Below are 54399 nucleotides of genomic sequence, written 5' to 3' on the forward strand. Positions count from 1 at the left end.
GCAACAGTGGGTAAACCGTCGGCGCCGGTGAAGACCGCCTGGCAGTCGGCGCTGCTTGGTGTTGCCAGTGGCAACAGCCGGTCACCGTCGCCCCCGGGTGAAGACCGTGTGTTGGTTGGGCTGTGCATAGTGTTGCCAGTGGCAACAGTGGGTAAACCGTCGGCGCCGGTGAAGACCGCCTGGCAGTCGGCGCTGCTTGGTGTTGCCAGTGGCAACAGTGGAGAAGGTGTTCGGGCCGATGAAGTGGCGGGCCGTTTTCCCGCGGGAGCACCGCTCAGATGGGCGACATCGGTGGATGGTGTTGCCAGTGGCAACACGCCCTACCATTGATGTGGCAGCAGCATGCCTGCCCAGCCAGCCATCGCCAGGAACGGACCCAAAGGAATTTTTGAGGTGCTGGACAGAGCTTTTTGCAGCTTGAGGTATCCACATGCCAGGGCTGCAAGTACTAAGGTACAACCTACTGTCCAGGGAAGTGCTTGCCAGCCAGTCCACGCCCCAATTAGGGCCAGCATCTTGAAGTCGCCAGCGCCCAGGCTTTCTATGCCGGTAATGTATTTGACCAGGTGGAAAACTGACCAAAGGCTCAGATAGCCCATGGCACAGCCCCAAAGTGCCTCGTGCAGTGTCGTGAAAACTCCAAAGGAGTTGAGCGCGAGACCGATCCAGAGGATGGGTATTACCAGCGCATCCGGCAGCATATGGTGCTCACTGTCGATCAAGCTTAAAGCCAGAAGACACCAAGTGAACACCAGGGCAAAGAATGCCTGCATGGTTGGCCCATAATGCACCGTCACCACGAACGACAAGACAGCGCAGCCGATTTGCGCGGCCCAAGTTCCACGCACCGGAGATCCGGTCGTTTGAAGCTCGCAAGGCTTATCGAGATCCAGCCCGAGTAGTTCACGAGCATCCCGCTGCCATTGTTGCTCGAGGAAAGCAGGCAGCCAGCAGGCAACCCAAGTACTGAGGCGACCGGCCAGCATGCCCAAAACGATGGAGCCAAGCCCAAGGGTGATCTCAAGCCCCATCCACTCACTCATCGGTGGACTCCTCGCGGCGACGTGGGTCAAGCAGGGCTTGGAGCGAAGTCAGGGCGGAGTTCGCTGTCTGCATCGCGGTCGCTGTCGGTGCCGGCTTCTGAGCGGGGGACTGGGCAGGGCGTGCAACCGTCCGGGCCGGTGGAGGTGTTGGCGTCGGAGTTGCGGCGGGCGCTGAAGGGTTCCACTCGGCGTTGAAGTCGCCCCGGATGGCCTTGCCAGCAAGGGTCGTCAGGTATGCAAGTGGCTTGGCCACGCTCCCAGTTGTGCATCGATGTTTCCACTGGTTGATCACCGCCTCTCGGACATGCTCCGGTACAGGCCCCATGATCTCTCTTGCCTTCACACGGTCCTCTGGCTTGAGAAGATCCAGGGCAAGCAACCAATTCACACCTGCACTCTCGCGCGGTTGTACAAAGCTTTTAGATACAGACTTGTCTGTATTTGTATACGTACTGTCAGAGTTCGGATTCCGAACTGAGGGTGTACTCAGTGGTTTTAGGCTGAGTTCGGATTCCGAACTGAGGGGAAGATCCCCCTGTTTCGCTGAGTTCGCACTGAGTTCGGATTCCGAACTCAGTCCTTCCGTGGCTACATCTTGCTGAGTTCGGATTCCGAACTCAGGTGCGGGCAGCGCGTTTTGCTTGGTCTCTACAGCCCAGGTCTGGGCATTCAGCCGATCGCTAATCGTGTCAATGCGCGAGGGGAGGCGTCGGCCGACATCGGGATCGCTGGTGAATTCGCGCCATGTGATCGCTGCGATGTCCTTGATCGCTTTGTTCTGATGCTCCATGGATTGCATCAGCAAAGTCATGTAGTCCTTGTCGAACTCCAGGGCCTCTGCCGGTGTTATTGGCTCGTCGTGGAGCAGATAGACATTCCCCTGAACCTGTCCGTTGATCTCATTGCGGACGGTCCTACCCAAGCTCAACCAACGAGTTAGACGGAGCACGGTCAGGGCCTTTGCCACGGTTTCTCGAGAGGCATGTTTCCCTGGGTTCATGCCCAGGTATGGCCGTAGCTGGTCATAGGTGGGGAAGGCAGTGATGCCATCTTCATTGACAAGTAATCGGAATACTTGCCAGCAATTGCGTTCCAAGGGGGTGAGCCGATTGTCGAGCAGGAGCTTACGCGGGACAGTTTCATGCGGATTACCGCTGAATATGATCCCGGAGTAGGGGGTAGCAGGTGCAGCAGTAGGGGCGGTGTCCTCAGCTCTCTTCTTCTGTACATGGGCCTCGAGTTGCCCCGAGGCCGAATCTAGGAGCGTGGAAATCGGGAACCGTGCGAGCTTCATTTTCTATGTTCGCCTTCTCCAAAGTGGGCAGAGGCGGGGCAGCACTCTTCGACACGGCGTATGCCACCCTCGTCCAGCAGAGTGAGTTGTCGACGCTCAGTTACTCGGGACTTTTCCTTGCTGCTGGGATACAGACCTTGTTCGATCCACTGAGTGATACGAGACCAGATCTGCGCAAGCGTTAAGCCATCTGTGCTCAGTTCTTCTGCAACCAGCATGGCAACGTCGAGCATGGCCAGGCTGTCCTCGAGCTCGACTCGGTTTTCATCCATCAACTTGGTCCAGCGGTGCCAAATATGATGATCTTGATCCTCGGAAAGCTCGGGCCAGCGTCCGCGCGGGGCTCGAACCCCAATGACGGTACGCTGAAGGGCGATCTCTTGAGGAGTGAGCCCGAAGAACTTGTTGAGCAAGCTGGTAGTGGCACCCAAGCGAATTGCCCGCTCAATAAGGCGGGTTTCCTCTTCTGAGCGAGCAGCCCCGGTCAGAAGCTTGAGGATCATCGAGCTGTTGACAGACACGTTGACCCAACTGACCGGTGTGTTGCGGAGCAAGCTGAGAACTGTGGGATGCTGGATCTGGCCCAGCACCTCGGGTTCAACTCCCATCTCCACACAGCGCTGGAGTTGGCCATTGCGCATCAGGTCAAGAAGCTGCGACAGAACTGCTTCGTTAAGTGTTGACTTGGACATTGAGACTCCCTCCCATTCATCTCATCGAGTGTTCAGTTGCCCTGGGCTTCCGAGGACCGTTTGAACTCTTCGATTTCCAAGTCGATCAACCGGCGAGCCAGTCGAATGATGCGGAACAGTTTGACCAGCGCGCCGTCGCTCAAACGGCCGTCGTCTCCTGGAGACTGTTCAGCACTCAAGGGCTGGCCCAGCAGCAGTTGGCCTAAGCCGGCTGCAAATTCAAACTCAGCTAATGCGCTGGCAGGATCTGGTTGCTCGTTCAGCATCTTCAGAGCGATAGCCATGGCCCCGCTCAATGACTGAAGCAGCGTCACGGTATGTTGAGCTGTTGCAGTGATTTCGACATCGGTGTCGGGCTGTTTGTATTTGAAACCGATCCCGCCATCGATTGCCTGGATATCGCCTGGGCCGTTGACGGACTCGAGAATCTCAACTGCCAGCTGGGCTACCTGGTTGCGCAATTCTGCAGCCTGGTCAATCTGCCGCTCGATGTACCAAAGGTCTGTGATGGGGTGCAGTCCGCCGGCCTGTACGGGAATGGCGACCAGACAGTTCGCGTTGAAATCGGGTAGGGTTTCCCCACTGAGGGCGGCAAGCTTCGCTTTAGTCTCGATCACCCGCTGGCTGAGGTTCGCTGGGGACGCAATGTGCCCTGCAACTCGCTCCTGCTGCTCCTCTGGTGTGAGCGAAGCTCCCGGCGCTGGAGCTGCTGGCTGTGGTGGTGTCTGCAGAGGTCGCTGCGAACGACCAGTACCCTCAGATGGTTGTTGCGATGGCGGAAGGGTAGAGCCTGCCCCAGTGCCTGGCGCAGGTGGAGTAGAAGTCGAACTGGTGATCGGCAATTCAACCACCGGCGTCGAGCGACGAAGCTTGTCCTGCTGTTGAGTGATTTCCAGCAGAATGTCCTCATAGCCCAACAGCAGCGATTTTTTCATCGTGCCGATGAGCTCGTCTTGAAAACGCTGGAACAGGAACTCTTCTGCCTCGCCTTCGAACTGAGCAAGAACGTCTTGGAACAACATTTCGAAGTCGACGCCTTCATTGCTGTAGTGCTTTTCCCAGCAGGCCAGCGCCGACTTCCTTAGCGACAGTATTTTCTCGATCTGTGGCTTGCCGAGACCGTTGTAGAGGAGAGCAGGTACGGCAGGGAGCAGGTGCTGAACCGTGTCTAGCATCCTGCTGATATGAGAAGGGGAGATTGGGTATCCGTCCTTCGTCAGACGGCGAGAGAGCTCTCGAATCCCAATCACCTCCCCACTCTCGGATTCATACAGCGCTTTTGCGTTCCCCACACCCACGGCGCGCTCGATGAACTTGAGTTCACCCTTGAGATCCTCAGCCAAGTGTCCGGTGAGCATGATGATTTCGCCGCGGGCTTGGTCCCAAGGGCGGAACAGCACGTGGAGGCGCTGGTACAGCGGGTCGTTGGTCTCTTGGAACAGCTCCTTCAAGATCGAGATGCGAGTATTGCCACCGTTGCGGATACGGTACTTCTCTTCCCCTGGCCGACGAGTTACAGGCGGGGGAGTGTCGAGGCCGCGGTTGCGTATCGACTCCTTGAGTTCATCGTACCGAGGGTTACGGGTGGTACGAGGGTTGTCCTCCCAAGGGAGGACCTCGTCGATGCTCAGCACGAGTGGGGTATCAGCGATAGGGTCACTCATGGCGGCGGCGGAGCCTGTAGGGCTGAAGCCTGGAGCCAGGAGCTTGGATTTGAGGTCTGTAGCGGCCATATCAAGCTCCTACCGCAGCAACGTGGGACAGAGCCAGTGGAGTTTGCTTGCGGACCAGGTGCAACACCTCCTGGATGTCGTCCTGTGTAGGAACGGCGTTTTGCAGCAGGCGATCGATGATCTTGTAAGCGCGAGCCAGCTCTGACTTGAGATTGTCGTCTGGTGAGCCGGCCTGGACCTGAGCAGTATTGTCTTGGTCATTGAGCAGCGATTGCTCGAGGCGCTCAATGATCTCGCTGTTCATGGAGCGATGATTGTCGCGGGCGACTTGAGCGACACGTTCACGCATGCCATCAGGCAGGCGAACCACAAATTTGTCAGCGGTGCGGGAATTGGTTGCGTTCATGGTGTTCTCCTTACTGGCGGCGCTTGAGTTGGTCGGTGAGCTGAGTGGGCAGGTTCTTGATCGTCAGCGAGCCGGTGTCGGCGTCGTAGGTGACGTTGGAACCGAGCAGGTGCGCCTCAAAGCTGATCGACAGACCTTCGGCGCGGCCGGTGAAACGGCGGAACTGGTTGAGCGTGCGCTTATCGGCCGGGATTTCCGGGGATAGGCCGTAATCGCTATTGCGGATGTGGTCGTAAAACGCCTGAGGGCGGTCTTCATCGAGAGTCTGAGACAGCTCTTGAAGAGAGAGGGGCTGCCCCAGCTTCGTTTGGGTGGTGGCATAGTCGAGTAGCGCGTGGGTTTTCTCCCGGGCGCTTTCTTCTGGGAGATCTTCTTTCTCGACGTATTCGGTGAATGCCTTGAGAAGCGTGCGGGTTTCACCTGGCCCGTCGACGCCTTCCTGGCACCCGATGAAGTCGCGGAAGTAGTCCGAACTCTTCCTGCCGTTCTTGCCTTTAACGAAGGAAATGTACTGCTTCGAGTTTGGGTTGTTGCGCCACTCGCTCAGGTTGATCCGGGCCGCGCAGGAGAAGTTGCTGGTGTCCAGGTAGCGAGAGACCACAACATTAAGATCACCGTCCAGGCCGACGGTTTCGACCTGCTGGAGGACGGCGATCATCAGGTATTCAGTCAGACCTTGTTGGTAGTGGCTGAAGAGCACATGGCCGCCAGTGGACAGGTTGACCTCTTCGATCAGTTTCTGCAGGTGCTCGACAGACACACGGCTGAAGCTGGTGAAGTCTTGCTGCTCCTCCAGGTACTGTTTCAGCCAACCGCTGAATGGGTACGCACCCGACTCCCCATGGAAGAAGCCCCACGCTTTGCCTTGCTTGGCGTTATAGCTGTCGTTCAGGTCGGCTTGGAGGTTCTCGACGGCATCCGTGGCCGGGAGCTCTGTGTCACGTGCGTGAAGGACGGCCGGGTTGCCGTCGGGCTGCTTATCGAGCTGGTGAACGATTGCGTGTCGGATCGGCATTATTGAATCCCCCGGGAGGTGATGTTTTGGGCCTCGGCACGGCGGAGCAGCGCCCGAGTGTTACGCTCGGAACGGCGGTCGCTGGGCGTGCAGGACGTGAAAATCGGTGTAAAGCCCGACTTGCTGAATTTCAGGTGCCCGCTGTTGGAGCGGGAGAGAGTCCAGCCTTCGGAGAGGGCGAATTCCGCAAGCCGGCGAACACTGTCGTGCGCGCCGCGAAGGAGGTTACGCATTGGAGCTGGCCTCCTTCTGGCAAAGTGCATCACCGGCTTGGATGGCCACGATTTCCGGGGTGCAGCCGGGGTATTGGGTGGCAAGGTCGGTGAGGAACTCACGTGCAGTTTCGCGCGATCCAAGAATGCGGAAGACCACGGTGCAATGATGAGCCTCGTCCTCGGAGCTGGTCAGATAGGGGGTTACTGCCACCTTCAGACCGCAGCTCAGGAGATGTCTTGGTACCCATACGGACCAGAAATAGTTGGTCAGCAGGGCTGGTTGGCCAAGAAGGGTCGCTGTCAGCGTTCCAGCATCATCGCTTTCCAGCTCGATGTACTGCAGCCGGGCAAGCTCTTGCATAGCCTCATTCAGCTCAACAGGCACCGTGGTTTCACCGAACTGGGTGAGCCGTGAGATAACCTGGCCGAGAGCATCCAGCCAAACCGCGTTTACGCCAGAGTGGTGCGCAAAGGCCAAGGCCGATTGGTCGGTGTTTGCGATCGCAGGGATCGAAGGGTAGATCTGCTCAACTTGCATTGGGCACCTCCGAAAGAGGATCGAGGTCGTAGCTGCCGCAGACCGGGCATACCAGGACCTCTGCCTCACCTTCAGGGGTGTGCTCGGCGGGATGCACCTGCCGTACTTGATGCAGCGCGAAGTGCCGGCCACAGCTATGGCAGGCATGCGTAATCGGATGGGGTTGCATGGACGTCATGCGGCAGCTCCTTGCCAATGATCGGCAGTGAGGTTTGCGAATCGGGTTTGGTTGGCGATGAAGGCTGCACGGACATAGCCGACGGGGCCATTGCGGTGTTTACCAATGATCAGTTCGGCAACGCCTTTGAGTTCGGTGTCCTCGTTGTACACCTCGTCCCGATAGACAAAGAGGATGAGGTCCGCGTCCTGCTCGATAGCCCCGCTGTCCCGTAGATCAGCATTCACGGGGCGCTTATTGGGACGGCGCTCGAGGTCCCGATTGAGCTGGGAGAGGGCCATGAAGGGGCAGTTGAATTCCTTGGCGATCCCCTTAAGTGATCGGGATATTTCGCTGATTTCGTTGACCCTGTTTTCTTGACCAGGACTCCGCATGAGCTGCAGGTAGTCCGCCATGATCAAGCAAGGCTTCCCGAAACGCCGGCTAGCACGTCGAACCTTGGCTCGCATAGCGGCAGGGGTCAGGTTCGCGCTATCATCGATGACCAGTCGGTTGCCATAGGCGTTCATGCGATGGACGGCGGCTGATAGTTTGGGCCAGTCCTCATCCTGCAGCTGACCCGAAAGTAGCCTGCTCAGATCGATGTGGCCCAGAATGGCCAGCATTCGATAAATCAGGGCCTCGGTAGGCATCTCCATGCTGAAAACCAGCACGATCTCGTCAGGCGAATTGGTCAGCGCAGCATCGACGGTGCTCAAGCAGAACGAGGTTTTGCCCATGGAGGGGCGCGCGCCTACGATGATCAGATCGGCTGGCTGCAAACCACGGGTCATCTCGTCAAGGTCGGTTATCCCGGTCGGCACACCGGTCACGGTCACATGGCCATTGAAATTGGCGTCGATCTTGTCGACGACAGAGAGCAATGCCTCATTCATGTCGGTGAATTCGCTAACCACACGACCTTCGCCCAGCTTAAACAGCTTCTGCTCTAGCGTGTCCTGGACCTCAGCCGCGTCAGCGGCGAGTTCAGCAGCGTCCCGAGTCCCCTGAAAACACAGGGACATGATGCGGCGGAGATGGGCGCGGTTGCGCACGATCTCAGCATACGACCGGATATTCGCTACAGACGGAGTGTTCTTGGCCAGCTCTGCCAGGTAGGAGAGGCCTCCAACCTCCTCAGGGATGGCCATCGCCTCAAAAATCGTCACTATATCGAATGGGCTGTTTTTTTCTGACAGCTCCTGGATGGCAGTGAAGATCAGCCTGTGTTGGGATAGAAAAAAGTCGTCGGCCTGCAGTAGATCACCGACCAGATCCCAGGCTTCGTTGTCCAGCATCAGCCCGCCCAGAACGCCTTGTTCAGCCTCGACGGAATGAGGAGGGGAAAGGATCAGATCGGTCATCTGGCACCTCCCTGGGCAATTCCTGGCTGTTCACTGCGGCCTACTCCCCGGTGGAGCTGAGCACGCTGACCCTGCTTAATTCCTGCGTACAGCGAGCTACGATCGTGGCCCTTGGCTTCGCTTGGCGTGATGTCGAAGCGCTTCAACTCAGGGTGATGTAAGGTCAAGTAGGCAGCGATATCAGCCTGGATATCTGGGGCTAGGTCGCCAGCGAATTCTCGAACTTTGTAGGCCACTGCCCCGATCCAGCCCTCAGCAAAGAGTTGGCCGCGACGTCGTTTGGTCTTCAGTTGGCACCGTTTCTGCTGCGAGACATGCTCGCGACGTGCTTTCTGCAGTTGCAGGACGAGGCTGCTGTAGGCATAAGCAGCCAGATCCGGGCCGATACCCTTGCCCAGGAACTTGAAGCAGTACCCTTTCAATGGGTGGTAGTAGGAGAGGTGGCTGCAGTCGAAAGCGGCTGCGCACGTTGCGGCCAGGGAGTGCAACCAATCAGCCGGGGAGCGGCGAGTGCCAGTGGGGACGCTTGTTTCTAGAACCTGGCTGGCTCGAAGTTCGTCGGACTCGATGTTGTACTTGGCCATGAGCGAGCGGGCCTGGCGCAACGCGGTTGCGGCCTCGTTCGTGTTTGCCCCTGGGCTATTGGCCAAGGACATCAGCTTGGTGACCTTGTCGAGGATCTTCTGCTTGTCCATCATGAACCCTCCCCGGCGCGGCGAGGTCGGCTGCGCATCGCGGATGCGATTAAAGCCAGGCTGTTCAGCACGCCGAAGACACAGAGCGCATAGGCTGAGTAGACCGATCCCTGCAACGCGAGCTCGACATGCGGGGCTTTGAAGATCGAGCCCAAGCCATAGGCAGTGGCCAGTGCCACAGAGCAGTTCATGAGATACAGGCAAAGCGAGCCCGCGAATTGGGATATGGGGGCAGAGCTCATGCTTGGCCCTCCTGCCTGTCCGCTGCAGGCACCAAGGCCTCTTGCCAGAGGCGCATGGTCTCGCGTTCGTCTGCTGTCAAGGCAGCCTGGCCTACAGCTTCGGCCACTTTCTCCTGCAGGAGCCGCAGGCGTTCTTCAACCGATGAACCATCGTCATAAGCAAGGTGGCTGGTCAGGTCGCTGATCATGAAGTAGCGGAGTGATCTGACATTCCCGGCTCGGTGTTGCTCCACTGAATGCCCATGGAGCCGAGCAGGTGTCTTCAGCTCGTTTCTGATGTAAACGTTGAATTCAGAAGGGTTGTAGGAGGTGTTTAACTGCCGTGCACGATTCAGAATGAGTGCGGCTTTGATCGTCTCCAGCAGTTCTTCGTGAGTCTCGGTAGGCAAGGGGAACGTACGGGCTACCAGCTGTTTCGACTGAGCATCACGCGCATCTTGCCGGCGTTTCGATTCTTTCTCGGAACGAACGCGCTTTTCCTTCGCATGGGTCACGTTGTGACCGATCGAATCAACGAGTTGTGCGGCACTACGCAGTAGCTCGCGCTGTTCAATGCTCAGAAGGTCACCGAGCGAACCGAGCAATCCGGCACCCATCTTCCAACCGTTGGCTAGCTTGTGCAGGTCTCCAGACGCGGATGTCAGCTTTTTCTGGATGCCGCGTAACTCATTGGAGCTGTAGAGTTTCCCAATCCTGAGGACTTCATCGGCCGTGATCCCGGCAGCCTCGGTAATCGCGTGCTTACTCATCGCGGCGGGCCTCCTTGGCGATCCCGGCAACACGCTCTTCGGTCATTGCCTCGAAGCGGTCTTTCCATTCTGGGAACGCCTCGATAGCCAGGCTGCGGATGACGTTCAGCGCCGACGGCGACTTACGGTTCGACGGTTGACGATATTCAAGCCGATGCGCCGGCACGCCTTGGCTCGCGGCTTTCTTGAAGATGACGGCATCTGGAATGATCGATTGCAGGACGGTGTAGTCAGGGTTCCCGTCGAAAATTTCACGGACGGTGCGGTGGATCTCGCGCGCGTCAGCAGTTTCATCCAGGCCGTTGATGATGATGTTGATGTGGGGAATGGTGAGGCCGAGGCGCGCGTAACTGCGCAGGCCATCCATCATATGGATGGTCCCACGGCTGAATTCGCGCGCGGCCAACATGTTCGGGGGGAGGGGGGAGAGGATGATGTCGGATGCAAGAACGACCATCTCCAGCATCGCAGAGCGGGCGCCCTGGGTGTCAAAGAGGATGAGGTCGTAATCGGCATCGAAAGCCGACATCAGGTTGGCTAGTCGCAGTCTGCCATCAGGCGCCTGCAGTATGAGGTTGTTGAGCTGGTTGTTGGCGTCGTTCGAGATGATGACGTCGAGATTCTTGATCGACGTGCGGGAGATGATCTTGGCCGGGTCGGTCTCGTTGTACGACAGCAGCTCGAAAATGCCGCCCGGGGCGGTGTACTCCAGGGGGAAATAGGATGATGCGGAAGGCTGGACGGGGTCCAGATCGATGAGGAGGGTGCGCAGCCCAGCGTCTGCAGTGAATGCTCCCAGATTGGTGGACCCGGTGGATTTACCGGTGCCGCCTTTGGTGGAAACCTTACCTGCTCGTCTTGCTTTCTTCGGATGTGTCATTGCCATGCCTCTAATGTGGATTTCATTAGAGGCTGCGTGCCTAGGCGCTGGAATGGTGCTTAAAACCCCTCCCTAGATGGAAATTTCGGCCTAGATCCCAATTGTCTTTTAACCAATTGGTCGTAGGTTCGAATCCTACACGACCCACCATACGCAGTACGAAGAAGCCCGCCACCTTTCGAGGTCGGCGGGCTTCTTCGTTTTCGGCTTTCCGCAAGCATCACAGGCCGGGCCAAGGGGCCCGGCCTGTCGGATCGTCAGAACTTCGCCCGCAGCGCCACGTTGAAGTTGCGCGGCTCACCATAGAAGTTCCAGTAGTTGTCGTTGCCGACGGTCTGGATGTATTTCCGGTCGAAGACGTTGTCCAGGTTGTATTGCAGTTCCAGGTGCTCGTCGAGCTCGTAGATGGCGTGCAGATTGGTGACGGCATAGCCGCCCTGGCGGATCTTGTAGCCCTCGTCGCGGTTGCTGATTTCGCTCTGCACATTCACGCTGCCGCCCACGCGCGCCTTGTTCAGCACGCCCGGCAGGCGATAGTCGGTGGCGACCTTGAGCAGGTGGCGCGGTGCATTCGAGGCAAATGCCTCACCCTTCTGGCTACCACCGATGTATTTCGACTGCGTGTAGGTGTAGCCCGCCGACAGATTCCACTCCGACGTCAGTTCGCCATTGAGCTCCAGTTCGACGCCACGGTTGCGCACCTTGTCGGAGGCCTCGTAGCAGTCGCAGGGAATCAGGTACTCCGCGCGTCCGCTCTGATCCGACTGGAACAGCGCCACGCTGGCGTTCAGGCGTTGCTCGAGAAACTCGCCCTTGAGTCCCAGCTCGTAGTTGCTGCCGGTCATGGGGTCGAGGATGGCGCCGCTGATATCGCGGTTGCTCTGGGGTTTGAAGATCTCGGTGTAGCTGGCGTAGGCGCTCAGGTTGTCGCCCAGTTCCTGCACGAGGCCGGCATAGGGGGTGATTTCCTGGTTCTTTGCATACTCGCTGTGGCGTGGCGTACCGGTGGTGTTGGTCATGTTCTCGGTCTTGAACCAACTCAGGCGGCTGCCAAGAATGAACTTCGTGCTGTCGGTCAGGCTGGAGCGCGCTGCGCTATACATGCCGGATTGCTGCTGGGTGATGTTGTATTTCCACTGGTTCGAATTGAGCGCGGTCGGCTTTGGCGGGTTGAAGCCCGACAGGTCGTTCATATCCAGTTGGTAGTTGTAGGTTGCGTCGCGGCCGCCGTGGTAGTCGAAGTCGTCCTGGCGGATGTTGGCGCCCAGCACCAGTTCGTGCCGCCGGCCGAACAGCTGGAACGGGCCGGTCGCATAGCCGTCGAGGCTGGTCTGGGTGTCATCGTAGAAAAAGTGCCGCGGGTTGAGGCTGAAGCGATCGCCGCTGACTCGCCAGGTGTAGTTGCCGAGAAATTCCGACTTCGCCCAGATCTGGTTGGCCGCGACCACCAGTTTCCAGTCGTTGTCGAAGCTGTGCTGGATATCGGCGAAGACAGTGGTATTGCGCTTGTCGAGCTTGTTCCACTTGCCGGTGAGGTTGGTGGAGCGTGACAGCGGATAGAACGAGCCGTCTTCCCGGGTGGGCAGGGCGGACCAGTCGTACCCGGAGTTGCGATCCTTCTGCCAGGAGAAACCGAGGGTGGCCAGGGTGTTCGGCGTCAGGTCCATCTCGACGATGCCGTAGAACAACTGGTTTTCCTTTTTCACGTTGTCCATATAGCTGTTGGCGTCGTTGTAGCTGACCACGGTGCGGCCGCGCAGCGTACCTTCCGGGTTGAGCGCCGAGGACAGGTCCAGCATCGCCCGGTAGTCGTCCCAGGAGCCGACGGAGGTCTCGACCAGCGCCTGTGGTTCTGCCGTCGGGCGCTTGCGCACCAGGTTGATCGCCGCCGAGGGCGTCCCGGCGCCTTCGGTGAGGCCGGTGGCGCCGCGGACCACTTCGACACGGTCATAGATATCGGTCGCCGGCTTGGAGATCGCATCCATCGAGTAAGCGTTGCTGATATTGGTCGGCACGCCGTCGATCTGCAGGCTTTCCACCAGTTGTCCGCGGGCCTGGTACATGGAGCGCTCGCCGCCATTCTTCATGACCACGATGCCGGTGGTGTTTTCCAGCACATCGTCCAGGTCCTTCATGTTCTGGTCGTCCATGCGCTGGCGGGTGACCACGGTGACCGACTGCGGGGTTTCCCGCAGGCTCATGCCGAGGCGGGTGGCGGTGCTGCTCGGGCCGGACGGGGTATAACGCCCGCTGCCTTCGCTCACGCCGCTGCCGACCTGGCTGCCATTGATCGAGGTGGCGCCCAGTTGCAGCGTGCCATCTTGCGGCGCGGGCTTTTCCAGCATGACGCTGCCCTGGCCCGTGCTGTGCCAGATCAATCCGCTATCTTGCAGCAGGCGTTGCAGTGCAGCTTCCGGTTCCTGGTTACCCTGTACCGCCGTGCTGCGCAGGCCTTGCACCAGCTCGCCGTTGTAGATCACTTGCAGGCCGCTTTGCTCGGCCAGTTGGTTGAGTGCGCCGGCCAGCGACTGGGCTGGAATGTCGAAGGCGACCGGTTGCGCCCAGGCCACGACCGGCAGCAGCCCCAGCAGCAGCGTGGCGCGGCGAAGGGCGAGGACGATCGGGCGGTGAGCGGTGGACAGTGGGTACATCGGGTTCTCCCTGGCAAATGCAAGCAATTATCTTTTTCGCGAGGGAAGACGGGTGAGGTGCACGAACCCGTAAAAATAATTGCCTTCAGCGTGCTCGCAGGATCAGCAGATAACCGGTGTAGCGCTGAATCCTCAGGGGAAATGCCTGCTCCAGCGTAGCCAGGGCGTCGTCCAGGCGGTCGAGGCGGAAGGTGCCGCTGACCTTGAGCGTGCGCAGGCTGTCATCGCCGATCAGCAGGTAACCGGGACGGTAGCGTTGCAGTTCGGCTAGCACATCCGCCAGCGGCGCCATTTCGAACACCAGGCGACCGTGCTGCCAGGCCAGGGCCTTGCCGGTGTCGATCTTGTGCTTCTCCTGGAATGCCCCTGCCCGCCAGTCGACCTGCTCCCCAGCCCCCAGGGTGAGTGTGTCGTGCTCCGCATTCACGGCGACCCGGCCCTGGGCAACCGTGACCTGCACGCCATCGTCCTGCTTGCGCACCGCATAGACGGTGCCCAGGGCGGTGGCGCTCAAGTCGCCGGCCTGGACCTGGAATGGCCGCTGTGGATCATGGGCCACTTCGAACAGCGCCTCGCCCTTGCGCAGGGTGATTGCCCGGCGATTGTCCTGGAGGCTGACATCCAGCGCCGAGTCGGAGTCCAGCAGGATGTGGGAACCGTCGGCCAGTTGGATGCGCTGCTGCTCGCCGTAGGCGGTGCGGTAGTCCGCGTCCCAGGCCTGGTGTCGGACCAGTCCGAGGCCGAGGGCGATAAGCAGCACTGCTGCGGTTGCCCATGGCCACGCCGGGCGTCGCCGGACCAGCGGAGCCTGCAGATGCCCACTCAACTGCCACAGGCGCCGGGCTTCGACGAAGGCTTGTTGGTGCGCGGGGCTTTCCGCACACCAGGCACGGGCCGCGGCGATATCGGCGGGATCGACATCTCCGGACGTGAGCAGCACGACCCAGTGCTGGGCCGTGGCGTGGAGGTCGGTGGAGTGGGGCTTGGCGTCAGGCATGGCGGTCAACGCTGAAGGCTGCGGCGTAAAAAGTCCAGTGCACTGGCGAGATGTTTCTCCACCGAACTGAGCGACATGCCCAGTTCCCGTGCCACTTCCTTGTGCGGGATGCCCTGTAGTCGGCACTTGAGAAAGATGCTCTGTTCCGGCTCGCCCATGCGCTGTAGCGCGGCATTGAGCACTTCCAGTTCCTGGCTGGCGGCGACACTGTCGATCAGTTCGGGGCTTTCACCGGTCACTTCGTAGAGGTAGGCGAGGCCTTCATCATGGCGTTCGCGGGAAATGCGGCTGCGCAGGTGATCGATGGCCAGGTTGCGGCCAATGCGGAAGATGAAGGCGCGCAGGTTGGCCACCGGCGTGCTCGGTCGCTGGCGCAGCATGCGCAGCCAGGTTTCCTGGGTCAGGTCGGCGGCGGTTTCGGTACTTTGCAGTTGTCGATAGAGGAACACTCGCAGCTCACGGGAGTGGGCCTTGAATGCCCGCTCCAGTTCTTCCGTGCTCATGCTCGACATGGCGGCCATATCCCGGGAGGGCGAGGGCGCCGACTTTAACGAGAATGATTTTCAGATGCAAGGCGATGATGGCGTCTTGTCACTGATGGACCGAAACCTGGTTGCGTCCGCCTTTCTTCGACACATACAGCGCCTGGTCGGCCCAGGCGATCAGGTCGGCGTGGCTGTCCGAGGGCTGGGCGAGATCGGCGACACCCAGGCTGATGGTGAACCGGATGCTGTGTCCGTCATGCCGCACCTCCATGGCTTCCACCGCCTTGCGCAGGCGTTCGGCAAAGACCGCCGCCCCCTGGGCATCGGTATCCGACATCACCACCCCGAACTCCTCGCCGCCATAGCGTCCGGCCACGTCGCTGTCGCGCACGTACTGGCGCAGCGTAGCCGCGACCTGCTCGATGACCTTGTCGCCGGCCTGGTGGCCGTAGGTGTCGTTGATGCGCTTGAAGTGATCGATATCGAACATAACCAGGGCGGTTTCGCTGCCATGCCGCTGATGGCGGGCGTAGGCGGTCTTCAGCGCATCTTCCCAGTGACCGCGGTTGTACAGCCCGGTCAGGCGATCGGTGCTGGAGAGCTTCTGCAACTGGGCATTGGCCGACTGCAGCATGTGCCGGTTGGTGGCGACGTCGGTCACGTCATAGATCACCAGGCAGAAGTGGCTGATGCTGCTGTCGGTGGAGCGCAGTGGGAACAGCGTGGTGTTCTGGTACATGAAGTCTTCCTGCCCGGTGATCGGCTGGTAGTTCTTGAACCGCACCAGATAGGGGCGTTGCTCCCACACCGTGAACGCTGCCGTACCCAGGGTGCCCACGCTGTCGAGCTTGCGCCGGAACCAGTCCTCGTTGACTTCGGGAAACAGGGTGAAGAACGAATGGCTGATGGCGTCCTTGGGCGGCACGCCTGAACGGTTCTCCATGAAGGTGTTCCAGACCTGCACGCAGTAGTCGCGGTCGAGCACCACCACACCGACATCGATGCTTTGCACGATCGCCAGCAGCCAGTGGAATTCGGTCAGATCAAGAGGTTTGTTCATGGCTCAGTTCATCAGGTACGCGAGTTTATGGGTCAGTCGTTCGATGGAGTCCTCGGTGAACAGCAGCAACAGATCGAAGCTGATGTCATGGCCTTCCAGTCGGTAACTGATTTCCACGGCGAGGGTCTTCTTCCAGCGGCTCTGGTTGACCCGGATGAGTTCCTCGATGTTCGCGTGTTGCCCGAGGATCTGCGGGTGGCACTGGGAAAACACGACGTCGACCTGTTCGGCGATGCTGCTCAGGCAGGCGCCGATGAGGATGCTGGACAGGTCCAGGAGCATCTCCAGATCGGAAGACTGGCTGCTCTGGTGTTTCATCAGCCGCGCCATGTCGGCGATTTCCGAGTCATGGAACATCAGCAGCGCCTCGCCGGCGATGCCGCCGCCGATAAAGCCCTGGCACACCGCAGTGAGCTGCTTGCAGCGCCCGGCATCGGCCAGGGCCATGTGCAGTTCGCCGACTTCCAGCACATTGACGTTCGGTACCGGCAATTGCACGAAGACCCCGAGCACCTTGGCAATCAGCGCCGCAGCACGGCCCATGGCGACGTTGACGGTCTCGCGGAACACCTCGTTGAAGCTGACATGGGCGCTGGTTTGCGGGCGATGGCTGTGTGCCGCCTGTCCCGCCAGTTGCAGCAGGCCCAGGCGCTCAAGGGTCTCGCGCAGTTGCTCCTGCTCGAAAGGTTTCTTGAGGAAGGCGAGGGCGCCCAGTTCCTGCACGCGGCGCAGGGCTTCCTGTTGCACGTCACCCGAGATAACGATGACGTTGGCATGCAGGCCTTCGTCGCGCAGTGCATGTAACACCTGGTAGCCGTCCATCTCCGGCATGTTCAGGTCGAGCACGACTACCTGGCCCAGGCCCTTGCGCACGGCATCCATGCATTGATGGCCGTTGGCGGCCTCGGTGATCGACACGGGCCAATCGCTTGGCAGGGCCCGTAGGACCTGCTTGCGGGCAACGGTGGAGTCGTCACAGACGGTTAAGGTGGTTACTGACACAAGTCACGGCTCGTTATCTGGAGTTGCGGGATGATTCCATTATGCCATAGGCGCACAAAAGCTACGCTTAATAACTAAGGGAATCACTGAGTGAGCAAATGGATCCAATCCGGTATTCCCTGATGGCTGCCTCAGGGCTTACCTGAATCCATGTCGATGAACAACGGCATGCACAGTTCATACTCATTTCGCGATTTTTTGATGAAATCCGCAAAATTTTCCTCGGGCTGATCAACATTTTTCTACCGGCTGCCCAGGGTCGTGCAGCCATCAGGAAATCCCTTAGCTGCCACAGGCCAGCAATGCCGGGAGATGAAACGTTTCGTCAATTTGTCGGAACGAGACTTCTGCTGCTGTCAGAGCGACATCAAGCAGTGGTATGTTGCCGGGCAGAATGAAGTCGAAATAAGTGGATTGATCATGCCTAAAGCGTCCCACCAAGAACTGCGCCGTGCGTTTCGTAAACTCCTTGCTTCCCCTCACTGTTACCACACCGCCTCGGTGTTCGATCCGATGTCCGCGCGTATCGCCGCCGACCTCGGCTTCGAGGTGGGTATCCTCGGAGGCTCGGTGGCGTCGCTACAGGTACTTGCAGCACCGGATTTTGCCCTGATCACCCTCAGCGAGTTTGCCGAGCAGGCGACCCGCATCGGTCGTGTCACCCAACTGCCGTTCATTGCCGACGCCGACCACGGCTACGGCAATGCCTTGAACGTGATGCGCACGGTGATCGAGCTGGAGCGCGCCGGCGTTTCCGCCCTGACCATCGAAGACACCCTGCTGCCCGCCCAGTTCGGCCGCAAGTCCACCGACCTGATCAGCATCGCCGAAGGTGTCGGCAAGGTTCGCGCCGCCCTGGAAGCCCGGGTCGACCCGGAACTGGTGATCATTGCCCGGACCAACGCGGCGGCGATTCCTACCGAGGAAGTCATTGCCCGTGCCGTGGCTTACCAGAATGCCGGTGCGGACGGTGTGTGCATGGTAGGTGTGCGTGATTTCGCCCACCTGGAAGAGATCGCTGCGCATCTGACCGTGCCGCTGATGCTGGTGACCTACGGCAATCCGCAACTGCATGACGACGTACGCCTCGCCGAGCTGGGCGTACGTATTGCCGTCGATGGTCACGGCGCCTATTTCGCCGCGATCAAGGCCACCTACGACTGCCTGCGCGAACAGCGTCGCATCACCAGCTCAGCCTCCGACCTGAGCGCGACGGAACTGACTCACACCTACACCCAGCCGAATGACTACATCGTCTGGGCTCGTGAGTTCATGGACGTCAACGAGTAAGTCGTTTCCTCACGCCGGAGCGCTGCATGCGCTCCGGCATCAGGCTGTTGCAGCCTGCCTCTGTCGAAATTGAGAAGTTTCCTACCTGACTTGATGAATTGTCCTTCCCGGAAGGTGCATGGCCAACGGATTCGCGGCCGCCAACGGTGGTAATCTCGCGTCCGGCGAGGCCTGTGCACGGCGCACATGTCCACCGTTCATTACCATCAGGGACATCTGGATCACTTCATGAAGAAAACACTGATCGCTATTGGCGGGCTGGTCGCGGTGGGCGCTGCAGCCTGTACCGGGGTTGCCTGGTACACCGGCAAGCAGTTGCCCGAGGTGCTCGATGCCTCATTGGCCCAGTCCAATCGCCAGCTGGCGGCGGCATTGAGCGGCAGTGGAAGTGGCAAGGTGGAACTGCTGTCCCTGGAGTCTGGCGTGTTCAGCAGCGAGGCGCGCTACCGCCTGACCCTCGACGGTGTCGAGGGTGAGCATGTCCAGCTGGACTTCTCCGATCACCTTGAGCACGGGCCGTTCCCATGGTCGCGGGTCAAGCGCCTGCAACTGGCTCCGGTGATGGCGGCCAGCAACTATGCGCTGGAGAAGACCGACGACAGCGCGCCCTGGTTTGCCGTCACCGGCGAACAGGCACCGCTGGAAGGCAGCATGAGCGTCGGTTACGGGGGCGCGATCCGTAACGAGCTGCTGGTGCGGCCTTTCGAAGTGAGCGACGAGGACGGTTTTTCCCTGTCGTTTTCCGGCCTGATCCTGCGCATGGACTCCGCCCTGCAAGGCGAGGGGCTGCGTCTGCAGGGCGAGTTGGGTCGGGTAGCGATGGCGACGGGCGGTGAGGCAGCGTCGAGTGTCACCCTTAAAGGCGTGGCCCTGGCCACCGACTTCAAGATGAGCGACTACGGCTACTTCGTCGGCTCGATGAACATCGACGTCGAGGAAAGCGCCCTGTCGTTCGGCGACAACCAGTCGCTGCGTTTCGGCAAGTTCGAGCAGCGTGACGTCTACCGCATCGAAGAGGCCGGCCTGTCGCTGAAGCAGGCGGCTACGCTGGCCGACATCAGTTTCTCTGGCAAGTCGATCGGCAGCGCGCGCCTGGCCTGGAACGTGGAGCGCCTGAATCCTGAGGCGGTGGGCGGCCTGGTGAAGTGGTACGAGCAGAACCTGGTGCAACTGCAAAGCGCAGCCCTCGGCCTGGCACCTGATACCGGCGCAGCGATGCTGGACGATCCGCAGTTGCAGGCACCGCTGCTGCAACTCTTGGCGGGCGGTCCGCGCATCGTCCTGGAGGAGCTGTCGTTCAAGACGGCCAATGGCGAAAGCCGTTTTGACCTGGACCTGGACCTTTCCGGCAAGGGCCAGGACGGTATGTCGCTGGAGCAGGCCTTCGCCCAGTCGGTGAAGTCGCTGCGCACCAACTTGAAGATCTCCAAGCCGATGGTCGGCGACCTGGCCGCGCTGCGCGCCAACCTGGAAGGCCTGGATGCCGAACAGGTGCGCCAGGCTTCGGCGTCCGGGGAAATGGTCGGGGTGATCGCGCTGCAAAGCCAGTTGGCTACCGTCAAGGGCGACGACATCCTGCTGCAGCTGGGCTATGCCGATGGCCAGGTCGATTTCAACGGGCAGAAGATGACCGTCGATCAGTTCGCCGCGCTGGTCCAGCAGCGTACCGCTGGCTTCAGCGGCGGCGCGCAGTAGATCCTTCTTTGGCGGACGACGTGTCGGGCGTCGTCCGCCGGCCTTTCCGGGCAAAAATCTCTTTGGAATTCATCCGATTGGCTGTAGCCTTCGGCGTCTCATAAACCGAGGTCGCAGCGGACTTTTGCCACCCTGGCAAGGGCTGAGCTGTTACCCGAGTTGTCCGTGCCCGATGATACACTCGACTTACGCGCATCAGCGCCTGCAGGTCTTGCGAACATGACGCAGATTTCCGAACGCCTTCTGGTCCAGGCTCACCTGGACGCCAAGCAGCCCAAGCCCCTCACGCCTGAACAAGAGGCCGAATACCGTGCCGCCATCGCCGCCGAGCTGAAGGCGCGGGATGCGGTGCTGGTCGCCCACTACTATTGCGATCCGGTGATCCAGGCGCTGGCTGAAGAGACCGGCGGCTGCGTGGCCGACTCCCTGGAGATGGCCCGCTTCGGCAAGAACCATCCGGCCAGTACCGTGTTGGTGGCGGGGGTGCGCTTCATGGGCGAGACCGCGAAGATCCTCACCCCGGAAAAACGCGTGCTGATGCCGACCCTCGAAGCCACTTGCTCCCTCGACCTGGGTTGCCCGGTGGAGGAGTTCTCGGCGTTCTGCGACAAGCACCCGGAGCGCACCGTGGTGGTCTACGCCAACACCTCGGCGGCGGTGAAGGCGCGTGCCGACTGGGTGGTGACCTCCAGTTGCGCGCTGGAAATCGTCGAGAGCCTGATGGACAACGGCGAGACCTTCATCTGGGGGCCGGACCAGCACCTGGGACGCTACATCCAGAAGCAGACCGGTGCCGACATGCTGATGTGGGACGGTGCCTGCATCGTTCACGAAGAGTTCAAGTCGCGGCAACTGGCCGATATCAAGGCGCTCTACCCGGACGCCGCGATCCTGGTGCATCCGGAGTCGCCGGAGGCGGTGATCGAACTGGCCGACGCGGTAGGTTCCACCAGCCAGCTGATCGCCGCAGCGCAGCGCATGCCGAACAAGCGCTTCGTGGTCGCTACCGATCGCGGCATCTTCTACAAGATGCAGCAGCTGTGCCCGGACAAGGAGTTCATCGAGGCCCCGACCGCCGGTAACGGCGCAACCTGCCGCAGCTGTGCGCACTGTCCGTGGATGGCGATGAACACCCTGGAACGCACCCTGCAGTGCCTGCAGGAAGGCACCAACGAGATCTTCGTCGAGCCGGCCCTGGTGCCGCAGGCGATCAAACCGTTGCAGCGCATGCTGGACTTCACGGCGGCAGCGCGTTTGAAGCTTTCCGGCAACGCCTGAAACAATCGCTGGCAAACCAGCTCCCACAGGTACGGCGGCGCTCTTGAAAGCGGCGCGGCCCCTGTGGGAATCAGGGTCAGCGCATCATGTCCTTGACCATCCGCTGCTGATCCAGCATGTCCCGCTGCCGTGCATCGATCCGCGAGGCCAGCTGGAAGTTGTTGCCGGCGCGCCGCTTGGCGTAATCCAGCTGCTGCAGTGCCTGGTCGAAATCACCGGTCAGGGCGAAGAACTCGGCGCGGGCCTGGTGCAGGCCGATGGTATTGCCGGACAGTCCGCGGGCCTCGGCCAGGTCGTACCAGACATCCGGATCGTCCCCGCGCTTCTTCACCAAGGCTTCCAGGGCCTTCTCCGCCTCGGCCGGCTTGTTTTGCTTGAGCAGCAGGTCGGCCGCCACTTGTTGCAGTGGATAGTTGCCAGGGTAAAGCTGGCGCATCTTGTCGACCCGTTGCTGGGCATCGGCCAGGCGGTTGTTGGTGATGTCCAGGTCGATCTGGGTCAGGTTGTAGGTGATGTCGTTCGGTGCCTTGGCCAGCAGCGGCTTGAGGTTTTCCCGTGCTTCGTTGAGCTGGCCGCCCTTGATCTGCGCCAGGGCGAGGCCGTAGCGGGCGGCATCGAGTTTCGGGTTTTCGTCCAGCAGGGCACGGAAGCGCTTGGCCGCAAGGCCCGGGGTGCCTTCATAGAAAAGTTGCACCCGCGCGCGCATCAACTGGTAGCGCAGGCTGTCCTCGGTACCACCCGCTGGCGCCTGTTCCGCTCGGTTGCGGGTGTCGGCGATACGCGACTCGGTGACCGGGTGGGTCAGGAGGAATTCCGGCGGCTTGGCGTCGAAGCGGTACTGGCGCATCAGCCGCTCGAACATGGTCGGCATGTTGCGCGGGTCGTAGCCGGCCTTTTCCAGGTTCTGGATACCGATGCGGTCGGCCTCCTGTTCGTTCTGCCGGGAGAAGCGCCGTTGTTCCTGGATCGCCGCGGCCTGGGTGCCGGCGATGGCAGCGATACCGGCGTCGCCGGCACCGGACGCGGCGACCACGATACCGGCGAGCAGTGCCGCCATCATCGGCAGTTGCATGCGTTGTTGAGCCTCGACGCCGCGAGCGAAGTGGCGTTGCGACAAGTGCGCCAGTTCGTGAGCGAGTACCGAGGCGTACTCGCCTTCGGTCTGTGCGTTGAGGAACAGGCCACCGTTGACCCCGACGATCCCGCCCGGGGCGGCGAAGGCGTTGAGGTCGGGGCTGTTGATCAGGATGAATTCCAGGCGGCGATCCTGCAGCTGGCTGGTTTCGGCAAGGCGGTAGACGCTGGTTTCGACATAGTCCTTGAGCTGCGGGTCGGACAGCTGGCCGACGTTGCCGCGCAGCAGGCTCAGCCAGGCCCGGCCGAGCTGGTGTTCCTGTTGGGGCGAGACAATCGCGGAGCTGGCGTCGCCGAGTGACGGCAGGTCGTCGGCATGGCTCGGAAGCGCAAGCAGGCAGGCCAGTGTCAGCAGGGTAGGGCGCAGAACATTCATGCACGGAGCTCTGGTCGGCAAAGAGCCTTACTGTAGCCGCCTCGCACGGTTGCGACCAGTGGCGGTATTCTGCGAGGCTTGCGTGCGCCGTACGCCAGGGCTTTCTGGCACACCGGTTTTTCTGGAGAGTTGCAATGACCGACACCCTGCACCACGACGCCGAACTGGACGCCAGTGGCCTTAACTGCCCGCTGCCGCTACTCAAGGCCAAGCTGGAACTCAATCGCCTGGCTTCCGGCGCGGTGCTCAAGGTGATCGCCACCGATGCCGGCTCGCAACGCGACTTCCGCACTTTCGCCCAGCTCGCCGGTCATACGCTGCTGCTCGATACCGCCGAGGGCGGCACCTATACCTACTGGCTGAAGAAGGCCTGACCCGTTTTCCAGGAATCCCCGATGTTCAAAGTGCTTCGCAGTTGGCTGCACCGCTATTTCTCCGACGAGGAAGCCGTGGTGCTGGCAGTCCTGCTGTTCCTCGGCTTCACTGCCGTCCTGACGCTCGGCGGCATGCTCGCGCCGGTGCTGGCGGGCATGGTCCTGGCCTTCCTGATGCAGGGACTGGTCAACGCCCTCGAACGGCTGCGGGTACCGAGCAAGGTCGCGGTGGGGCTGGTCTTCATGCTGTTCATGGGCGCGCTGGCGGTGTTCCTGCTGGTGCTGGTGCCGTTGCTCTGGCACCAGTTGATCACCCTGTTCAACGAACTGCCGGGCATGCTCGGCAAGTGGCAGTCGTTGCTCCTGTTGCTGCCGGAGCGCTATCCGCACCTGGTCTCGGACGACCAGGTGCTGCAGGCCATCGAGGCCATGCGCGGCGAGATCGGCAAGTTCGGCCAGTGGGCGCTGACCTTCTCCCTGTCCAGTCTGCCGCTGCTGGTCAGCGTGATGATCTACCTCGTGCTGGTGCCGATCCTGGTGTTCTTCTTCCTCAAGGACCGCGAGACCATCGCCCGCTGGGTCAGCGGCTATCTGCCGCAGGAGCGCGCGCTGATGACCCGGGTCGCCGAGGAAATGAACCGGCAGATCGCCAACTACATTCGCGGCAAGGGCATCGAGATCCTGATCTGTGGCGTGGCGACCTACATCGCGTTCGTCGCCCTCGGGCTGAACTACGCGGCCTTGCTGGCGCTGTTGGTGGGGCTGTCGGTGGTGGTGCCCTACGTGGGGGCGGTGGTGGTGACCGTGCCGGTAACCCTGATCGCCCTGTTCCAGTGGGGCTGGGGCGACCAGTTCATCTACCTGATGGCGGTCTACGCGATCATCCAGGCGCTGGATGGCAACGTGCTGGTGCCGCTGCTGTTCTCGGAGGCGGTGAGCCTGCACCCGGTGGCGATCATCTGCGCGGTGCTGCTGTTCGGCGGGCTCTGGGGCTTCTGGGGGATCTTCTTCGCCATTCCGCTGGCGACGCTGTTCAAGGCGGTGCTGGATGCCTGGCCGCGACGCGAGCCACAGGTGGCGCCGCTGCTGTAGCGCAAGACGGGACAGGTCACGACCTGTCCCGTCTTCGTTTCAAGCCTTGTTCAGTTCTTCGGCTGCGGCCAGTACCGCGGCGACATGGCCCGGCACCTTCACGCCACGCCATTCCTTGCGCAGCACGCCAGCCTTGTCGATCAGGAAGGTGCTGCGGTCGACGCCCATGTACTCCTTGCCATACAGCTTCTTCAGCTTGATGACGTCGAACAGCTGGCAGATGCTTTCGTCCTTGTCGCTGATCAGCTCGAAGGGGAAGCCCTGCTTGGCCTTGAAGTTCTCGTGGGACTTGATGCCGTCGCGGGACACGCCGAACACCTCGGTTCCTGCGGCCTGGAAGGCAGCGTACTGGTCGCGGAAATCGCCGCCTTCGGTGGTGCAGCCCGGGGTGCTGTCCTTCGGATAGAAGTACAGCACGACCTGGCGACCCTTCAGGTCGGCGAGGCTGACCTGCTGGCCACTGGTGGCCTGGGCCTGGAAGTCGGCGACGGGTTTGTCGAGTTCAACGGCCATGGGACGGGTTCCTTACATCGGGTTCTGTGGACGCCAGGGTTCGATCAGCGCGTCCAGGTTGAGCGCGTCGGCGAAGTCCAGGAACTGGTCGCGCAACCAGCTGATCTGGGTGCCGGCGGGCAGCGTGACGGTGAAGGTGGCATTGAGCATGGTGCCGCCGGTCTGCGGGGCCTGGTAGGTGTCGCAGGTCAGGTTCTCCAGTTCGACGCGGTGGTCGATGAAGAACTGGCACAGCTCGTTGATGATGTCCGGGCGGTACGCGGCGCTGACGTAGGCGACATAGGGCAGCGACAGCGGGCGAACTTCCAGTTCGCTGCTGCGCACCACATTGACGATGAAACCGTGCTTCTTCGCCAGGCTCGGCAGCGAACCTTCGAAGCGCGCCAGGGCGTCCCAGTTGCCGGTGATCTGCAGGATCAGGGCACTGCACTCGCCGTGGCGGGTCAGGCGCGAGGTCACCACCGAGCAGCGGCTGTCGTTGCTGGCGCGGCAGAGGATGTTGGTCAGCTCCATCGGGCTAGGGCCGAGGGCGCTGACGACAAGGAATTGTTCGCGGACGATGGGGGTGGACATAGCATTCCTAAAGCGATGAGCGGTCGGTACCTGACGCGGCAAAGAGACGGTTCAGCTGGCTCCAGGGGCTCTGGATCGAGGGGGCTGACGCCGCCGGGACGCATTGTTGGCAGCCCGGCGGGCCGCTGTGTACCGATCAAAGGAGGAAGGGTAGCGAAAATGGCCGCGAAGGGGAATGCTCCGGGCGCCTGCGTCGCTTGTGCAAGCCCGATGGCGCCAGTACCATTACCGCTCTCTTTTTCCGGCAGGAGCAGCTTCATGATTGCGGGCAGTATGGTGGCATTGGTCACACCCATGGATGCACAAGGGCGTCTGGACTGGGACAGCCTCAGCAAACTCGTGGACTTCCACCTGCAGAACGGTACCCATGCCATCGTCGCCGTCGGCACCACCGGCGAGTCGGCGACCCTCGATGTCGAAGAGCACATCAAGGTCATCGAGTTCGTGGTCAAGCAAGTCAATGGCCGCATCCCGGTCATCGCCGGCACCGGCGCGAACTCCACCAGCGAAGCCGTTCACCTGACCCAGAACGCCAAGGACGCCGGCGCCGATGCCTGCCTGCTGGTGGTGCCGTACTACAACAAGCCGACCCAGGAAGGCCTGTACCAGCACTTCAAGCACATTGCCGAAGCCGTCGACATCCCGCAGATCCTCTACAACGTACCCGGCCGCACCTCCTGCGACATGCAGGCCGAGACCGTGATCCGCCTGTCCACCGTGCCGAACATCATCGGCATCAAGGAAGCCACCGGCGACCTGGCTCGCGCCAAGGCGATCCTCGACGGCGTCAGCGACGACTTCATCGTCATGTCCGGCGACGATCCGACCGCGGTCGAACTGATCCTTCTGGGCGGCAAGGGCAACATCTCCGTGACTGCCAACGTCGCCCCGCGTGAAATGGCCGACCTGTGCGAGGCCGCCCTGCGTGGCGATGCCGAGACCGCGCGGGCCATCAACGAAAAACTCATGCCGCTGCACAAGCACCTGTTCTGCGAAGCCAACCCGATTCCGGTGAAATGGGCGCTCGTGGAAATGGGCCTGATGCACAAGGGAATCCGCCTGCCGCTGACCTGGCTGAGCGACTCCTGTCACGACACCGTCCGCCAGGCCCTGCGCCAGGCTGGCGTGCAGTATTAATCGAGGAAGTACACCGCATGAAGCGATTGGCTGGTCTTTCCGCCCTTGCCCTGATCATTTCCAGTACCAGCGGTTGCGGCTGGTTGTGGGGCGAAGACGGGTATTTCCGTGACCGTGGCAGCGACTACCTGCAGGCGAATCCTACTCCGCCGATGCAGTTGCCGCCCGATGCGAGCAATGTAAAGCGTCTCGATCCACTGCTGCCGATTCCACGCAACGTCGCCGACGACACCGTCAAGGGCGAGTTCGAGGTTCCGCGTCCGCTGCCCCTGGCCGCCAGCGCCGAGGCCAGCGATTTCAGCCTGCAGAAGAGCGGCGCCGCCCGTTGGGTCCTGGCCCAGCGCGCCCCGGCCGAAGTCTGGCCGGTGGCCCGGCAGTTCTTCGAGGACAACGGTTTCCGCATCGCCGAAGAGCGTCCGCAGACCGGCGAGTTCAACACCACCTGGCAGCGCTTCGACGAGCTTTCCGCCTCCATGGCCGATCGTCTCGGCGGCGCGGCCAGCAGCCGTGACGACGAGATCCGTGCCCGCGTGCGGATCGAGCCGGGCGTGCAGCGCAACACCAGTGAAGTCTACGTGGTGACCGTCGAGCGCAAGGCCGGCGACAGCGCCGAGCAGGAATTCCCGGCACGTTCCAGCAATACCGGCGTCGACGCCGTGCTGGTCGACGAGATGCTCGCCAGCATGACCCGCAGTGCCGAGAAGGGCGGTTCGGTGTCGCTGCTCGCGGCCCGTGATTTCGATGCGCCGAGTCGCGTCAGCCTGAGCGAGGACGGCAGCGGCAACCCGGTACTCAACCTGGGCGCCGATCTCGATCGTGCCTGGTCCAGCGTCGGTCGTGCCCTGGAGCACGGCGAATGGCGTGTCGAGGACATCAACCGCAGCCTGGGCCTGTACTACATCAACCTGGCCGAGAAAGCCGAGCCGAAGAACCAGGAGCCTGGCTTCTTCAGCCGCCTGTTCGGCAGCGCGCCGAGCAAGGAAGAGATCGAAGCCCGTGCCGAGCGCTACCAGGTTCGCCTGAGCAAGGTCGGTGACAGCGTCCAGGTCACCGTCGAGAAGAACATCAATACCGTGGCCCCGGCTGACGTGGCCCGTCGCGTGCTGAGCGTCATCCAGGACAACCTGGGTTAAGTGCGCTTCGCGGTTCTCGGAAGCGGTAGCCAGGGAAATGGCACGCTGGTCTCCAGTGGCGATACGCACCTCTTGGTCGATTGCGGCTTTTCCCTGCGCGAAACCGAGCGGCGCCTGGCGCGGCTCGGTCTCGCGCCAGACCGCCTGAGCGCCGTGCTGGTGACCCACGAACATGCCGACCACGTGCATGGGGTGGGGCTGCTGGCACGGCGCTACAATGTTCCGGTGTACCTGAGTCGTGGCACCTTGCGCGGTCTGCGCAAGCCGCTGGAGGCGACGGGGTTTCTCGCGGCGAACGACACCTTTGCCGTGGGTGCCCTGAGCATCAAGGCGGTGGGTGTCACCCACGATGCGCTGGAACCGCTGCAGTATGTGTTCAGCGACGGTCGCCGGCGCCTTGGCGTGCTGACCGACCTGGGCTGCTACGACGCGGTGCTGCTGGAGCATTACCGCGGCCTCGATGCCCTGATGATCGAAGCCAACCATTGTCGCGACCTGCTTGCCCGCGGGCATTACCCGGTTTTTCTCAAGCAGCGGGTCGGCGGCGACTACGGACATCTGAACAACCACCAGGCCGCGAACCTGGTGGCGGAACTGGGATGGGAAAACCTGCAGCACCTGGTGCTGGCCCATCTCAGCAGCAAGAACAACCTGCCACAGCTGGCCCGGCAATGTTTCGTCGATACCCTCGGGTGCGACCCGGACTGGCTGCAAGTGGCCAACCAGGATTGTGGGCTCGACTGGCGCGAAATCGTCTAGCCCCTCTCATTTAGCAAGCGGAGCCCATCATGGAAAAACGTGAAGAACTCTACCGCGGCAAAGCCAAGTCGGTTTACAAGACCGACGACGCTGACCGCTTGATCCTGCTGTTCCGTAACGACACCTCGGCGTTCGACGGCAAGCGTATCGAACAGCTCGATCGCAAGGGCATGGTGAATAACAAGTTCAATGCCTTCATCATGCAGAAGCTTGAAGAAGCCGGCATCCCGACCCAGTTCGACAAGCTGCTGGGCGACAACGAATGCCTGGTCAAGAAGCTCGACATGATTCCGGTCGAGTGCGTGGTGCGCAACTATGCCGCCGGCAGCCTGGTCAAGCGCCTGGGCGTCGAGGAAGGCATCAAGCTGGAACCTTCGACCTTCGAGCTGTTCCTGAAGAACGACGAGAAGGGTGATCCGTTCATCAACGAGTCCCACGTAGTCGCTTTCGGCTGGGGCACCGCTGACCAACTGGCGAAGATGAAGGCGCTGTCGCTGAAGGTCAACGAAGTGCTGACCAAGCTGTTCGACGACGCCGGCCTGCTGCTGGTCGACTTCAAGCTGGAGTTCGGCGTGTTCCACGGCGAGATCGTCCTTGGTGACGAGTTCAGCCCGGACGGCTGCCGTCTGTGGGACAAGGAAACCCGCAAGAAGATGGACAAGGACCGCTTCCGTCAGGGCCTCGGTGACGTCATCGAAGCCTACGAGGAAGTCGCAAAACGCCTGGGCGTTCCGCTGTAAGGCGGGACGTTCGCGCAAGCATCTGAAAGCACGCGATTTTTTTCATCAAAAGGCTTCGCCTTTGGGAAAAGTGCTGGTATGATGCGCGCCACTGGAGAGATGCCGGAGTGGCCGAACGGGACGGATTCGAAATCCGTTGTACTGGCAACAGTACCTAGGGTTCAAATCCCTATCTCTCCGCCATACATGTCAAAGCCCCTGAAACTGCAAAGTTTCAGGGGCTTTGTCGTTTCTGGGGTGCGGTCCAGGGCATATTCGTGACCCTTCAGGCCGTATTGCCACAAGACGCGCGATATTCATGGCGAGCGCTCGCAGTGATCTCGATGCCCTACCGATTCTCCGGGGCATTGCGAGACCCCACATCACCTCTATAAGATTGCGACTCTTTCTCATTTGCTTCAGGTCGCCGCCGCCGTGCCCGCCTCCAATTCCAACAAACTGGGTTTCTTCTTCAGCGAGCACCATCGCTGGCTGCTCCAGCATATCCAGCGCCGCCTGAGCAATCGCGCGGATGCGGAGGACACTGCAGCCGAGGCTTTCTGCCAGATCCTCAGTGCGCGCGTCGACCCGGACAGCATCGAGCAACCCCGTGCCTATCTCTCCACTATCGCCCGTCGATTGATCTTCGACCGTCATCGCCGCCGCCGCCTGGAACAGGCCTATCTGGAACGGCTGATGCTGTTGCCCGAGGAGCTGGCGCCTTCGCCGGAAGAAACCCACCTGTTGCTGGAATCGCTGCATGCCATCGATCGCTGCCTGGCCGGCCTGCCGCTGGAGGTGAAAAAGGCCTTCCTGATGAGCCAGCTCGATGGGCTGGGCTACACGGAAATCGCCCGGCGCCTGGATGTTTCGGTGCGAACCGTGGGGCGCTACATGACTGTGGCGCTGCGCCAGTGCTACCTGAGTGGAGCGCAGCCATGAGCCGCACCGAGCTGGATCCGGTCGCCGAGGAAGCCATCGCCTGGATGGTGCGCCTGTGCTCCGGCCCGGACGATGCACGCCAGCAGGCCCGGTTTCAGCAGTGGCTCGACAGCAGTCCCGCCAATGCGGCGGCCTGGTCGCAGTTGCAGCGGGGCATGGGGCGCCACTATGAGGTGGTGCGCCGCGCGCCGGGAAGCTTGCGCGACACCCTGTTGCAACCGGAAACCGCCCGCCGTGACCTGCTGCGCGGCCTGGTTGGCCTCGGCCTTCTGGGCGGCGGGCTGTGGCTCGGCGCACGTAGCGACAGCGGTCGTACCCTGATGGCCGATCTGAAGACGGGTACTGGCGAGCGCCGCCAACTGACCCTGGGCGACGGCAGCCAACTGTTCCTGAATGCCGGCAGCGCCGTCGATATCCGGTTGTCTGCGGAACGCCGCCTGCTGCGCCTGTACCGCGGAGCACTGGTGGTCCAGGTCGCTGCGGATCCTGCACGGCCGTTCATCGTCCGCACCGCCCAAGGGGAGATACGTGCCCTGGGCACTCGTTTCCTGGTCGAGCAACTCGCCGATGACAGCACGCGGGTAGTGGTACTGGAGCACGCCGTGCGCGTGTCCCTGGCCAATGGCGCGCAGCGCGACCTGTCCGAAGGCCAGGCCGCGCTGCTGCGCCTGGGGCATATCGATCCTCTGCCGGCGGGCCAGGCGTACCGCGCCGACTGGGTCGAAGGCCACCTCAGCGTGCTGGACGAACCGCTGTCGACCCTGGTCGACGCCTTGCGCCCTTACCGCTCCGGTTACATCCGGGTCAGTCCGGAAGTGCGCAACCTGCGGGTGCAGGGCGTGTTCCCGCTGGACGACAGCGAGCGCACCCTGGCCGCGCTGGCGGAAACCCAGCCGATCCGGATCCGGCGTTTCGGACCGTGGCTGACCCTGATCGAAGCGCCCTGACGGTGATGCAAGTAAAAATTTTTCTCATTCGTGTCCGGTTTCTTGCGCTCGTCACACCTTTCTCCTGACAACGCCAACACATTCAGGAGAATCCAATTGTTCAAACCCTGGCCACTTGCCCTCGCCATCGCCCTGGCCGCCGCGCCGACTGCCTTCGCCCGGGCGGAAGGCGCTGCCCAGCAGCAGTTGCAGCGCTTCGACCTGCCCGCCGCCAGCCTGGCGCAAACCCTCAACGCCATCGCCCGCCAGGGCGGTCAGGTGATGTCCCTCGACCCCGCGCTGGTCGCCGGCAAGCAGGCGCCGGCCATCCGCGGTGAGATGAGCGTGCAGCAGGCCTTGCAGCGAGCATTGGCGGGCAAGGGGTTGCAGGTCATCGTCACCGGTAGCGGCACGTTCAGCGTGGTGCCGGCGGTCGATGGCGCGCTGGAACTGGGGGCGACCAATGTCAACGGCACCGGCCTGGGCGAGACCACCGAAGGCAGCGGCTCCTACACCACCGGAGCGGTGACCATCGGCAAGACCCCGCAATCCCTGCGCCAGACGCCGCAGTCGGTGACCGTGGTAACCCGCAAGCTGATGGACGACAAGAACCTCGTCTCCCTCGACCAGGTGATGGCCCAGACCCCCGGGATCACCCGTGCCAACCGCGGCTACGGCAACAACCATTTCAGCTCTCGCGGCTTCGACCTGACCGATGACAGCTACATGGTCGACGGCGTGTCCGGCCAGGCATTCGCCTACACCGGCTGGATGATTCCGGACATGGCCGTGTTCGACCGTGTCGAAGTGCTGCGTGGCGCCGCCGGGCTGCTGGTGGGGGCGGGCGGCCCTGGTGGAGCGGTGAACCTGGTGCGCAAGCGACCGACCGTCGAGCCACGTTTCTCCGTCACTACCCGCGCCGGCTCCTGGGACAACTACCGCCTCGACCTCGACGCCAGCGGCAAGCTGAACAGCGAAGGCACCCTGCGCGGGCGCATGGTCGCCTCGTACGAGGACCGCGGTTCGTTCATCGATGTCACCACCTCCAAGCGTCCGTTGCTGTACGGCATCGTCGAGGGCGACCTGAGCGACGCCACCACCGTGGCCGTGGGCCTTCGCCGGCAGACCTCGCGGGTCGACGGCTACAGTGTGCTGGGCCTGCCGAACAATCCCGATGGCAGCAACCCGCATCTCAAGCGCTCGACCTTCCTCGGCCAGGACTGGGCCACGCTGCAGACCCGCACCGACGAGGTGTTCGCCGACCTGAGCCATCGCTTCAATGAAAACTGGAGCAGCAAGCTGGCCTTCTCCCATTCGGAAAGCGCTTTCAACCGCAGTGCCATCGAGTGGGGCGCGGAGGACACCCTGGAGTACGGCAGCCCCACCGGGCCGATGATTTCCGGGACCAGCTTCCACAAGTTCGACAGCACGGCCAACGCCATCGATGGCCACCTGGATGGCAACTTCGAAGCCTTCGGCCTCAATCACCAGGTATCGCTGGGCGCCAACTGGTCGCGGCGCGACATGAACGACAAGGACACCACCGCGAAGCTGGCCACCCCTCTGCCGTTGAACGTGTTCGATCCCGATCACCATCTTTTCCCGGAGCCGGCGCGACCTGACTGGGCGGCCAAGGAAGACACCCGGGATACTCGCTACGGCACCTACCTCAATGCCCGCCTGCACATGATCGAGGACCTGAGCCTGGTCCTCGGTGGGCGACTGAGCTGGTACAAGACCGAGGTCAACGACGGCGAACGGATCACCGTCAACGAGCAGCGCCACGAGTTCACGCCGTTCGTGGGGGCGATCTACGACCTCGACGATGCCTGGTCGCTGTACGCCAGCTACGCCGACATCTTCATGCCCCAGGCCAGCTACCGTACAGCAGCAGGCGGCATGCTCGACCCGGCCATCGGCTCCAACTACGAGACCGGGATCAAGGGCGAGCTGCTGGACAAGCGCCTCAACGTATCCTTCGCGGTGTTCTACATCGAGCAGGAAGACGTCGCCGCCCGCGACTACGAAAACACCGGCAAATGCCCGCAGGACGTTGCCGGTCGCTGCTATGTGAACAGCGACGGGATCAACCGCAGCAAGGGCTTCGAAGCCGAGGCCAGCGGCGAGCTGTTGCCGGGGCTGCAGGTGGCGGCCGGCTACACCTTCAACACTACCCGCTCCTCGGACGGTGGCCCGATTTCCGCGCAAACCCCCAAACATATGTTGCGGCTGAACACCAACTACACCCTGCCGGGGGAATGGAACCGCGTCAGCATCGGTGGCGGCGTGTCGGCGCAAAACAGCTACTACGATGCCTACAACGGCGTGAGCAACAGTGGCCGGGCGCTCTTCGACGCGCGTGCGGCGTACAAGGTCGACCAGCACTGGACGGTGGGCGTGGATATCGAGAACCTGCTGGATCGCAAGTACTTCGATTCGACGGGGTACTGGACGCGGGGGACGACCTATGGCGCACCGCGCAGCTACATGCTGACCCTGCGTGGGGATTTCTAGAGCGAAGGTGCGCACAGGCGCAGCCACGCTCCGATGAGGACCGTGGCCGCGCTTGCGGCAGTATCAGCTCAATCCCATCCGGTACTCGATCACCCCCGGCTTCTCCGCGAGCCAGTCATACAGACGTTGCGCCGTGTGATTGCTTTCCTGGGTATGCCAGTAGAGCCGGTCGCAGCCCTTCTCCCGCGCCTGTCCCTGGACGTGCTCGATCAACTGCTTGCCGATCATGCGCCCGCGCACGCTCGGGCTGACGAACAGGTCTTCGAGGTAGCAGAAATCGTTGCGGCCCCAAGTGGAGCGGTGGAAGACGTAGTGGACGAAACCGTAGATGCCCGCGTCGTCCGCGGCGACGGCGCAGTGCAGCGGTTCCGCGGGGTCGAAGAAGCGTTCCCAGGTGGTGCGGGTGATGTCCGTGCCGAGGTCGACCTTGTAGAAGCGCTGGTACTGCTCCCAGTAGATGCACCACTGTTCCAGGTCGCCCTGGGCCAGGGGGCGAATGGTGATTGGCTGTTGTTCAACGGTCATTGCAATGATCCCTTGTGTGGACGGTACAGGCCGGGCGATTCATGCTCGGGGCTGATTTATAGCCGCCGAATGGCTGGATATGACCGGCCATTTTCACAAGGGTATTCAGACCATTTTCCGCAGTATCTTTTTCAGCTTTTGCACGGCGCTGCCCAGCTCCGCCGGCGCATGGGCGGCGAATCCCATCAGGAAACCCTGGTCGTTGCGCGGCAGCGCATACAGGCTGCCCATTCCCAGAAGATCCACGCCCACCGCCCGGGCGGCATGCACCACGGCCTGCTCATCCAGGCGGCGGGTCAGCACACAGGGCATCTGCATGCCTCCTGCAGGGACATGAGGTACGAGGAAATCCGCCAGGTGCTGCTCCACCAGCTTCGCCAGGACATTGCGGCGCTCGCCATACAGCGTGCGCATGGTCCGCACATGGGCGCCGAAATGGCCGCCCTCGATGAAGCGTGCCAGGGTCAGTTGCGACAGCGAGGCGGTGTGCCCGTCCTGCAGGGTGCGCGCCGCCGTCATCGGGCCGACCAGGCGCTGCGGCAGGACCATGTAGCCGATGCGCAGGCCAGGGAACAGCGACTTGGTGAAGGTGCCGATGTAGATCGTCCGTTCATGTGGATCGAGCCCCTGCACGCAGGCGGTGGGGCGGCCGTCGTAGTGGAATTCGCTGTCGTAGTCATCCTCGACGATCCAGGTGCGCTGCTGCCTGGCCCACTCGATCACGGCCAGGCGCCGGTCGAGGGACAGGGTCGCACCGCTGGGGTACTGGTGCGACGGGGTGAGGAACACTGCCCGAGCATCCGCCGCCCGTTCTGCCAGGCCTTCCACCTGCAGGCCGTCGCGGTCGACCGGCACCGGCACGCAGCCCACGCCGGCGGCGTGGAGGGCCTTGCGCGCGCCGTGGTACATGGGGTCTTCGACGAAGACCTGCTCACCCGCGTCCATCAGCACGCTGGCGCAGAGGCTGAAGGCCTGCTGCGAACTGGTGAGGATGAGCACCCGGTCCGCCGAGGCGTGGGCGCCACGTTCGAGGTTGAGGTAATCGGCGATCGCCCCGCGCAGGCTTTCCATGCCTTGCGGCGCGCTGTGCAGCAAGGCCCGGGTGCCATGTTCCCGGAGCACCTGGCGCTCCAGCCGTTCCCAGGTCTGCAGCGGAAAACTGCGGGTCTCGGCAACCCCGGGCGCGAAGGGGCGAGGGTACTGGAAGTTGTCCACGCCGCCGCCGTGAACCATCGCGGCGCCTCGGCGGCTCAGTTCCGGCTGCTGGGTGTCGACTTGCGTTCGCTGGCGTTTTCCCTTCGGCAGAGGCCGGGTACGTTCCGAGACGAAGCTGCCGCTGCCCACCTTGCGCTCGATGAAACCCTCGGCATGCAACTGGCCGTAGGCAGCCTCCACCGTATCCCGCGATACGCCCAGGGACGCAGCCAGCGGGCGAGTGGCCGGCAACGGCTTGCCGACCGCCAATGCTCCGTCGAGGATCAACTGGCGAATGGCGCGCTGGATGCGCACATGCAGGGACTGGGCAGCGTGCGCCGAGTCGCTGATCCAGGCCTTGACCGATTCCAGCTGGGCGTTCTTGAACATGGGTTGATCGTCATCCTTGAATTGCTTTGGAAATATCCCCGCCATTCTAAGGAAACAAATCAATTCCATGCTGTTAGTGTGGTCGTCGCGACAACCACCTGGAAAAACGCCGGCTCATCGATGCGGCCGCAGGTCGCTGGCTGACGCCGGAATCATGATGTTCCGTTCGATTGCATCAACCATGATCTACAAAAGGATTTGAAACATGTACGCAAAGCTTCTCGCTGCAGCCCTCGTCTTCGCAGCGCCCATGGCCGCCATGGCTGCGACCTCCGTCACCATCGACGCCAACGCCAACTGCATTTCCAGCCCGTTCGGGCCGACGGCCCACGGCACGGCGGTGAAGATTCCGCTCGATGCCGGTCGCTATGTCTTTTCGCTGGTATCGAACACCATGAGTTGCTCGAACGGCGACCTGTCGGGCGGCTGCCTGGCGGACTCGGTGTTCTTGCAGGGCGGCTGGGGCAACGCCCGCTGGGGCACCACGGTTTCGGCCAAACCAACGGTCGTCGACATGCCGCAGACTGCCAATCTCTTCGCCTATATCGGCGATGACGGCTGTCAAAACAACACGGGGACGGCACAGATCCTGATCCAGAAAGCTGACTGATGCATCGCAGCGCACAGCCAATGACGGCTGTGCGCCGCACTCACCGGGTGAAGATCACATAGCTCTTGCGCACGGTCTCGCGGATGGTCCAGGTGCCTTGGCTATCCGGCGGGAAACACAGCGTATCGCCACTGCGAAACGCCAAAGGCTCCCCGCCATCAGGAGTGAAGCTGCCTTCGCCGCTGATGATGTAGCTGTACTCCGCTTCCTTCACTCCCCGGCGAAAGCTGCCGGGCGTGCATTCCCAGATCCCGGTTTCGGCGGCTGCGCCTTGCAGGCTGTACTCGCTCGCCGTGCGCGCCTGGGCGATGGGGTCGCCGACCGGCCGGGCCACTGGCGTGGATTGGCTGAAGTGCTGTTCTTCGACGGCTTTCAATACGACCGGGTGCATCGTGAATCTCCTCAGGAAATGGCATCGAGCAAGCGATACCAGGCGATGCCGACGCCCAGGTACAGGCGTTGCAGGCCGTGGAAGGGAATGGGCCGGATGGGCGTGACCGGGAACGGGAACTCGCGCTCCTTGCCGAGCAGGCGCTGCGCCAGGTGCCGTCCGAGGCTGCTGGCCATGGCGATGCCGCGGCCGTTGTAGCCGAGCAGGATGCTCAGGTTCGGCGCCGGTTCGTGCAGGTGGGGCATGAAGTCCTGGGTCAGGGCGACGCGGCCGCTCCACTGGTATTCGAACTCGACCCCGGCCAGTTGCGGGAACAGCCCCAGCACCGAGCGCCGCAGGTGCTGCCAGTCCGCTGCCGAACGTGGCTCGGCGAAAGGGCCGCGCCCGCCGAGCAGCAAGCGGCCGCTGGCGTCCTGCTTGAAGTACAGCAGCAGGCGGCGGGCGTCGGAACACACCTCGCCACCGGGCAACACGCTCTGGCGCAATGCCTCCGGCAGCGGTCGGGTGGCGACGATGAAGCTGTTGGCCGCCAGCACGGTCTGGCGCAGGTCGGGCCAGAGGTTATCGGTGTAGCCATTGGTGGCGAGCACCACATGCTCGGCCTGGACCCGCTGTTGCTGGTGGGTGGTCAGCAGCCAGCGGCCGTCTTCGCGGCGCAGGTCAGTGACCCGGTTGTGCCCATGCAACTGCACGCCTTCGGCGATTGCCGCATGGGCCAGGCCACGGGCATAGCTCAGGGGATGCACGCTGCCGGCGCGGGGATCGACCCAGGCACCAAGGTAGTCGTTGCTGCCGATGCGGCGGGTGACGCTGGCCTGGTCGAGCATCTCCACCGGCACGCCGTGCTGGCGCCATTGCTCGGCGCGACGCTCGATGGCGCGCATGGCGGCGGGGGAGGCCGCCGGTTGAATCCAGCCCTTGTGCGTGGCGTCGCAGTCGATGCCGTAGCGCTCGATCAGTTCGAACACCTCGTCGGCGGCATGCCCGGCAACGTGGATCAGGCGTTCGGCCTGCTCGGCGCCGAACATCTTGCGCAGGTCGTCGGGGTCGTGCTTGAGCCCGGGAATCACCTGCCCGCCATTGCGTCCCGACGCGCCCCAGCCGGGCTCGCCGGCATCCAGCACGCAGACCCGGGCCCCGCCACGGGCCAGGTGCAGGGCGGTCACCAGCCCGGTGTAGCCGGCGCCGACAATGGCCACGTCGACCCGCAGGTTTTCCCGCAGTGGTGGCGTCGGCGGTGCGGCGATGGCGGTCGCGGCCCACAGTGACGGTGGCAGGGGCAGCCGTTGCATGTTCATGCCTGGCCCCCTTCGGTATTCAGCAGGCGCCGCAGGAACTCCTGGGTCCGTGGCTGGCGCGGTGCGCCGAGCACGTCCTTGGCCGCGCCTTCTTCGACGATGCGCCCGCCATACAGGAAGCAGACCTTGTCAGCGACCTCGCGGGCGAAACCCATCTCGTGGGTCACCACCACCATGGTCATGCCCTCGGCGGCGAGGGTACGCATCACCGTCAGCACTTCGCCGACCAGCTCGGGATCGAGGGCCGAGGTGGGTTCGTCGAAGAGGATCGCCTTCGGCCGCATGGCCAGGGCGCGGGCGATGGCCACCCGTTGTTGCTGGCCGCCGGACAGCTCGTCCGGATAGGCGTCCATGCGATGGCTGAGACCGACCTTTTCCAGCAGGACGCGGGCATGCTCGCGGGCCGCGTCGGGGTGTTCCTTCTTCACGTACACCGGGCCTTCCATCACGTTCTGCAGCGCGGTGCGGTGGGGGAACAGGTTGAAGCGCTGGAACACCATGGCGACCTGGGTGCGGATCTCGTGGATGGTCCTGGCATTGCGCTCGACCCGCTCGCTGCCCACCAGGATCTCGCCACCCTCGTAGGTTTCCAGGCCGTTGATGCAGCGCAGCAGGGTGGACTTGCCCGAGCCGGACGGGCCGATCAGGCACACCACCTGGCCGCTCTCGACGTCCAGGTCGATGCCTTCCAGCACCCGGGTGCTGCCGTAGCTCTTGTGCAGGGACTTGATGCTGATCATGGCTTCTTCCTCGTGGCGATCCGCGCTTCGAGGCGGCGCAGGGCATACGACAGTGGCAGGCTCAGGGCCAGGTAGAGCAGGGCCACCAGGGTGTAGACGGTCATGTTCTCGAAGGTCGAGGAGGCGATCAGCTGGCCGGCGCGGGTCATTTCCGCGACGGTGATGGTGGACACCAGCGACGAGTCCTTGAGCATCATCACCAGGGTATTGCCATAGGGCGGCAGGGCGATGCGGAACGCCTGGGGCAGGACCACCCGGCGCATGATCATCGGCCCGCGCATGCCGATGGATTCGGCGGCCTCGATCTGGCCTTGCTGGATGGCCTGGATACCGGCGCGGAAGTTCTCCGCCTGGTAGGCCGAGTAGGCGATGCCCAGGCCGATGATGCCGGCCTGCAGCGCCGTGAGCTGCACGCCGAACTCCGGCAGGACGAAGTAGATGTAGAACAGCTGCACGATGATCGGCAGGCCGCGGATGATGTTGACCACGGTGATGCCGAACAGGGCGACGGCGCGCACCTTCGACACCATCATCAGGGCGAAGGCCAGGCCGATGACCGAGCTGAGCAGGAACGAGGCGATCGTGACCTGCACGGTGACCACCGCGCCACTCAGGAGAATGGGCAGGAAGTCCAGGGCGTTCTGGAAAAACATGGGATAGGTCCGTGAGTGCGAATCAGGAAAGCGCGCCCGCGCGGGGCGCACGAGGGGCGAGGGTCAGTCGAGGTGCCACTTGTCGATGATCGCGGCCAGGGTGCCGTCGGCCTTGATGCTGGCGATGCCCTGGTTGACCCGGCTGAGCATTTCGCTGTCGCCCTGGCGCAGGATGATGCACACCTGGCCCTTGATCTGCGGCTGGTAGCTGTCCACCAGGCGCGCTTTCTTCAGGGTGCCCCTGGACATCTGGTAGGCGAGGATCGGGTGGTCGCCGAAGCCGGCCTTGATCCGGCCCAGGGCCAGGTCGCGGGTCAGGTCGGCCAGCGAGTCGTAGCCGCGCACTTCCTTGAAGATGCCGCGCTTGTTCAGTTCGTCGATGAAGATGGTGCCGACCTGGGCGCCGACCACTTCGCCCTTGAAGTCATCCATGCTGGTGTAGGCCTTGTCGTCGCTGTCGCTGACGATCAGGCCCTCGCCGTATTCGAACACCGGGTCGGAATACTGCACGACCTTTTCCCGCTCCGGGGTGCGCAGCATGGCGGCGGAGATCAGGTCGATCTTGCGCGCGGTCAGCGAGGGGATCAGGGCGGCGAAGGTGGTCTGGGCGATCTCCACTTCGAAGCCGGCGGCCTTGGCCACGGCCTGGGCCGAGTCGACCATCATGCCCTGGATGCTGTTGCTCTTGACGTCGAGGAAGGTGAAGGGAATGCCGGTGGCGGTGGCGCCGACCTTGTAGGTCTCGGCCTGAGCGACCAGCGAGGTGGCGCAGCTGGCCGCGAGGGCGAGGGCGCAGGTAAACACACGAAGGCGAGCATGCATGGTGGTTACTCCCATTTGACGCGGTTTTTTATAGTTGTGCGTTATGGATGGCCTCATGAGCGGCAGGAGGCAGTGAAATCACCATAATGTGATTTACATAAATCGTAAAGAGATTTATAAGTATCGACTATCGATATTCAAAACCCGGTTTCAGGACGAAAGATGAGCGAAAACGATAACAACAGCCTGTTCAACCAGTCCCTGGAGAAGGGCCTGGCCGTGCTGCGCGCCTTCAATGCGCGCAATCGCACCATGAACCTTGCCGAGGTGGCCGAGGCCGCCGGGATCAACAAGAGCTCCGCGCAACGGATGATCCACACCCTCGAAGCCCTCGGCTACGTGAGCAAGCACCCGGTCACCAAGCGCTTCCAGCTGACCCCTCACGTCATGGAAATCGGCTACAACTACCTCGCCGCCGATACCCTGGTGGACGTCGCCAATCCGTTTCTCGCCGAGCTGGCGCAGACCACGGGCGAGACCACCAACCTCACCGAGCCGGTGCGCAGCGACATGCTCTACGTCGCGCGCTTCGTCGGCCCCAAGTTCATCCCCATCCACCTGCCGATCGGCAGTCGCATCCCCATGTACTGCACCGCCTCCGGGCGCGTCTACCTGAGCGCGCTGGAAGACCACGAGGTCATGGTCTTGCTGGAGCAGAGCGATATCGCCAGCCATACCCAGTTCACCCGTACGTCGCTGGACGACATCCTCGGCGAGATCGCCGAGATCCGCCGCAAGGGCTATGCGATCAACAGCGAGGAACTGTTCCTCGGCGACATGGCGGTGGCGGCCGTGGTGCGCAACAGCCAGGGGCGGCCGGTGGCGTCGGTGCACGTGGTGGCGCCCACCAGCCGCTGGACCCCCGAGGAAGCCGAACGCCGCCTGGCGCCGGCGGCGCTGGAATGTGCGCGGGCGATCAGCACGTCGATCAGGACGCTGTAAGCCTGATCCAGCGCAGCACGCCGGAAACGGGTGATGGCATTGTGCTTGACGCTGCTTGCGCCGGCCCTAGACTGGGCCGCATTCCCCATGGAGTCGGGCATATGGATGCTTCGCGTTGTCCGGATGGCAGTCTTCGCCGTCCGCCGTTTTCTCGCCTGCCGGTGGCGATCGACCTGGCGCCCCTGCTGGCGGCGCTGGCGGAGATCGACGAAAGCCAATGGCACGCGCATTTCAACCAGGGTTACTACGACGGCGACTGGAGCGGCGTCGCCCTGATTTCCCCGGCCGACGCCGTCAGCGAACTGACCCATGGCGAAGGTCCGGCGGTGGAGCGCCAGCCCTGGCTGCGCGATCCGCGCTGGCGCCAGGGGCTTGCTGCGCTGGAGGTGGAAATTCGCAATGCCCGACTGATGCGCCTCGGGCCTGACAGCCATATCCACGAGCACCGCGACTACGACCTCGGCGGCCCGGATGCCGACATGCGCCTGCATGTGCCCCTGCTCACCCCCGGGCAGGTGGACTTCCTCCTGGAAAACCGCCGGGTGCCGATGCAGGCCGGGGAGTGCTGGTTCCTCGACCTGGACCGGGCGCACAGCGTCGACAACCATGACAGCAGCCCGCGGGTCCACCTGGTCATCGATGTGCGTCCCGGTCCCTGGCTGGACGCGGCCATCCAGGCCGGGCTGGCGACCACGCCGGCGGCCGGCACCGGCCGCTTTGCCGCGGCCTTCGCCGACTTCGCCCGCTGGCTGGCGCGCAACCCCGCAGCCAGTGCGCAGTTGCAGGCGCTGAGCGACAGCGAAGCCTTCATCGAGCGCACCCTGGCGCTGGCCGCCGAGCAGGGCCTGGTCTTCACCCGCGCCCATGTGCGCGCCGCCATGCGCCAGGGGCGCAGTAGCTGGAGGGATCAATGGAAAGCCTGAATCTGCAAGGCTGGTTGCCGATCCGTATCTGGCAAGAGGCGGGTGAATGGCGGGTCGACTGGTGCTGGTTCGGCGAGCAGCGCCTGCACCAGCCGTTCTTCCGTGACTCGGTGGACGACGCCCTGCGCCTGCCTTTCAACCAGGCCTTCCGCCGCCAGACTTCGCTGGCGGAGCTGAGCCAGTGGCAGGCGGAAAGCCCCGGGGTGCCCCCACGTGCGTTCATCTATCACGCCTCGCGCTGCGGCTCGACCCTGCTCGGGCAGATGCTGGCGTGCCTGCCCGGCCAGGTGGTGTTGTCCGAACCGCCGCCCCTCGACACCCTGCTGCGCAGCGACCTGCCGGACGACCAGCGCAGGGCGGCGTTGCGCGGACTGCTCTCGGCCTACGGCCAGGCGCGCAGTGGCCAGGAGCGGGCGCTGGTGGTCAAGCTGGATGCCTGGAACATCCGCGAGCGCGCGCTGCTGCGCGAGTGTTTCCCCGAGGTGCCGTGGCTGTACCTGTATCGCGAGCCGGTGGAAATCGCCGTGTCGCACATGCGCCAGGGCGGCATGCAGATGGTTCCCGGCCTGATCGGTTCGGCCTGGCTCGAAGGCGACCGCGAGCCGGCCGAGCGCGAGGAGGAAATTGCCCGTCGCCTGGGCCTGATGCTGGGTGCCGCAGTGGAGCACTGCCGCGCGGAAGGCAACCTGCTGCTCAACTACAGCGAGCTGCCGGCGGCGATGAATGGCCATCTGGCGGATTTCTTCGGCCTGGATCGGCAGGAAGCGGAGTTGGCTCACGCCGCTGCGGGGCGCAACGCCAAGCAACCGGGGCAGGCTTTTGTCGCCGATAGCCAGGGCAAGCGCGACGAGGCATCGGCGGTGCTGCGCGAGCAGGTCGAGCAGTTTGCGCGGCAGCCTTACCTGGAACTGGAGGCCCTGCGCCTGGCGGCGCGCTGACGCGGTGGAGACGCTCCACCTGCGCCAGCGTCGCGGGTGGAGTCAGGGCTTGTGGATATGGGCGACGATGTCGTCCTTGATCTTCAGGCGCTCCTTGCGCAGGCGGTTGACTTCCTCATCCGCGCTAGCGCTGTCCTCGGCCTCGATGACTTCGCGGTCCTTGCGCAGGTAATCCTCCTCCAGGGTGCTGAGCCGTGCATCCTTCTTCTTGTGTGCCTCGAATTCTTCCGCGGTCACTCCCAGGTCGGCGTACAGATTGTGCTTGACCGGCATACATGGATCTCCTCAGTCAGGTCGGGGCATGAATCTTCAGGATAGTTGCCTTTGCCGGGTTGGAAAGCTGGCGTTAGTCTGTCGTCCCCATTCCCGCAACCGGAATTCGTCATGCCTCAGCTTCACCTGGAATACAGCGCCAACCTGCGCACCCTCGACACCGACAAGGCACTGCTGCGCCTGAACAGCGCCCTGGTTGCCAGCGGCCAGTTCAGCGATGAAGTGGACATCAAGAGCCGCGCGGTGGCCCATGAAGTGTTCCGCGTCGGCATCGCCCCGCTCGAACGCGCCTTCGTCCATGTGAAGCTGGCCCTGCTCAGTGGCCGCTCGCCGGCGATCAAGCGCCAACTGTCCGCCGACCTGATCGAGGTGCTCAAGGAGCTGGTGCCGGAGCAGGCGGGGGTAGATATCCAGTTGTGCGTGGAACTGCTGGATATCGATCGTGATTCTTATTCCAAAGTGCGTTTGCCCGGCTGAAAGCAAAAAATGGCCGTGGATTAACAAACATTCATCTGCGGCCATCGTTTGTTGGCGTTTTTTTCACGGAAAATTGATGAATGGCTGCTTAAAGTCCACCCCGCAAACAAGCTGATGTCGCAAAGACATTAGTGGTGGATTTCTCAATAAGCGAATCGTCATGCTGAAAATAAAGTCGCTGCGTCCCGAATGGGTGACGCTGCTTGCCAGCGCCTATCTGCTGATCGGCTTCAACTCGGTACTCTGGGAGCACATCGCCTCGGTATTGCAGGGCGACAGTCATGCCCTGGTGCTGCGCCTGGCCTTCGGCGTGCTGTTGCTGTGCGCGTTCAACATCGTGCTGACCCTGCTGGCGTTTCGCAGAACATTGAAACCGCTGTTGGCAACGTTGTTCATCATCAGTGCCGGCGTAGCTTATTTCATGAGCCAGTATGGCGTGCTGATTGATATCGGCATGTTGCGCAATACCGTCGAGACCAATGTCACGGAAGTGCGCGACCTGCTGTCGCTGAAGTTGTTCGTTTATATCTTTCTGCTCGGAGTAGTTCCGGCGCTTGTTCTGTTCAAGACACCGATAAAGTTTCGAAGCCTGCCGCGCGAGTTGCTGCAGAAGTTGTGGGTCGGCCTGGCCAGCGCGGCCTTGCTGGCGGCGGTGGCGATGGTCAATTACCAGGGCCTGGCGTCGCTGTTTCGCAATCACCATGAGCTGCGCCTGATGGTGGTGCCGAGCAACTACATCGGCGCTTCGGTCAACTATGTGCGCGAGAAGGTCGGCGTGGCGTCGCAGCCGTTCAGCAAGATCGGCGAGGACGCCACCCTGGCTCCTTCCTGGGCCACTCATCCGCGCAAGTCCCTGACCGTGCTGGTGGTGGGGGAGAGTGCGCGGGCGGAGAACTTCGGCCTGCTCGGCTACAAACGCGACACCAACCCGGAACTGAGCAAGGAAAAGGGCCTGGTGGCGTTCAGCAACGTCACCTCCTGTGGCACCGAAACCGCGGTGTCGGTGCCCTGCATGTTCTCCGGCATGACCCGCAAGGACTACGACGCGGCCAAGGCGAAGAACCAGGAAGGCCTGCTCGACATGCTGCAGCGCGCCGGGCTTGCGGTGTACTGGCGCGACAACCAGTCCGGCTGCAAGGGCACCTGCGACCGTGTGCACCAGGAGGACGTGAGCAACCTCAAGGAGCCGTCCCTGTGCGCCGACAGCGAATGCCATGACGAAATCCTCCTCAAGGACCTCGCCGCGCGCATCGACTACCTGAAGGACGACACCGTACTGGTCCTGCACCAGATGGGCAGCCACGGGCCTGACTACTACAAGCGCTATCCGGCGGCGTTCGAGCGCTTCACCCCGGTGTGCCACAGCAACGCCCTCAACCAGTGCGACCGGCAGAGCATCGTCAACGGCTACGACAACACCTTGCTGTATACCGACCATGTGCTGGCATCGCTGATCGACGTGCTGCGCAGCAAGCAGGACCAGGTCGACACGGCGATGATCTACCTGTCCGACCATGGCGAATCGCTGGGCGAGTACAACCTGTTCCTGCATGGCACGCCGTACATGCTGGCGCCGGAACAACAAAAGCATGTGCCGATGCTGGCCTGGTTCTCGGACAACTACCGCAGCACCTTCGGCGTCGATGTCGACTGCCTGCAACAAGGGCGCGAACGCTCGCTGAGCCAGGACAACCTGTTCCACTCCATGCTCGGCCTGCTGCAGGTGAAGACGTCGCTGTACAACCCGCAACTGGACCTGTTCAGCGGGTGCCGCGGCGCCCAGGCAGCACGCTGAGGGATCAGCGAAAGATCGCGGCACGGGTTTCCCCCATCTACCCTTGGAAAGGCCACCGTCGAGCGGTTTCCCGGCGGTGGCCTGTGCCGTATATACTGCGCGCCATTGTAAGTGGGAGAGCCTTGTGGCCATCGATATTCACTGGATCCGCGACGACAGCGCCCTGGCGGAACATTGCCAGCGCTGGCGTCAACTGCCCTTCGTGGCCCTCGACACCGAGTTCATGCGGGTCGATACCTTCTATCCCAAGGCCGGTTTGATCCAGGTTGGCGACGGGCAACGCGCCTTTCTCATCGACCCGTTGCTGATCCACGACTGGCAGCCGCTGGCCGGACTGCTCGAAGACCCCGCCGTCACCAAGGTCCTGCATGCCTGCAGCGAAGACCTCGAAGTCCTCGCCCGCCTCACCGGCAGCCTGCCGCTGCCGCTGTTTGACACGCAACTGGCCGCCGGCTACCTCAACCTCGGTTTCTCCATGGGCTATTCGCGCCTGGTCCAGGACGTGCTCGGCATCGAGCTGCCCAAGGGCGAAACCCGTTCCGACTGGCTGCAGCGCCCGCTGTCCGAGACCCAGATCAGCTACGCCGCGGAAGATGCCGTGCACCTGGCCGAGCTGTACGAGCGCCTGCGTCCGCAACTGAGCGACGAGAAGAACGCCTGGGTCCTGGAAGACGGCGCCGACCTGGTGGTGCAGTTGCGCCGCGAGATCGATCCCTACCTGTTGTATCGCGAGGCCAAGCTGGCCTGGAAACTGTCCCGCGCCCAGCTGGCGGTACTGCGCGAGCTGTGCGCCTGGCGCGAACTGGAAGCCCGTGAGCGTGACGTGCCACGCAACCGCATCCTGCGCGAGCACGCCATGTGGCCGATTGCGCGGACCCAGCCGGACAACCTGGTGGCCCTGGCCCGCATCGAGGACATGCATCCCCGCACCATCCGCCAGGATGGCGAGTTCCTCCTCGACCTGATCAAGCGCACTGGCAGCCTGCCGCCGTCGGAATGGCCGCCGGCCGTGCCGGAGCCGCTGCCGATCGAGGCAGCGGCGTTGCTGAAGAAGCTGCGCGCGATCGGCCAGGCCGAGGCCGAGCGCCTGAACATCGCCCCCGAGCTGATGCTGCGCAAGAAGACCCTCGAAGCGCTGATCAAGACCGGCTTCCCCGAGGGACCGTACCAACTGCCCGAATCGCTGCGTGGCTGGCGCCGCGAGCGCATGGGCCAGGCCCTGCTGGATTGCCTGGCCGACGCTGGAGAACCGACTTGAAACGCATCTGCTCGATCTACCGCAGTCCCCGCAAGAACGAAATGTACCTGTACCTGCTCAAGGCCGACGGCCTGAGCAAGGTGCCGGAAGCCCTGTTGCCGCTGTTCGGCACCCCGCAGCATGCCTTCGACGTGGTCCTGAGCCCCGAGCGCACCCTGGCCCGCGAAGACATCGCCAAGGTCCTGGAAAACCTCGACACCCAGGGCTATCACCTGCAGATGCCGCCGACCGAGGAGGAGTACATCGAGCACCTTCCGGAAGAACTGCTGCGCCGCAACGATCCGGTCTGATCCCGTCCTCAAGGAGGCTGGCCGCCATGGCCGGCCCTTCCGCCGTTCTGCAAGGTTGTAAACGATATGCGCGTTCTGATCGCCGAACAGGATCACGCCCTCTATGCCCGCCTGTTGCGCGAGGCGTCCCCCGAACTTGAAGTGCTGACCAGCGGCGACTCCGCCGAACTGGCGCGGCAGGCGGCGCAGTGCCCGGTGTGGCTGGGCCAGCCGGACCTGCTGGCGAGCCTGTTGCGCCAGGGCCATCGCCCGGACTGGATGCAGTCGACCTGGGCCGGAATCACTCCGCTGCTCGCGGACGGCCTGCCGCGCAGCTACCGCCTGACCCGCGCCGTGGGCATCTTCGGCCAGGTCATGGCCGAATACATGCTCACCTACATGCTCGGCCATGAACGCGAAGTGCTGACCCGCCTGATGAGCCAGGTCGAGCGCAAGTGGGACGGGCGCCCCGGGCGCAGCCTGGAGGGGCGCCGGGTGCTGATCGTCGGTACCGGCGACATTGGCTGCGCGGTGGCGCGCTTCCTGGTGCCGTTCGGCTGCAAGCTTTACGGCATCGCCAGCTCGCCGCGGGAACTGGCGCCGTTCATCGAGGTGGGCGGGCTGGACGATCTCGGCCGGCTGGTGGGGCAGGTGGACTATGTGCTCAACCTGCTGCCGGATACCCCGGCGACCCACGATATCTACGATGCCGGGCTGTTCGCCCGCTTCAACCCGGATGCGCTGTTCATCAACGCCGGGCGCGGCGCGGCGGTGGTCGATGGCGACCTGGTCGCGGCACTGGGCAAGGGGCACCTCGCCGGTGCGGTGATCGATGTCTGCCGCCAGGAACCGCTGCCGCGCAATCATCCGTTCTGGACCGCGCTGGGGTTGCTGCTGACCGGGCACAGCTCGGCGCCGACCTCGCCGGTGGCGATGGTGCGGTTGTTCGTGGAGAACCTGGAGGCCCATGGGCGGGGTGACGGGTTGCGCGGTGAAGTGGATTTCCAGCGGGGCTATTGAGCACCTCAGCGCCAGCGCTGAGGTGCCCAAGGCTTACAGAGTGAAATCACCCTCGGCCGCCAGCTCGTTCAGCGGACGACGCGGGCTCGGCACTTCCCGGGCCTGCAGGTACTCGGCCAGGGTCGCCTTGTCGCCCAGCTTGCCGATCGCCACGACGGCATGCAGGTCGTAGCCTTCGGGAATCTTCAGCTCCTTGCGGGTCAGTTCCTGGTCGAAACCGGCCATGCCGTGGGTGTGCCAGCCGCTGATGCTCGCCTGCAGCGCCAGATGGCCCCAGGCCGAACCGGTGTCGAAGGTGTGCCACAGCGCCGGGGTTTCCTCGCTGGCGCCCGGGGCGGTGAAGGTGGTCTTGGAGATCACGATGACCAGCGCCGAGGCATGCTGCGCCCAGCTGCGGTTGAACTCGTTGAGCAGGCCCAGGTAGCGCTCCCAGTTCGGCGTGTCGCGGCGAGCGTAGAGGAAGCGCCATGGCTGCGAGTTGTAGGCCGATGGCGCCCAGCGCGCGGCTTCGAGGAAGCCCAGCAGGGTTTCTTCGCTGATCGCCTCGCCGGTGAAGGCGCGCGGCGACCAGCGCTGGATGAACTGTTCATGAATGGCGTAGTCGGCAATACGTGGGTTGGCGCTCATGGCGGGTTCCTGATGGAGGGATGAGAACTGAAATGATTTGCAAAACTACAACTGTCGCCCGCACCCTGACAAGCGGTCTGGCAAAGCCGCAGCGCACGTCCTAGACTGGCGCCGCCTGATACAGGCTGAAGAATTTTGATACAGGATCACCGCAACATGCTGGCAAGCACCGAGCCGTTCTGGACCCGCAAGACCCTCGATCAGCTCGACCCCCAGGAATGGGAGTCGCTGTGCGACGGCTGTGGCCTGTGCTGCCTGCAGAAGCTCGAAGACGAAGACGACAACAGCGTCTATTACACGCGGATCGCCTGCAAGCTGCTGGATCTCAAGACCTGCCAGTGCAGCGACTACCCGCACCGCTTCGAGCACGTGCCGGACTGCATCCAGCTCACTCCGGGCAAGGCCGACCAGTTCAAATGGCTGCCGCCCACCTGCGGTTACCGCCTGGTCAGCGAGGGAAAGGACCTGCCGCGCTGGCACCACCTGGTCTGCGGTGACCGCGAGCAGGTGCACAAGCAGCGCATCTCGCAATCCGGGCGCATGCTCAGCGAGAACAGCGTCGCCGAAGATGACTGGGAAGACTATCTGATATTCCGCGCCAGCTGAGCTGGCGCGTTTCGCGTTCGAACAAGGAGTCGGGCAATGCCTGTGCGTCACCCTCTGGCGTGGGTCGTGTTGCTGTTGGCGAGCAATGTCGCCTGGGCGAAGAAAGTCGATCTGGATTACCACGTGCGCCTGCTGCCGCAGAGCGGCCAGGCCGAGGTGCGCGTGACCCTGGCCGATGGTGCCCAGGTGCGCAGCCTGGATTTCGACCTGGGCAAGGAAGGCCTGTACAGCGACTTCAAGGCCGATGGGCCCTGGCAACTGCAGCCCGACAACCAGCGTGGCCGCTGGCAGCCGGCGTCCGGCAAGGCCAGCCTGACCTACCGGGTACGCCTCAACCACAAGCTGAAGAACGGTAGCTACGACAGCCGCATCGCGCCTGGCTGGGCGCTGTTCCGTGGCGACGACCTGGTCCCGGCGGCGCGCCTCGACCAGCAGGATGGCACCGAGCTGGTGGCACGCCTGAGCGTGGATCTGCCGGCGGGCTGGAGCAGCATCGAGACTGCCTGGCCGCGGGTGGGCAAGCAGCGCTTTCGTATCGACAACGTCTCGCGCCTGTTCGACCGGCCGACGGGCTGGATGCTCGCCGGCACGGTGGGCGCGCGGCGGGCACGGCTCGGCGAGACCGAGGTCAGCGTCGCCGGGCCGGTGGGGCAGGGCCTGCGGCGCATGGATGCGCTGACCCTGCTGACCTTCGTCTGGCCGCAGTACCAGGCGGTGTTCCCGCGCAATCCGCCGAAACTGCTGCTGGTGGGCGCCCGCGAGCACCTGTGGCGCGGGGCGCGGGCGGCGAACAATTCGATCTACCTCAACAGCGCCACGCCGCTGGTGGGCGAGAACGGCAGCAGTCCGTTGCTGCGCGAGCTGGTGCGGGTGTTCGCGCGGATCAACGACCGCGAGGACAGCGACTGGATCGGCGAAGGGCTGGCGGAGTACTACGCCACCGAGCTGCTGCGGCGGGCCGGGGGCATCAGCGATGATCGCTACCAGGCGTTGCAGGCGCGGATGGCCAAGGAAAGCAAGGCGGTGACCAGCCTGCGCGGCGCGCAGGTCAATGCGGCCAGCATCTCCCGGGCGGTGCTGCTGTTGCAGGCGCTGGACCGGGAGATTCGCATCCATACCCACAACAAGCAGTCGCTGGATGACCTGGTGCGGGCGTTGATGCGCCTGAACAGCGTGAACACGGCGGAGTTCGTGCAGTTGGCGGAGAGTGTGCTGGGCAGGGAGTCGGAAGTCTTGCAGAGTTCGTTGTTGCGCTGACCGCTCGTGTATCTACCGCGAACCCTGTAGGAGCGGGTTTACCCGCGATGACGATGTTGGACTCACCGCCGTCATCGCGGGTGAACCCGCTCCTACAGGGTCCGTAGGGACACCTGCAAATCTCAGGGCTTGGGATTGGCCAGGGAGTCATTCCCGGTCACTGTGGTTCCCTTGGTCGCCGCCTCGGCCGCATCCTTCAACTGCTTCAGTTCGCTGCCGGTGCGCTCGATCTTCGCCCGGATCCCGTCCAGGTCCTGGCGGCCGCGCTCCAGCAGGCTCTTGGCCGAGCAATGCCCTGTCACCCCGCGGGCCAATACCGCGCCGCCAATGGCGATCTGGATCAGGCCCAGCAGGCCGCCCCGGCGCAAGCCCTTGCCCACCATCACCACCCCGGTGGCCACCGAGCCGGCGCGTTCCCAGCCATGCACGTTGTGTTCGGGGTTGCTCTGGAAGGGCGTTGCCGGGATCTCGAGTTTCTGGCGCATGGGCGCTTCTCCTGGTGAGTGACGTGATAGTCAGCAGACCGCCAGCCCGCGGCCGGCGTTCAATCGCTTACTTGAACTTCGGCCCGGAACGGGTATTGAGGCCCTTGGCCATACGGTCGTAGAGCACCACGTTGACCGTGGCCGCGAGGTTCATGCAGCCGTTGGTCGGGATGTAGATGGTCTCTTCGCACCAGGCGCGGACGTCGTCGTCGAGGCTGCCGTCTTCCGGGCCGAAGATGTAGATCGCGCGGTCCGGGTGGGTGTATTCCGGCAGCGGCCGGGCGCCGTCCACCAGTTCCACGGCCACCGGGGTGCAGCCCAGGGGGATGATCTTCTGCAGGTCGTCGATGCCGATCAGCGGGATGTCGTAGTGCACCCGCTTGGTGTCGGTGACGAAGTCGCGGGCACGCTCGTAGCGCTTGCCGGTGTAGAACACCGAGTTGACGCCATAGCAGCCGGCGGCGCGCATTACCGAGCCGACGTTCTCAGGGGATTTGGGGTTGTACAGGCCGATGCAGCTGTACCTTTTGTTCGCCACGTGCCGGGCCCTTCGCAAAAAAGACGCGATTATACGGGCCCCGGCGCGGGCGGGCGAACCTCAGTCGTCCTTCTTGCCAAGCAAGCCGGCCAGCCCGGCGAAGGGATTGTGGGTCGCCTTGGCGATCGACGGCGTGCTCAGCGAGCCTTCGCTGAAGTACTGCTGGTCGGTGTAGCGGGCGTGCTCGTTGTCGTGGCAGTACAGGCACAGCAGCTCCCAGTTGGAGCCGTCCTGGGGGTTGTTGTCGTGGTTGTGGTCGCGGTGGTGCACGGTCAGCTCGCTCAGGCGCTTGCCGGAGAACTCGCGGGCGCAGCGGCCGCAGACGTGGGGGTACATGCGCAGGGCTTTCTGGCGATAGCCCCGTTCGTCGTCGCGCTTGGCGTCGGCGAGGATGCGGTCGAGCCGCGCGGTGGCGGCGGCGGAGGAAGATTGGGTCATTGTTATGCCTGCTCAGGTGTTTCACGGTTTTGCAGTGAGTTTAACGCCACTGCGGCGTGCTGGGCAGGCAATCCGCTACATGGCGGAGTAGGCTGTAGGACATGACCTCGAACAGGAGCCCTGCAATGCGTCTGACGAGCATCCTGCTGTTGTGCCTGGCGAGCCTTGCCAGTGCCCAGGCCGAAGACCTGCAACCGCGGGTCATCGGCCCGGCGCCCGGCGCGCCCGGTACGCCAACCCCGACGCCCTATCCGCAACTGACCCCGCCGCAGGCGCCGCGGGCCAACGACGGAAAGCCGGGCGGGCCATTGCTGCCACCGATGCCCCTGCCATCGCCGCCCCGGGACCAGCCGCTGCCAGGGCTGACACCTGATCCGGACAAGGCGAAGAACGGCTAGACCTGTTGCGCCAGTAACTGTCCATCGACCATGCGCAAGCGTTTCGACAACGTCACCGCCAGCGCCCGGATCACCTTGGCGGCGATCTTCGGCGCTTCGTTGAGCATCTTCTCCAGCGACTCCTTGCCCAGACTGAGCAACTGGCAATCGCTGGCGGCGACACAGGAAGCCGAGCGCCGCTCGCCGTCCAGTACCGCCATCTCGCCGAAGGCGCGGCCCTTGCGCAGCACGGCGATCTCCACCTCGCGGCCCTCGGCATCGGTCTTGCGCACCGACACCTGGCCGGAAACGATCAGGCACATGAAGGTGCCGGCATCGCCTTCGCGGAAGATGTCCTCGCCGGCAGCCATGGCACTCAGGGCGAAATAGCCGGCGGCCGCGGCGAAGTCGCCGGGCTGCAGTTGGTCGAACAGGCCGCAGTCCATGAGCAGGTCGCGGATTTCGTTGTTGAGGAGGGAGGTGTCAGGCATCGCGTTCGGTCTTTTGTTGTCGGTCTGGAAGTGATCGCACCGCGACGGGCGCCGCGGTGCAAGCTCAGACAACGAAAAATGCGATTTACACCACAGCCAGCTGATCGAGGACGAAGGCGTACTCCAGGGCCACGTCGCGCAGGCCCTGGTAGCGACCGCTCATGCCGCCGTGGCCGGCACCCAGCTCGGTCTTGAGCAGCAGCGGGTTGCTGTCGGTCTTGGTCACCCGCAGCTTGGCCACCCACTTGGCGGCTTCCCAGTACTGCACCCGGCTGTCGTTGTAGCCGGCGATCACCAGCAGGGCCGGGTAGGCCTGGGCACTGACGTTCTCGTAGGGTGCGTAGGCCTTGATCCGCGCGTACACCTCCGGCTCCTGCGGGTTGCCCCATTCGTCGTATTCGGTGACGGTCAGCGGCAGCTCGGGGTCGAGCATGGTGTTGAGGGTGTCGACGAACGGCACCTCGGCGATGGCGACCTTGAACAGGTCAGGACGCTGGTTGAGCACTGCGCCGATCAGCAGGCCACCGGCGCTGCCACCGCTGATGGCCAGGCGTTCGGCGCTGGTCACGCCTGCGGCGACCAGGTGTTCGGCACAGGCGATGAAGTCGTTGAAGGTGTTGGTCTTGTGCTCCTGCTTGCCGGCGCGGTACCAGGCCTCGCCCAGCTCGCCGCCGCCACGCACGTGGGCAATGGCGAAGGCCACGCCACGCTCCAGCAGGCTCAGGCGCGCATGGGAGAACCACGGATCGAGGCTCGAACCGTAGGCACCATAGCCGTACAGGTACAGCGGCACCGTCTTGCCGACATCGGCGCGGCGTTGCACCAGGCTGATCGGCACCAGGGTGCCGTCGCCAGCGCGGGCCCACAGGCGCTGGCTGACATAGTCGTCGGCATCGAAATGGCCGAGCACCGGGGTCTGCTTGAGCACCTGCTGCTCACCGTCCGCCAGGTTCAGCTGACGCACCTGCGCCGGGCGGTTCAGTGCCTCGTAGCGCAGGCGGATGCGCGGGCTGACGAACTCCAGGCTGTCCTGCACATACAGGCTGTAGGCGGCGTCTGGCAGTTGCACGCGATAGGCCGGCAGGCCCGCCGGGCGCACCTCGATCACCGGCAGGCCGCCTTCGCGCAGGCTCAGGGTCAGGGCGTCGGCATTCAGGGTCAGGCCGTCAAGCATCACGTCGTCGCGGTGCGCCACCAGCACCTGCCACTGCTCGCGGGTCGGCACGCGGTCGCCAGGGGCGTGGAACAGGGCGAAGTTGATGCCGTCCTGGTTGCTGCGCACGAACCAGCGCCATGCGCCGTCCAGCTTGCCGTGGTCGAGGTCGTACTCGTGGTCTTCGATCCGTGCCGCCACGCAGTGGAAGGGTTGTTCCGGCGTGTCGGCATCGAGCACCCAGGATTCGCTGGTGGTCTTGCTGTTGAGGGTCAGTACCAGCTGGCGCTCGGAAC

At 63.1% G+C, this 54399-nt stretch carries 61 protein-coding genes and 1 tRNA gene (1 of these 62 only partly in view); 26 read left to right on the forward strand and 36 right to left on the reverse strand.

The features are described from left to right. Positions 1–330, forward strand: a 330-nt coding sequence (locus tag V0R59_RS22825) for a hypothetical protein (protein ID WP_330077070.1), incomplete at its 5' end; no start/stop codon positions are given. Here the strand turns inward: V0R59_RS22825 and V0R59_RS22830 are convergent. The 19 genes from V0R59_RS22830 to V0R59_RS22915 all read right to left on the reverse strand — a co-directional run bounded on the left by V0R59_RS22830 (position 321) and on the right by V0R59_RS22915 (position 17158). Further along, the gene (locus V0R59_RS22830) at positions 321–1043 is read right to left on the reverse strand and encodes a prepilin peptidase (protein ID WP_330077071.1); all 723 of its coding nucleotides are present in this window, start codon (positions 1041–1043) and stop codon (positions 321–323) included. The genes V0R59_RS22825 and V0R59_RS22830 overlap by 10 nt on opposite strands. Then, positions 1036–2337 carry an STY4528 family pathogenicity island replication protein gene (locus V0R59_RS32045; protein ID WP_408005243.1) on the reverse strand — a complete coding sequence of 434 codons (1302 nt, stop codon included), beginning with the start codon at positions 2335–2337 and terminating at the stop codon, positions 1036–1038. Before V0R59_RS32045 ends, V0R59_RS22830 begins: the two co-directional genes overlap by 8 nt. Next, positions 2334–3029 (reverse strand): DUF2857 domain-containing protein, encoded by a 696-nt coding sequence (locus V0R59_RS22835; protein WP_330077072.1) that lies wholly within the window; start codon positions 3027–3029, stop codon positions 2334–2336. Before V0R59_RS22835 ends, V0R59_RS32045 begins: the two co-directional genes overlap by 4 nt. Before the next feature lie 32 nt (positions 3030–3061). Next, positions 3062–4762 carry a ParB family protein gene (locus tag V0R59_RS22840; protein ID WP_330077073.1) on the reverse strand — a complete coding sequence of 567 codons (1701 nt, stop codon included), beginning with the start codon at positions 4760–4762 and terminating at the stop codon, positions 3062–3064. Position 4763: 1 nt separating this feature from the next. Further along, positions 4764–5108 (reverse strand): Arc family DNA-binding protein, encoded by a 345-nt coding sequence (locus tag V0R59_RS22845; protein WP_330077074.1) that lies wholly within the window; start codon positions 5106–5108, stop codon positions 4764–4766. A 10-nt stretch (positions 5109–5118) separates the two neighbouring features. After that, positions 5119–6123 (reverse strand): nucleoid-associated protein YejK, encoded by a 1005-nt coding sequence (gene yejK / locus V0R59_RS22850; protein WP_330077075.1) that lies wholly within the window; start codon positions 6121–6123, stop codon positions 5119–5121. Continuing rightward, entirely contained in the window at positions 6123–6356 is a 234-nt protein-coding gene (locus V0R59_RS22855; protein WP_103469987.1) for a hypothetical protein, read from the reverse strand. The genes yejK and V0R59_RS22855 overlap by 1 nt, the downstream gene beginning before the upstream one ends. Further along, positions 6349–6876 carry a hypothetical protein gene (locus V0R59_RS22860; protein ID WP_330077076.1) on the reverse strand — a complete coding sequence of 176 codons (528 nt, stop codon included), beginning with the start codon at positions 6874–6876 and terminating at the stop codon, positions 6349–6351. The genes V0R59_RS22855 and V0R59_RS22860 overlap by 8 nt, the downstream gene beginning before the upstream one ends. Beyond that, positions 6866–7054: a hypothetical protein gene (locus V0R59_RS22865; protein WP_330077077.1), complete on the reverse strand. Its 189-nt coding sequence runs from the start codon at positions 7052–7054 to the stop codon at positions 6866–6868. Before V0R59_RS22865 ends, V0R59_RS22860 begins: the two co-directional genes overlap by 11 nt. Continuing rightward, positions 7051–8397: a replicative DNA helicase gene (gene dnaB, locus V0R59_RS22870; RefSeq protein WP_123108889.1), complete on the reverse strand. Its 1347-nt coding sequence runs from the start codon at positions 8395–8397 to the stop codon at positions 7051–7053. Before dnaB ends, V0R59_RS22865 begins: the two co-directional genes overlap by 4 nt. Further along, positions 8394–9092: a DUF2786 domain-containing protein gene (locus V0R59_RS22875; RefSeq protein WP_305453249.1), complete on the reverse strand. Its 699-nt coding sequence runs from the start codon at positions 9090–9092 to the stop codon at positions 8394–8396. Before V0R59_RS22875 ends, dnaB begins: the two co-directional genes overlap by 4 nt. After that, positions 9092–9334 carry a hypothetical protein gene (locus V0R59_RS22880; protein ID WP_305453034.1) on the reverse strand — a complete coding sequence of 81 codons (243 nt, stop codon included), beginning with the start codon at positions 9332–9334 and terminating at the stop codon, positions 9092–9094. The genes V0R59_RS22875 and V0R59_RS22880 overlap by 1 nt, the downstream gene beginning before the upstream one ends. Next, a complete protein-coding gene (locus tag V0R59_RS22885; protein WP_330077078.1) occupies positions 9331–10083 on the reverse strand; it encodes a hypothetical protein in 753 nt (250 codons plus the stop codon). Before V0R59_RS22885 ends, V0R59_RS22880 begins: the two co-directional genes overlap by 4 nt. Further along, positions 10076–10963, reverse strand: a complete 888-nt coding sequence (locus V0R59_RS22890) for a ParA family protein (RefSeq protein WP_330077079.1) — start codon at positions 10961–10963, stop codon at positions 10076–10078. Before V0R59_RS22890 ends, V0R59_RS22885 begins: the two co-directional genes overlap by 8 nt. 257 nt (positions 10964–11220) lie before the next feature. Continuing rightward, the gene (locus V0R59_RS22895; RefSeq protein ID WP_330077080.1) at positions 11221–13614 is read right to left on the reverse strand and encodes a TonB-dependent siderophore receptor; all 2394 of its coding nucleotides are present in this window, start codon (positions 13612–13614) and stop codon (positions 11221–11223) included. An 85-nt stretch (positions 13615–13699) separates the two neighbouring features. Continuing rightward, positions 13700–14611, reverse strand: coding sequence for a FecR family protein (locus V0R59_RS22900; RefSeq protein WP_330077081.1), 912 nt, complete (start codon positions 14609–14611; stop codon positions 13700–13702). Positions 14612–14616: 5 nt separating this feature from the next. Beyond that, positions 14617–15123 (reverse strand): RNA polymerase sigma factor, encoded by a 507-nt coding sequence (locus V0R59_RS22905; protein WP_330077082.1) that lies wholly within the window; start codon positions 15121–15123, stop codon positions 14617–14619. Between the two features lie 79 nt (positions 15124–15202). Then, a complete protein-coding gene (locus tag V0R59_RS22910) occupies positions 15203–16156 on the reverse strand; it encodes a GGDEF domain-containing protein (protein ID WP_330077083.1) in 954 nt (317 codons plus the stop codon). Positions 16157–16159: 3 nt separating this feature from the next. Next, on the reverse strand, positions 16160–17158 hold the full coding sequence (locus tag V0R59_RS22915; RefSeq protein WP_330077084.1) for a response regulator: 999 nt from the start codon (positions 17156–17158) through the stop codon (positions 16160–16162). A 420-nt stretch (positions 17159–17578) separates the two neighbouring features. Between V0R59_RS22915 and V0R59_RS22920 the strand changes: the two genes are divergently transcribed. The 3 genes from V0R59_RS22920 (at position 17579) to nadA (ending at position 21421) form a co-directional block, all read left to right on the forward strand. Next, the gene (locus V0R59_RS22920) at positions 17579–18448 is read left to right on the forward strand and encodes an isocitrate lyase/PEP mutase family protein (protein WP_330077085.1); all 870 of its coding nucleotides are present in this window, start codon (positions 17579–17581) and stop codon (positions 18446–18448) included. A gap of 228 nt (positions 18449–18676) precedes the next feature. Further along, positions 18677–20143, forward strand: coding sequence for a YdgA family protein (locus tag V0R59_RS22925; protein WP_330077086.1), 1467 nt, complete (start codon positions 18677–18679; stop codon positions 20141–20143). A 219-nt stretch (positions 20144–20362) separates the two neighbouring features. Then, a complete protein-coding gene (gene nadA, locus V0R59_RS22930; protein ID WP_330077087.1) occupies positions 20363–21421 on the forward strand; it encodes a quinolinate synthase NadA in 1059 nt (352 codons plus the stop codon). A gap of 76 nt (positions 21422–21497) precedes the next feature. Here the strand turns inward: nadA and V0R59_RS22935 are convergent, their stop codons facing one another. Beyond that, positions 21498–22931: a M48 family metalloprotease gene (locus V0R59_RS22935; RefSeq protein ID WP_330077088.1), complete on the reverse strand. Its 1434-nt coding sequence runs from the start codon at positions 22929–22931 to the stop codon at positions 21498–21500. A 134-nt stretch (positions 22932–23065) separates the two neighbouring features. Here V0R59_RS22935 and V0R59_RS22940 point away from each other — a divergent pair, with 134 nt between their 5' ends. Further along, positions 23066–23305: a sulfurtransferase TusA family protein gene (locus V0R59_RS22940; RefSeq protein ID WP_330077089.1), complete on the forward strand. Its 240-nt coding sequence runs from the start codon at positions 23066–23068 to the stop codon at positions 23303–23305. Between the two features lie 21 nt (positions 23306–23326). Then, positions 23327–24397 (forward strand): AI-2E family transporter, encoded by a 1071-nt coding sequence (locus tag V0R59_RS22945; protein ID WP_330077090.1) that lies wholly within the window; start codon positions 23327–23329, stop codon positions 24395–24397. A gap of 39 nt (positions 24398–24436) precedes the next feature. On the opposite strand, the gene V0R59_RS22950 is transcribed toward V0R59_RS22945, so the two are convergent. Both V0R59_RS22950 and V0R59_RS22955 read right to left on the reverse strand, forming a co-directional pair. Beyond that, positions 24437–24910, reverse strand: coding sequence for a peroxiredoxin (locus V0R59_RS22950; RefSeq protein WP_330077091.1), 474 nt, complete (start codon positions 24908–24910; stop codon positions 24437–24439). A gap of 12 nt (positions 24911–24922) precedes the next feature. Continuing rightward, positions 24923–25483 (reverse strand): glycine cleavage system protein R, encoded by a 561-nt coding sequence (locus V0R59_RS22955; protein ID WP_330077092.1) that lies wholly within the window; start codon positions 25481–25483, stop codon positions 24923–24925. 258 nt (positions 25484–25741) lie between these two features. Here V0R59_RS22955 and dapA point away from each other — a divergent pair, with 258 nt between their 5' ends. From dapA to V0R59_RS22995, 8 genes are all read left to right on the forward strand, one after another. Further along, positions 25742–26620 (forward strand): 4-hydroxy-tetrahydrodipicolinate synthase, encoded by an 879-nt coding sequence (gene dapA / locus V0R59_RS22960; RefSeq protein WP_330077093.1) that lies wholly within the window; start codon positions 25742–25744, stop codon positions 26618–26620. Between the two features lie 17 nt (positions 26621–26637). Then, positions 26638–27753, forward strand: a complete 1116-nt coding sequence (gene bamC / locus V0R59_RS22965; RefSeq protein WP_330077094.1) for an outer membrane protein assembly factor BamC — start codon at positions 26638–26640, stop codon at positions 27751–27753. Then, positions 27754–28512 (forward strand): MBL fold metallo-hydrolase, encoded by a 759-nt coding sequence (locus V0R59_RS22970; RefSeq protein WP_330077095.1) that lies wholly within the window; start codon positions 27754–27756, stop codon positions 28510–28512. A 29-nt stretch (positions 28513–28541) separates the two neighbouring features. Then, on the forward strand, positions 28542–29252 hold the full coding sequence (purC, locus tag V0R59_RS22975) for a phosphoribosylaminoimidazolesuccinocarboxamide synthase (RefSeq protein ID WP_316920770.1): 711 nt from the start codon (positions 28542–28544) through the stop codon (positions 29250–29252). A 93-nt stretch (positions 29253–29345) separates the two neighbouring features. After that, positions 29346–29435, forward strand: a tRNA-Ser gene (locus tag V0R59_RS22980). 231 nt (positions 29436–29666) lie between these two features. After that, positions 29667–30173, forward strand: a complete 507-nt coding sequence (locus tag V0R59_RS22985; RefSeq protein ID WP_330077096.1) for a sigma-70 family RNA polymerase sigma factor — start codon at positions 29667–29669, stop codon at positions 30171–30173. Beyond that, positions 30170–31120 (forward strand): FecR family protein, encoded by a 951-nt coding sequence (locus V0R59_RS22990; RefSeq protein ID WP_330077097.1) that lies wholly within the window; start codon positions 30170–30172, stop codon positions 31118–31120. The genes V0R59_RS22985 and V0R59_RS22990 overlap by 4 nt, the downstream gene beginning before the upstream one ends. Positions 31121–31216: 96 nt before the next feature. Continuing rightward, positions 31217–33613 (forward strand): TonB-dependent siderophore receptor, encoded by a 2397-nt coding sequence (locus V0R59_RS22995; protein WP_330077098.1) that lies wholly within the window; start codon positions 31217–31219, stop codon positions 33611–33613. Between the two features lie 63 nt (positions 33614–33676). On the opposite strand, the gene V0R59_RS23000 is transcribed toward V0R59_RS22995, so the two are convergent. Beyond that, the gene (locus V0R59_RS23000) at positions 33677–34138 is read right to left on the reverse strand and encodes a GNAT family N-acetyltransferase (RefSeq protein WP_330077099.1); all 462 of its coding nucleotides are present in this window, start codon (positions 34136–34138) and stop codon (positions 33677–33679) included. Positions 34139–34243: 105 nt separating this feature from the next. Continuing rightward, positions 34244–35722 (reverse strand): MocR-like pyridoxine biosynthesis transcription factor PdxR, encoded by a 1479-nt coding sequence (pdxR, locus tag V0R59_RS23005; protein WP_330077100.1) that lies wholly within the window; start codon positions 35720–35722, stop codon positions 34244–34246. A gap of 205 nt (positions 35723–35927) precedes the next feature. On the opposite strand from pdxR, the gene V0R59_RS23010 reads away from it, so the two are divergent. Continuing rightward, the gene (locus V0R59_RS23010; protein ID WP_330077101.1) at positions 35928–36332 is read left to right on the forward strand and encodes a hypothetical protein; all 405 of its coding nucleotides are present in this window, start codon (positions 35928–35930) and stop codon (positions 36330–36332) included. 40 nt (positions 36333–36372) lie between these two features. On the opposite strand, the gene V0R59_RS23015 is transcribed toward V0R59_RS23010, so the two are convergent. From V0R59_RS23015 to V0R59_RS23035, 5 genes are all read right to left on the reverse strand, one after another. Beyond that, complete coding sequence (locus V0R59_RS23015; RefSeq protein ID WP_330077102.1) at positions 36373–36723, reverse strand: cupin domain-containing protein; 351 nt, start codon at positions 36721–36723, stop codon at positions 36373–36375. Positions 36724–36734: 11 nt separating this feature from the next. Continuing rightward, on the reverse strand, positions 36735–38021 hold the full coding sequence (locus V0R59_RS23020; protein WP_330077103.1) for an NAD(P)/FAD-dependent oxidoreductase: 1287 nt from the start codon (positions 38019–38021) through the stop codon (positions 36735–36737). Next, positions 38018–38761 carry an amino acid ABC transporter ATP-binding protein gene (locus V0R59_RS23025; RefSeq protein ID WP_330077104.1) on the reverse strand — a complete coding sequence of 248 codons (744 nt, stop codon included), beginning with the start codon at positions 38759–38761 and terminating at the stop codon, positions 38018–38020. Before V0R59_RS23025 ends, V0R59_RS23020 begins: the two co-directional genes overlap by 4 nt. Then, complete coding sequence (locus V0R59_RS23030; RefSeq protein WP_330077105.1) at positions 38758–39414, reverse strand: amino acid ABC transporter permease; 657 nt, start codon at positions 39412–39414, stop codon at positions 38758–38760. Before V0R59_RS23030 ends, V0R59_RS23025 begins: the two co-directional genes overlap by 4 nt. A gap of 63 nt (positions 39415–39477) precedes the next feature. Further along, positions 39478–40236, reverse strand: a complete 759-nt coding sequence (locus V0R59_RS23035; RefSeq protein WP_330077106.1) for an ABC transporter substrate-binding protein — start codon at positions 40234–40236, stop codon at positions 39478–39480. Positions 40237–40398: 162 nt separating this feature from the next. On the opposite strand from V0R59_RS23035, the gene V0R59_RS23040 reads away from it, so the two are divergent. From V0R59_RS23040 to V0R59_RS23050, 3 genes are all read left to right on the forward strand, one after another. After that, positions 40399–41178 (forward strand): IclR family transcriptional regulator, encoded by a 780-nt coding sequence (locus V0R59_RS23040; protein WP_330077107.1) that lies wholly within the window; start codon positions 40399–40401, stop codon positions 41176–41178. A gap of 101 nt (positions 41179–41279) precedes the next feature. Next, complete coding sequence (locus V0R59_RS23045) at positions 41280–42101, forward strand: aspartyl/asparaginyl beta-hydroxylase domain-containing protein (protein WP_330077108.1); 822 nt, start codon at positions 41280–41282, stop codon at positions 42099–42101. Then, complete coding sequence (locus tag V0R59_RS23050) at positions 42089–43039, forward strand: sulfotransferase family protein (protein ID WP_330077109.1); 951 nt, start codon at positions 42089–42091, stop codon at positions 43037–43039. Before V0R59_RS23045 ends, V0R59_RS23050 begins: the two co-directional genes overlap by 13 nt. Before the next feature lie 42 nt (positions 43040–43081). On the opposite strand, the gene V0R59_RS23055 is transcribed toward V0R59_RS23050, so the two are convergent. Then, entirely contained in the window at positions 43082–43312 is a 231-nt protein-coding gene (locus V0R59_RS23055; RefSeq protein WP_330077110.1) for a DUF465 domain-containing protein, read from the reverse strand. A 111-nt stretch (positions 43313–43423) separates the two neighbouring features. Between V0R59_RS23055 and V0R59_RS23060 the strand changes: the two genes are divergently transcribed. From V0R59_RS23060 to V0R59_RS23080, 5 genes are all read left to right on the forward strand, one after another. After that, the gene (locus V0R59_RS23060; RefSeq protein WP_330077111.1) at positions 43424–43789 is read left to right on the forward strand and encodes a 5-carboxymethyl-2-hydroxymuconate Delta-isomerase; all 366 of its coding nucleotides are present in this window, start codon (positions 43424–43426) and stop codon (positions 43787–43789) included. A gap of 160 nt (positions 43790–43949) precedes the next feature. Further along, positions 43950–45584, forward strand: coding sequence for a phosphoethanolamine transferase (locus V0R59_RS23065; protein ID WP_330077112.1), 1635 nt, complete (start codon positions 43950–43952; stop codon positions 45582–45584). A gap of 124 nt (positions 45585–45708) precedes the next feature. Next, a complete protein-coding gene (gene rnd, locus V0R59_RS23070) occupies positions 45709–46842 on the forward strand; it encodes a ribonuclease D (RefSeq protein WP_330077113.1) in 1134 nt (377 codons plus the stop codon). Beyond that, positions 46839–47132, forward strand: coding sequence for a YcgL domain-containing protein (locus V0R59_RS23075; RefSeq protein ID WP_330077114.1), 294 nt, complete (start codon positions 46839–46841; stop codon positions 47130–47132). The genes rnd and V0R59_RS23075 overlap by 4 nt, the downstream gene beginning before the upstream one ends. A gap of 66 nt (positions 47133–47198) precedes the next feature. Next, positions 47199–48131, forward strand: coding sequence for a D-2-hydroxyacid dehydrogenase (locus V0R59_RS23080; protein ID WP_330077115.1), 933 nt, complete (start codon positions 47199–47201; stop codon positions 48129–48131). Between the two features lie 33 nt (positions 48132–48164). Here the strand turns inward: V0R59_RS23080 and V0R59_RS23085 are convergent, their stop codons facing one another. Beyond that, positions 48165–48758, reverse strand: coding sequence for a nitroreductase family protein (locus tag V0R59_RS23085; RefSeq protein ID WP_330077116.1), 594 nt, complete (start codon positions 48756–48758; stop codon positions 48165–48167). Positions 48759–48914: 156 nt separating this feature from the next. Here V0R59_RS23085 and V0R59_RS23090 point away from each other — a divergent pair, with 156 nt between their 5' ends. Continuing rightward, complete coding sequence (locus tag V0R59_RS23090; protein ID WP_330077117.1) at positions 48915–49364, forward strand: YcgN family cysteine cluster protein; 450 nt, start codon at positions 48915–48917, stop codon at positions 49362–49364. 36 nt (positions 49365–49400) lie between these two features. Next, complete coding sequence (locus tag V0R59_RS23095) at positions 49401–50621, forward strand: hypothetical protein (protein ID WP_330077118.1); 1221 nt, start codon at positions 49401–49403, stop codon at positions 50619–50621. 122 nt (positions 50622–50743) lie between these two features. On the opposite strand, the gene V0R59_RS23100 is transcribed toward V0R59_RS23095, so the two are convergent. The 3 genes from V0R59_RS23100 to V0R59_RS23110 all read right to left on the reverse strand — a co-directional run bounded on the left by V0R59_RS23100 (position 50744) and on the right by V0R59_RS23110 (position 52082). Beyond that, the gene (locus V0R59_RS23100; protein WP_330077119.1) at positions 50744–51106 is read right to left on the reverse strand and encodes a YgaP family membrane protein; all 363 of its coding nucleotides are present in this window, start codon (positions 51104–51106) and stop codon (positions 50744–50746) included. A 67-nt stretch (positions 51107–51173) separates the two neighbouring features. After that, complete coding sequence (locus V0R59_RS23105) at positions 51174–51644, reverse strand: RNA methyltransferase (RefSeq protein ID WP_330077120.1); 471 nt, start codon at positions 51642–51644, stop codon at positions 51174–51176. Positions 51645–51704: 60 nt separating this feature from the next. Then, positions 51705–52082 (reverse strand): YajD family HNH nuclease, encoded by a 378-nt coding sequence (locus V0R59_RS23110; protein ID WP_042126623.1) that lies wholly within the window; start codon positions 52080–52082, stop codon positions 51705–51707. A 125-nt stretch (positions 52083–52207) separates the two neighbouring features. Here V0R59_RS23110 and V0R59_RS23115 point away from each other — a divergent pair, with 125 nt between their 5' ends. Next, a complete protein-coding gene (locus V0R59_RS23115) occupies positions 52208–52480 on the forward strand; it encodes a hypothetical protein (RefSeq protein WP_330077121.1) in 273 nt (90 codons plus the stop codon). Here V0R59_RS23115 and V0R59_RS23120 read toward each other — a convergent pair. Next, complete coding sequence (locus tag V0R59_RS23120) at positions 52477–52950, reverse strand: Crp/Fnr family transcriptional regulator (RefSeq protein WP_330077122.1); 474 nt, start codon at positions 52948–52950, stop codon at positions 52477–52479. The two genes, V0R59_RS23115 and V0R59_RS23120, sit on opposite strands and share 4 nt — an antisense overlap. Before the next feature lie 85 nt (positions 52951–53035). Then, on the reverse strand, positions 53036–54399 hold the 3' portion of the coding sequence (locus tag V0R59_RS23125; RefSeq protein ID WP_330077123.1) for a S9 family peptidase. 688 nt of this gene lie beyond the right edge of the window; the window shows 1364 of its 2052 coding nt (coding positions 689–2052); its start codon lies off the right edge, out of view — the gene reads right to left on this strand; it ends in the stop codon at positions 53036–53038.

This window comes from Pseudomonas ulcerans, assembly GCF_036324125.1.
In the GTDB taxonomy this organism is placed as follows: domain Bacteria; phylum Pseudomonadota; class Gammaproteobacteria; order Pseudomonadales; family Pseudomonadaceae; genus Aquipseudomonas; species Aquipseudomonas ulcerans.

Excerpts from the sequence above, each read along its gene's own strand:
- V0R59_RS22830 (WP_330077071.1), bottom strand. The coding sequence starts at position 1,043 with ATGAGTGAGTGGATGGGGCTTGAGATCACCCTTGGGCTTGGCTCCATC.
- V0R59_RS32045 (WP_408005243.1), bottom strand. The coding sequence starts at position 2,337 with ATGAAGCTCGCACGGTTCCCGATTTCCACGCTCCTAGATTCGGCCTCG.
- V0R59_RS22835 (WP_330077072.1), bottom strand. The coding sequence starts at position 3,029 with ATGTCCAAGTCAACACTTAACGAAGCAGTTCTGTCGCAGCTTCTTGAC.
- V0R59_RS22840 (WP_330077073.1), bottom strand. The coding sequence starts at position 4,762 with ATGGCCGCTACAGACCTCAAATCCAAGCTCCTGGCTCCAGGCTTCAGC.
- V0R59_RS22845 (WP_330077074.1), bottom strand. The coding sequence starts at position 5,108 with ATGAACGCAACCAATTCCCGCACCGCTGACAAATTTGTGGTTCGCCTG.
- yejK (WP_330077075.1), bottom strand. The coding sequence starts at position 6,123 with ATGCCGATCCGACACGCAATCGTTCACCAGCTCGATAAGCAGCCCGAC.
- V0R59_RS22855 (WP_103469987.1), bottom strand. The coding sequence starts at position 6,356 with ATGCGTAACCTCCTTCGCGGCGCGCACGACAGTGTTCGCCGGCTTGCG.
- V0R59_RS22860 (WP_330077076.1), bottom strand. The coding sequence starts at position 6,876 with ATGCAAGTTGAGCAGATCTACCCTTCGATCCCTGCGATCGCAAACACC.
- V0R59_RS22865 (WP_330077077.1), bottom strand. The coding sequence starts at position 7,054 with ATGACGTCCATGCAACCCCATCCGATTACGCATGCCTGCCATAGCTGT.
- dnaB (WP_123108889.1), bottom strand. The coding sequence starts at position 8,397 with ATGACCGATCTGATCCTTTCCCCTCCTCATTCCGTCGAGGCTGAACAA.
- V0R59_RS22875 (WP_305453249.1), bottom strand. The coding sequence starts at position 9,092 with ATGGACAAGCAGAAGATCCTCGACAAGGTCACCAAGCTGATGTCCTTG.
- V0R59_RS22880 (WP_305453034.1), bottom strand. The coding sequence starts at position 9,334 with ATGAGCTCTGCCCCCATATCCCAATTCGCGGGCTCGCTTTGCCTGTAT.
- V0R59_RS22885 (WP_330077078.1), bottom strand. The coding sequence starts at position 10,083 with ATGAGTAAGCACGCGATTACCGAGGCTGCCGGGATCACGGCCGATGAA.
- V0R59_RS22890 (WP_330077079.1), bottom strand. The coding sequence starts at position 10,963 with ATGACACATCCGAAGAAAGCAAGACGAGCAGGTAAGGTTTCCACCAAA.
- V0R59_RS22895 (WP_330077080.1), bottom strand. The coding sequence starts at position 13,614 with ATGTACCCACTGTCCACCGCTCACCGCCCGATCGTCCTCGCCCTTCGC.
- V0R59_RS22900 (WP_330077081.1), bottom strand. The coding sequence starts at position 14,611 with ATGCCTGACGCCAAGCCCCACTCCACCGACCTCCACGCCACGGCCCAG.
- V0R59_RS22905 (WP_330077082.1), bottom strand. The coding sequence starts at position 15,123 with ATGTCGAGCATGAGCACGGAAGAACTGGAGCGGGCATTCAAGGCCCAC.
- V0R59_RS22910 (WP_330077083.1), bottom strand. The coding sequence starts at position 16,156 with ATGAACAAACCTCTTGATCTGACCGAATTCCACTGGCTGCTGGCGATC.
- V0R59_RS22920 (WP_330077085.1), top strand. The coding sequence starts at position 17,579 with ATGCCTAAAGCGTCCCACCAAGAACTGCGCCGTGCGTTTCGTAAACTC.
- V0R59_RS22925 (WP_330077086.1), top strand. The coding sequence starts at position 18,677 with ATGAAGAAAACACTGATCGCTATTGGCGGGCTGGTCGCGGTGGGCGCT.
- nadA (WP_330077087.1), top strand. The coding sequence starts at position 20,363 with ATGACGCAGATTTCCGAACGCCTTCTGGTCCAGGCTCACCTGGACGCC.
- V0R59_RS22935 (WP_330077088.1), bottom strand. The coding sequence starts at position 22,931 with ATGAATGTTCTGCGCCCTACCCTGCTGACACTGGCCTGCCTGCTTGCG.
- V0R59_RS22940 (WP_330077089.1), top strand. The coding sequence starts at position 23,066 with ATGACCGACACCCTGCACCACGACGCCGAACTGGACGCCAGTGGCCTT.
- V0R59_RS22945 (WP_330077090.1), top strand. The coding sequence starts at position 23,327 with ATGTTCAAAGTGCTTCGCAGTTGGCTGCACCGCTATTTCTCCGACGAG.
- V0R59_RS22950 (WP_330077091.1), bottom strand. The coding sequence starts at position 24,910 with ATGGCCGTTGAACTCGACAAACCCGTCGCCGACTTCCAGGCCCAGGCC.
- V0R59_RS22955 (WP_330077092.1), bottom strand. The coding sequence starts at position 25,483 with ATGTCCACCCCCATCGTCCGCGAACAATTCCTTGTCGTCAGCGCCCTC.
- dapA (WP_330077093.1), top strand. The coding sequence starts at position 25,742 with ATGATTGCGGGCAGTATGGTGGCATTGGTCACACCCATGGATGCACAA.
- bamC (WP_330077094.1), top strand. The coding sequence starts at position 26,638 with ATGAAGCGATTGGCTGGTCTTTCCGCCCTTGCCCTGATCATTTCCAGT.
- purC (WP_316920770.1), top strand. The coding sequence starts at position 28,542 with ATGGAAAAACGTGAAGAACTCTACCGCGGCAAAGCCAAGTCGGTTTAC.
- V0R59_RS22990 (WP_330077097.1), top strand. The coding sequence starts at position 30,170 with ATGAGCCGCACCGAGCTGGATCCGGTCGCCGAGGAAGCCATCGCCTGG.
- V0R59_RS23000 (WP_330077099.1), bottom strand. The coding sequence starts at position 34,138 with ATGACCGTTGAACAACAGCCAATCACCATTCGCCCCCTGGCCCAGGGC.
- pdxR (WP_330077100.1), bottom strand. The coding sequence starts at position 35,722 with ATGTTCAAGAACGCCCAGCTGGAATCGGTCAAGGCCTGGATCAGCGAC.
- V0R59_RS23010 (WP_330077101.1), top strand. The coding sequence starts at position 35,928 with ATGTACGCAAAGCTTCTCGCTGCAGCCCTCGTCTTCGCAGCGCCCATG.
- V0R59_RS23015 (WP_330077102.1), bottom strand. The coding sequence starts at position 36,723 with ATGCACCCGGTCGTATTGAAAGCCGTCGAAGAACAGCACTTCAGCCAA.
- V0R59_RS23020 (WP_330077103.1), bottom strand. The coding sequence starts at position 38,021 with ATGAACATGCAACGGCTGCCCCTGCCACCGTCACTGTGGGCCGCGACC.
- V0R59_RS23025 (WP_330077104.1), bottom strand. The coding sequence starts at position 38,761 with ATGATCAGCATCAAGTCCCTGCACAAGAGCTACGGCAGCACCCGGGTG.
- V0R59_RS23030 (WP_330077105.1), bottom strand. The coding sequence starts at position 39,414 with ATGTTTTTCCAGAACGCCCTGGACTTCCTGCCCATTCTCCTGAGTGGC.
- V0R59_RS23035 (WP_330077106.1), bottom strand. The coding sequence starts at position 40,236 with ATGCATGCTCGCCTTCGTGTGTTTACCTGCGCCCTCGCCCTCGCGGCC.
- V0R59_RS23040 (WP_330077107.1), top strand. The coding sequence starts at position 40,399 with ATGAGCGAAAACGATAACAACAGCCTGTTCAACCAGTCCCTGGAGAAG.
- V0R59_RS23045 (WP_330077108.1), top strand. The coding sequence starts at position 41,280 with ATGGATGCTTCGCGTTGTCCGGATGGCAGTCTTCGCCGTCCGCCGTTT.
- V0R59_RS23050 (WP_330077109.1), top strand. The coding sequence starts at position 42,089 with ATGGAAAGCCTGAATCTGCAAGGCTGGTTGCCGATCCGTATCTGGCAA.
- V0R59_RS23055 (WP_330077110.1), bottom strand. The coding sequence starts at position 43,312 with ATGCCGGTCAAGCACAATCTGTACGCCGACCTGGGAGTGACCGCGGAA.
- V0R59_RS23060 (WP_330077111.1), top strand. The coding sequence starts at position 43,424 with ATGCCTCAGCTTCACCTGGAATACAGCGCCAACCTGCGCACCCTCGAC.
- V0R59_RS23065 (WP_330077112.1), top strand. The coding sequence starts at position 43,950 with ATGCTGAAAATAAAGTCGCTGCGTCCCGAATGGGTGACGCTGCTTGCC.
- V0R59_RS23080 (WP_330077115.1), top strand. The coding sequence starts at position 47,199 with ATGCGCGTTCTGATCGCCGAACAGGATCACGCCCTCTATGCCCGCCTG.
- V0R59_RS23085 (WP_330077116.1), bottom strand. The coding sequence starts at position 48,758 with ATGAGCGCCAACCCACGTATTGCCGACTACGCCATTCATGAACAGTTC.
- V0R59_RS23090 (WP_330077117.1), top strand. The coding sequence starts at position 48,915 with ATGCTGGCAAGCACCGAGCCGTTCTGGACCCGCAAGACCCTCGATCAG.
- V0R59_RS23095 (WP_330077118.1), top strand. The coding sequence starts at position 49,401 with ATGCCTGTGCGTCACCCTCTGGCGTGGGTCGTGTTGCTGTTGGCGAGC.
- V0R59_RS23100 (WP_330077119.1), bottom strand. The coding sequence starts at position 51,106 with ATGCGCCAGAAACTCGAGATCCCGGCAACGCCCTTCCAGAGCAACCCC.
- V0R59_RS23110 (WP_042126623.1), bottom strand. The coding sequence starts at position 52,082 with ATGACCCAATCTTCCTCCGCCGCCGCCACCGCGCGGCTCGACCGCATC.
- V0R59_RS23115 (WP_330077121.1), top strand. The coding sequence starts at position 52,208 with ATGCGTCTGACGAGCATCCTGCTGTTGTGCCTGGCGAGCCTTGCCAGT.
- V0R59_RS23120 (WP_330077122.1), bottom strand. The coding sequence starts at position 52,950 with ATGCCTGACACCTCCCTCCTCAACAACGAAATCCGCGACCTGCTCATG.